Origin of the sequence: Lentibacillus halophilus (assembly GCF_039522485.1) — a bacterium.
GTDB lineage: Bacteria > Bacillota > Bacilli > Bacillales > Amphibacillaceae > Lentibacillus > Lentibacillus halophilus.
In genome coordinates this window covers 1-57,671 of record NZ_BAAADM010000041.1, presented here as the reverse complement: position 1 = coordinate 57,671, position 57,671 = coordinate 1, and the positions used below count along the sequence as shown (strand labels likewise).

At 43.1% G+C, this 57,671-nt stretch carries 56 protein-coding genes, 1 tRNA gene and 1 pseudogene (1 of these 58 running past the window's edge); 43 read left to right on the top strand and 15 right to left on the bottom strand.

What is annotated here, in order from left to right; translation table 11 throughout:
* Together ABDZ72_RS08215 and ABDZ72_RS08210 are read left to right on the top strand one after the other, a co-directional pair.
* Window positions 1–1,210, top strand: partial view of an FAD-binding oxidoreductase gene (locus ABDZ72_RS08215; RefSeq protein WP_343752332.1) — the 3' portion only. Its footprint begins 173 nt before the window's first position; the window shows 1,210 of its 1,383 coding nt (coding positions 174–1,383); the start codon falls outside the window, past its left edge; its stop codon occupies window positions 1,208–1,210.
* A gap of 109 nt (window positions 1,211–1,319) precedes the next feature.
* Window positions 1,320–2,195: a cytochrome c oxidase assembly protein gene (locus tag ABDZ72_RS08210; RefSeq protein ID WP_343752331.1), complete on the top strand. Its 876-nt coding sequence runs from the start codon at window positions 1,320–1,322 to the stop codon at window positions 2,193–2,195.
* An 86-nt stretch (window positions 2,196–2,281) separates the two neighbouring features.
* Here the strand turns inward: ABDZ72_RS08210 and ABDZ72_RS08205 are convergent, their stop codons facing one another.
* The 4 genes from ABDZ72_RS08205 to ABDZ72_RS08190 all read right to left on the bottom strand — a co-directional run bounded on the left by ABDZ72_RS08205 (window position 2,282) and on the right by ABDZ72_RS08190 (window position 6,239).
* On the bottom strand, window positions 2,282–2,500 hold the full coding sequence (locus ABDZ72_RS08205) for a Spo0E family sporulation regulatory protein-aspartic acid phosphatase (protein WP_425542363.1): 219 nt from the start codon (window positions 2,498–2,500) through the stop codon (window positions 2,282–2,284).
* A 325-nt stretch (window positions 2,501–2,825) separates the two neighbouring features.
* Window positions 2,826–3,944: an alanine dehydrogenase gene (ald, locus tag ABDZ72_RS08200; protein WP_343752330.1), complete on the bottom strand. Its 1,119-nt coding sequence runs from the start codon at window positions 3,942–3,944 to the stop codon at window positions 2,826–2,828.
* A 108-nt stretch (window positions 3,945–4,052) separates the two neighbouring features.
* On the bottom strand, window positions 4,053–5,297 hold the full coding sequence (locus ABDZ72_RS08195) for a PucR family transcriptional regulator (protein WP_343752329.1): 1,245 nt from the start codon (window positions 5,295–5,297) through the stop codon (window positions 4,053–4,055).
* Between the two features lie 234 nt (window positions 5,298–5,531).
* Complete coding sequence (locus ABDZ72_RS08190; RefSeq protein WP_343752328.1) at window positions 5,532–6,239, bottom strand: NAD-dependent deacylase; 708 nt, start codon at window positions 6,237–6,239, stop codon at window positions 5,532–5,534.
* 175 nt (window positions 6,240–6,414) lie between these two features.
* Between ABDZ72_RS08190 and ABDZ72_RS08185 the strand changes: the two genes are divergently transcribed.
* Window positions 6,415–7,341: a DUF4349 domain-containing protein gene (locus ABDZ72_RS08185; RefSeq protein ID WP_343752327.1), complete on the top strand. Its 927-nt coding sequence runs from the start codon at window positions 6,415–6,417 to the stop codon at window positions 7,339–7,341.
* Window positions 7,342–7,572: 231 nt separating this feature from the next.
* Entirely contained in the window at window positions 7,573–8,979 is a 1,407-nt protein-coding gene (locus tag ABDZ72_RS08180; protein ID WP_343752326.1) for a hypothetical protein, read from the top strand.
* 138 nt (window positions 8,980–9,117) lie between these two features.
* Here ABDZ72_RS08180 and ABDZ72_RS08175 read toward each other — a convergent pair whose 3' ends face one another.
* Window positions 9,118–9,738 carry a DUF3298 and DUF4163 domain-containing protein gene (locus tag ABDZ72_RS08175; RefSeq protein ID WP_343752325.1) on the bottom strand — a complete coding sequence of 207 codons (621 nt, stop codon included), beginning with the start codon at window positions 9,736–9,738 and terminating at the stop codon, window positions 9,118–9,120.
* Between the two features lie 232 nt (window positions 9,739–9,970).
* Here ABDZ72_RS08175 and ABDZ72_RS08170 point away from each other — a divergent pair, with 232 nt between their 5' ends.
* Window positions 9,971–11,137 carry a hydroxymethylglutaryl-CoA synthase gene (locus ABDZ72_RS08170; protein ID WP_343752403.1) on the top strand — a complete coding sequence of 389 codons (1,167 nt, stop codon included), beginning with the start codon at window positions 9,971–9,973 and terminating at the stop codon, window positions 11,135–11,137.
* Window positions 11,138–11,206: 69 nt separating this feature from the next.
* Here the strand turns inward: ABDZ72_RS08170 and ABDZ72_RS08165 are convergent, their stop codons facing one another.
* Complete coding sequence (locus ABDZ72_RS08165) at window positions 11,207–12,166, bottom strand: SCO family protein (RefSeq protein ID WP_343752324.1); 960 nt, start codon at window positions 12,164–12,166, stop codon at window positions 11,207–11,209.
* Between the two features lie 238 nt (window positions 12,167–12,404).
* Window positions 12,405–13,799, bottom strand: a complete 1,395-nt coding sequence (locus ABDZ72_RS08160; RefSeq protein ID WP_343752323.1) for an alanine/glycine:cation symporter family protein — start codon at window positions 13,797–13,799, stop codon at window positions 12,405–12,407.
* A gap of 302 nt (window positions 13,800–14,101) precedes the next feature.
* Here ABDZ72_RS08160 and ABDZ72_RS08155 point away from each other — a divergent pair, with 302 nt between their 5' ends.
* Window positions 14,102–14,473 carry an ArsR/SmtB family transcription factor gene (locus tag ABDZ72_RS08155; protein ID WP_343752322.1) on the top strand — a complete coding sequence of 124 codons (372 nt, stop codon included), beginning with the start codon at window positions 14,102–14,104 and terminating at the stop codon, window positions 14,471–14,473.
* A gap of 33 nt (window positions 14,474–14,506) precedes the next feature.
* A complete protein-coding gene (locus ABDZ72_RS08150) occupies window positions 14,507–16,948 on the top strand; it encodes a heavy metal translocating P-type ATPase (RefSeq protein ID WP_343752321.1) in 2,442 nt (813 codons plus the stop codon).
* Between the two features lie 182 nt (window positions 16,949–17,130).
* On the opposite strand, the gene ABDZ72_RS08145 is transcribed toward ABDZ72_RS08150, so the two are convergent.
* Window positions 17,131–17,457 carry a hypothetical protein gene (locus tag ABDZ72_RS08145; RefSeq protein WP_343752320.1) on the bottom strand — a complete coding sequence of 109 codons (327 nt, stop codon included), beginning with the start codon at window positions 17,455–17,457 and terminating at the stop codon, window positions 17,131–17,133.
* A 289-nt stretch (window positions 17,458–17,746) separates the two neighbouring features.
* On the opposite strand from ABDZ72_RS08145, the gene ABDZ72_RS08140 reads away from it, so the two are divergent.
* From ABDZ72_RS08140 to ABDZ72_RS08130, 3 genes are all read left to right on the top strand, one after another.
* A complete protein-coding gene (locus ABDZ72_RS08140; protein ID WP_343752406.1) occupies window positions 17,747–17,878 on the top strand; it encodes a hypothetical protein in 132 nt (43 codons plus the stop codon).
* Between the two features lie 49 nt (window positions 17,879–17,927).
* On the top strand, window positions 17,928–18,122 hold the full coding sequence (locus tag ABDZ72_RS08135) for a YwbE family protein (protein WP_343752319.1): 195 nt from the start codon (window positions 17,928–17,930) through the stop codon (window positions 18,120–18,122).
* A gap of 285 nt (window positions 18,123–18,407) precedes the next feature.
* A complete protein-coding gene (locus ABDZ72_RS08130) occupies window positions 18,408–18,842 on the top strand; it encodes a universal stress protein (protein ID WP_343752318.1) in 435 nt (144 codons plus the stop codon).
* A 211-nt stretch (window positions 18,843–19,053) separates the two neighbouring features.
* Here ABDZ72_RS08130 and helD read toward each other — a convergent pair whose 3' ends face one another.
* The 3 genes and pseudogenes from helD to ABDZ72_RS08115 form a co-directional block, all read right to left on the bottom strand.
* Complete coding sequence (gene helD, locus ABDZ72_RS08125) at window positions 19,054–21,369, bottom strand: RNA polymerase recycling motor HelD (protein WP_343752317.1); 2,316 nt, start codon at window positions 21,367–21,369, stop codon at window positions 19,054–19,056.
* 194 nt (window positions 21,370–21,563) lie between these two features.
* Window positions 21,564–21,710 (bottom strand): annotated as a pseudogene (locus ABDZ72_RS08120) (NRDE family protein); the annotation flags it as partial.
* Between the two features lie 145 nt (window positions 21,711–21,855).
* Window positions 21,856–22,278 carry a general stress protein gene (locus ABDZ72_RS08115; protein WP_343752316.1) on the bottom strand — a complete coding sequence of 141 codons (423 nt, stop codon included), beginning with the start codon at window positions 22,276–22,278 and terminating at the stop codon, window positions 21,856–21,858.
* A 303-nt stretch (window positions 22,279–22,581) separates the two neighbouring features.
* Here ABDZ72_RS08115 and ABDZ72_RS08110 point away from each other — a divergent pair, with 303 nt between their 5' ends.
* From ABDZ72_RS08110 to ABDZ72_RS08065, 9 genes are all read left to right on the top strand, one after another.
* Entirely contained in the window at window positions 22,582–23,184 is a 603-nt protein-coding gene (locus ABDZ72_RS08110; RefSeq protein WP_343752315.1) for a short chain dehydrogenase, read from the top strand.
* Window positions 23,185–23,259: 75 nt separating this feature from the next.
* Window positions 23,260–24,252: a signal peptide peptidase SppA gene (sppA, locus tag ABDZ72_RS08105; RefSeq protein ID WP_343752314.1), complete on the top strand. Its 993-nt coding sequence runs from the start codon at window positions 23,260–23,262 to the stop codon at window positions 24,250–24,252.
* Between the two features lie 12 nt (window positions 24,253–24,264).
* Window positions 24,265–24,729 (top strand): RDD family protein, encoded by a 465-nt coding sequence (locus ABDZ72_RS08100; protein WP_343752313.1) that lies wholly within the window; start codon window positions 24,265–24,267, stop codon window positions 24,727–24,729.
* Window positions 24,730–24,818: 89 nt separating this feature from the next.
* Window positions 24,819–24,959, top strand: coding sequence for a small, acid-soluble spore protein L (locus tag ABDZ72_RS08095; RefSeq protein ID WP_343752312.1), 141 nt, complete (start codon window positions 24,819–24,821; stop codon window positions 24,957–24,959).
* 66 nt (window positions 24,960–25,025) lie between these two features.
* Window positions 25,026–25,283 (top strand): sporulation protein, encoded by a 258-nt coding sequence (locus tag ABDZ72_RS08090; RefSeq protein ID WP_343752310.1) that lies wholly within the window; start codon window positions 25,026–25,028, stop codon window positions 25,281–25,283.
* A 388-nt stretch (window positions 25,284–25,671) separates the two neighbouring features.
* Window positions 25,672–26,817, top strand: coding sequence for an AI-2E family transporter (locus tag ABDZ72_RS08080; protein WP_343752309.1), 1,146 nt, complete (start codon window positions 25,672–25,674; stop codon window positions 26,815–26,817).
* 95 nt (window positions 26,818–26,912) lie between these two features.
* Window positions 26,913–27,464 (top strand): GNAT family N-acetyltransferase, encoded by a 552-nt coding sequence (locus ABDZ72_RS08075; protein ID WP_343752307.1) that lies wholly within the window; start codon window positions 26,913–26,915, stop codon window positions 27,462–27,464.
* A gap of 36 nt (window positions 27,465–27,500) precedes the next feature.
* A complete protein-coding gene (locus tag ABDZ72_RS08070) occupies window positions 27,501–28,502 on the top strand; it encodes a phosphotransferase enzyme family protein (protein WP_343752305.1) in 1,002 nt (333 codons plus the stop codon).
* 127 nt (window positions 28,503–28,629) lie between these two features.
* Entirely contained in the window at window positions 28,630–29,592 is a 963-nt protein-coding gene (locus ABDZ72_RS08065) for an alpha/beta hydrolase (RefSeq protein WP_343752304.1), read from the top strand.
* Window positions 29,593–29,671: 79 nt separating this feature from the next.
* Here ABDZ72_RS08065 and dat read toward each other — a convergent pair whose 3' ends face one another.
* Window positions 29,672–30,535: a D-amino-acid transaminase gene (gene dat, locus ABDZ72_RS08060; protein ID WP_343752302.1), complete on the bottom strand. Its 864-nt coding sequence runs from the start codon at window positions 30,533–30,535 to the stop codon at window positions 29,672–29,674.
* A 150-nt stretch (window positions 30,536–30,685) separates the two neighbouring features.
* Here dat and ABDZ72_RS08055 point away from each other — a divergent pair, with 150 nt between their 5' ends.
* The 10 genes from ABDZ72_RS08055 (at window position 30,686) to ABDZ72_RS08010 (ending at window position 42,704) form a co-directional block, all read left to right on the top strand.
* The gene (locus ABDZ72_RS08055; protein WP_343752300.1) at window positions 30,686–31,375 is read left to right on the top strand and encodes a Crp/Fnr family transcriptional regulator; all 690 of its coding nucleotides are present in this window, start codon (window positions 30,686–30,688) and stop codon (window positions 31,373–31,375) included.
* A 255-nt stretch (window positions 31,376–31,630) separates the two neighbouring features.
* Window positions 31,631–31,704, top strand: a tRNA-Gly gene (locus ABDZ72_RS08050).
* Window positions 31,705–31,853: 149 nt separating this feature from the next.
* The gene (locus ABDZ72_RS08045; RefSeq protein WP_343752298.1) at window positions 31,854–33,560 is read left to right on the top strand and encodes an ABC-ATPase domain-containing protein; all 1,707 of its coding nucleotides are present in this window, start codon (window positions 31,854–31,856) and stop codon (window positions 33,558–33,560) included.
* 24 nt (window positions 33,561–33,584) lie between these two features.
* The gene (gene queG / locus ABDZ72_RS08040; protein WP_343752296.1) at window positions 33,585–34,727 is read left to right on the top strand and encodes a tRNA epoxyqueuosine(34) reductase QueG; all 1,143 of its coding nucleotides are present in this window, start codon (window positions 33,585–33,587) and stop codon (window positions 34,725–34,727) included.
* Between the two features lie 27 nt (window positions 34,728–34,754).
* A complete protein-coding gene (locus ABDZ72_RS08035) occupies window positions 34,755–35,267 on the top strand; it encodes a methylated-DNA--[protein]-cysteine S-methyltransferase (protein WP_343752295.1) in 513 nt (170 codons plus the stop codon).
* Window positions 35,268–35,329: 62 nt separating this feature from the next.
* The gene (locus tag ABDZ72_RS08030) at window positions 35,330–36,178 is read left to right on the top strand and encodes an amidase domain-containing protein (RefSeq protein ID WP_343752294.1); all 849 of its coding nucleotides are present in this window, start codon (window positions 35,330–35,332) and stop codon (window positions 36,176–36,178) included.
* Between the two features lie 54 nt (window positions 36,179–36,232).
* The gene (locus ABDZ72_RS08025) at window positions 36,233–36,706 is read left to right on the top strand and encodes a tRNA (cytidine(34)-2'-O)-methyltransferase (protein WP_343752293.1); all 474 of its coding nucleotides are present in this window, start codon (window positions 36,233–36,235) and stop codon (window positions 36,704–36,706) included.
* A 458-nt stretch (window positions 36,707–37,164) separates the two neighbouring features.
* Window positions 37,165–40,032: a 2-oxoglutarate dehydrogenase E1 component gene (locus ABDZ72_RS08020; protein ID WP_343752292.1), complete on the top strand. Its 2,868-nt coding sequence runs from the start codon at window positions 37,165–37,167 to the stop codon at window positions 40,030–40,032.
* Window positions 40,019–41,305 (top strand): 2-oxoglutarate dehydrogenase complex dihydrolipoyllysine-residue succinyltransferase, encoded by a 1,287-nt coding sequence (odhB, locus tag ABDZ72_RS08015; RefSeq protein ID WP_343752291.1) that lies wholly within the window; start codon window positions 40,019–40,021, stop codon window positions 41,303–41,305. The genes ABDZ72_RS08020 and odhB overlap by 14 nt, the downstream gene beginning before the upstream one ends.
* Before the next feature lie 316 nt (window positions 41,306–41,621).
* Complete coding sequence (locus tag ABDZ72_RS08010; protein WP_343752290.1) at window positions 41,622–42,704, top strand: undecaprenyldiphospho-muramoylpentapeptide beta-N-acetylglucosaminyltransferase; 1,083 nt, start codon at window positions 41,622–41,624, stop codon at window positions 42,702–42,704.
* A gap of 156 nt (window positions 42,705–42,860) precedes the next feature.
* Here ABDZ72_RS08010 and ABDZ72_RS08005 read toward each other — a convergent pair whose 3' ends face one another.
* Both ABDZ72_RS08005 and ABDZ72_RS08000 read right to left on the bottom strand, forming a co-directional pair.
* Entirely contained in the window at window positions 42,861–43,421 is a 561-nt protein-coding gene (locus ABDZ72_RS08005) for a beta-class carbonic anhydrase (protein ID WP_343752289.1), read from the bottom strand.
* A gap of 23 nt (window positions 43,422–43,444) precedes the next feature.
* The gene (locus ABDZ72_RS08000) at window positions 43,445–44,485 is read right to left on the bottom strand and encodes a TDT family transporter (RefSeq protein WP_343752288.1); all 1,041 of its coding nucleotides are present in this window, start codon (window positions 44,483–44,485) and stop codon (window positions 43,445–43,447) included.
* 254 nt (window positions 44,486–44,739) lie between these two features.
* On the opposite strand from ABDZ72_RS08000, the gene ABDZ72_RS07995 reads away from it, so the two are divergent.
* Window positions 44,740–45,549 (top strand): S1C family serine protease, encoded by an 810-nt coding sequence (locus ABDZ72_RS07995; RefSeq protein WP_343752286.1) that lies wholly within the window; start codon window positions 44,740–44,742, stop codon window positions 45,547–45,549.
* A gap of 187 nt (window positions 45,550–45,736) precedes the next feature.
* Window positions 45,737–46,489: an RNA polymerase sigma-I factor gene (gene sigI / locus ABDZ72_RS07990; RefSeq protein WP_343752402.1), complete on the top strand. Its 753-nt coding sequence runs from the start codon at window positions 45,737–45,739 to the stop codon at window positions 46,487–46,489.
* A gap of 16 nt (window positions 46,490–46,505) precedes the next feature.
* On the opposite strand, the gene ABDZ72_RS07985 is transcribed toward sigI, so the two are convergent.
* Window positions 46,506–46,742, bottom strand: coding sequence for a YhdB family protein (locus tag ABDZ72_RS07985; protein WP_343752284.1), 237 nt, complete (start codon window positions 46,740–46,742; stop codon window positions 46,506–46,508).
* A gap of 160 nt (window positions 46,743–46,902) precedes the next feature.
* Here ABDZ72_RS07985 and ABDZ72_RS07980 point away from each other — a divergent pair, with 160 nt between their 5' ends.
* The 12 genes from ABDZ72_RS07980 to ABDZ72_RS07925 all read left to right on the top strand — a co-directional run bounded on the left by ABDZ72_RS07980 (window position 46,903) and on the right by ABDZ72_RS07925 (window position 57,325).
* On the top strand, window positions 46,903–47,616 hold the full coding sequence (locus tag ABDZ72_RS07980; RefSeq protein ID WP_343752282.1) for a YhcN/YlaJ family sporulation lipoprotein: 714 nt from the start codon (window positions 46,903–46,905) through the stop codon (window positions 47,614–47,616).
* Between the two features lie 135 nt (window positions 47,617–47,751).
* On the top strand, window positions 47,752–48,225 hold the full coding sequence (locus ABDZ72_RS07975; protein ID WP_343752281.1) for an S-ribosylhomocysteine lyase: 474 nt from the start codon (window positions 47,752–47,754) through the stop codon (window positions 48,223–48,225).
* Window positions 48,226–48,360: 135 nt separating this feature from the next.
* On the top strand, window positions 48,361–49,731 hold the full coding sequence (locus ABDZ72_RS07970; RefSeq protein ID WP_343752279.1) for a dipeptidase: 1,371 nt from the start codon (window positions 48,361–48,363) through the stop codon (window positions 49,729–49,731).
* A gap of 87 nt (window positions 49,732–49,818) precedes the next feature.
* Complete coding sequence (locus tag ABDZ72_RS07965; protein ID WP_343752277.1) at window positions 49,819–50,577, top strand: (S)-benzoin forming benzil reductase; 759 nt, start codon at window positions 49,819–49,821, stop codon at window positions 50,575–50,577.
* Window positions 50,578–50,661: 84 nt separating this feature from the next.
* On the top strand, window positions 50,662–51,414 hold the full coding sequence (map, locus tag ABDZ72_RS07960) for a type I methionyl aminopeptidase (RefSeq protein WP_343752275.1): 753 nt from the start codon (window positions 50,662–50,664) through the stop codon (window positions 51,412–51,414).
* 408 nt (window positions 51,415–51,822) lie between these two features.
* On the top strand, window positions 51,823–52,728 hold the full coding sequence (locus ABDZ72_RS07955; RefSeq protein WP_343752273.1) for a DMT family transporter: 906 nt from the start codon (window positions 51,823–51,825) through the stop codon (window positions 52,726–52,728).
* A gap of 46 nt (window positions 52,729–52,774) precedes the next feature.
* Window positions 52,775–53,491, top strand: coding sequence for an AzlC family ABC transporter permease (locus tag ABDZ72_RS07950; protein WP_343752272.1), 717 nt, complete (start codon window positions 52,775–52,777; stop codon window positions 53,489–53,491).
* Window positions 53,488–53,781, top strand: a complete 294-nt coding sequence (locus ABDZ72_RS07945; protein ID WP_343752271.1) for an AzlD domain-containing protein — start codon at window positions 53,488–53,490, stop codon at window positions 53,779–53,781. The genes ABDZ72_RS07950 and ABDZ72_RS07945 overlap by 4 nt, the downstream gene beginning before the upstream one ends.
* A 112-nt stretch (window positions 53,782–53,893) precedes the next feature.
* On the top strand, window positions 53,894–55,093 hold the full coding sequence (locus tag ABDZ72_RS07940) for an MFS transporter (RefSeq protein ID WP_343752270.1): 1,200 nt from the start codon (window positions 53,894–53,896) through the stop codon (window positions 55,091–55,093).
* An 84-nt stretch (window positions 55,094–55,177) separates the two neighbouring features.
* Window positions 55,178–55,411: an IDEAL domain-containing protein gene (locus ABDZ72_RS07935; RefSeq protein WP_343752269.1), complete on the top strand. Its 234-nt coding sequence runs from the start codon at window positions 55,178–55,180 to the stop codon at window positions 55,409–55,411.
* 160 nt (window positions 55,412–55,571) lie between these two features.
* Window positions 55,572–56,957: a class II fumarate hydratase gene (fumC, locus tag ABDZ72_RS07930; RefSeq protein ID WP_343752267.1), complete on the top strand. Its 1,386-nt coding sequence runs from the start codon at window positions 55,572–55,574 to the stop codon at window positions 56,955–56,957.
* 158 nt (window positions 56,958–57,115) lie between these two features.
* Entirely contained in the window at window positions 57,116–57,325 is a 210-nt protein-coding gene (locus tag ABDZ72_RS07925) for an alpha/beta-type small acid-soluble spore protein (RefSeq protein ID WP_343752266.1), read from the top strand.
* Window positions 57,326–57,671 lie beyond the last annotated feature (346 nt).

The window sequence follows — 57,671 nt, the reverse complement described above, 5'->3', positions numbered from 1 at the left end:
TGACGTTATGGAGGTTGCTGCCCGTTTGGATATGCCTGTTGTGCCTTATGGCTATGGTTCCAGTCTGGAAGCCAGTGTCATCCCGCATCAAGGCGGTATTACGATTGACTTTGCCAATATGAACAACATTTTGAAAGTACGGGAAGATGATTTTTTAGTCACCGTTCAGCCGGGTGTTACACGATCACAATTGGATAAAGAATTAAAAAAATACGGTCTGTTTTTCACCGTTGATCCTGGTGCGGATGCGACACTGGGCGGTATGGCTGCAACGAACGCGAGTGGAACAACATCGGTTAAATATGGCATTATGCGTGATCAGGTGCGCGATATGGAGGTTGTTCTAGCAGATGGATCGACCATACATACCGGCAGCATGGCAGCAAAGTCATCATCCGGCTATAATTTGAATGGGCTCTTCGTCGGTTCGGAAGGAACATTGGGCTGTTTTACGGAATTGACTCTCAAAGTTACCGGTATTCCCGAGCATATTATGGCGGCAAGGGCAGAATTTACCTCTGTTGATGATGCTGTGGAAGCGGTTATTGCTATCATGCAGGCGGGTATATCCATTGCAAGGGTGGAATTAGTGGACGAAGAAGCCATCCGGCAGATGAACCTTTACAGTGATACCAGTTATCAGGAAGTGCCAACCTTGTTTCTCGAACTGCATGGCAATGAAGCAGGATTGCAGCATGACACTCAGTTCATGGAAGAGTTGGTTGTGGATATGAATTGCCGCCAAGTGGAATTTGAAACGGATACAGCTGGCCGCAATAAGCTATGGGAGGCTCGTCACCATGCAGCCTATGCGTTTATTCACAATCATCCAGGCAGGCAACAAATGGTCACCGATGTCTGTGTGCCGATATCCGAGCTCGCCGGTGCGATCAAGGATGCACGGGGAGCCATTCAAGCATCAGGTTTGTCCGGGGGGATTGTCGGGCATGTCGGTGATGGAAATTACCATATCCTTCTTATGCTTAATCCGTCAGACCCCTATGAAATGGAAAAGGCTGATCAAGTGAACGAACAGATCGTTAACTACGCTCTCGAGCGGGGTGGAACATGCACTGGAGAACATGGCGTTGGTACGGGAAAGCAAAAGTATCAACAGCGCGAACATGGCGGTGCTCTGCAAGTTATGCGGAAAATCAAGCGCGCCCTTGATCCGGACGATTTGTTGAACCCTGGCAAGATCATCGAATAGTTGCCGGAAAGCAGAATAATGGGGCATAAGCCAATTTGTATCCAATTTCCACCACCCTTTGTTAAACTGACATATAGATGGTAAACCAATAAAGTGGGGTTGATACGCAATGAATTCGTTGTTATCTAATCATGCATGGTATGAGCTGATAAGTCCGGTTACGTTGATAATGGCAGTGCTATTATGTTATTGGTATTTCCATGCCATTATTAAGAAGCCACATTACGGTTTGACAAACACGCAGAAGACGTACTTTTTCACGTCAGTCAGTTTATTTTTTCTTGTGGAAGGAACACCTTTGGATGTGATCGCGGACGATTACTTGCTCAGTGCGCTTGTGCTTCAGGTGTCGGTTATGGCCTTTGTTGTGGTTCCATTGTTTATTCTGAGTTTACCGGCGCAGTATTTGTCCGTCTTTTTTTGGCGCCACAAACGTACCAAGTTTGCCAAAAAGCTATTTGCCTACCCGTGGATATTAGCGCTTATCTTTAATGGTCTTGTTACGATGTTTCTCATTCCTTCGTTCTTTGACGCCATTCATGCGAGTTCATTGCTTCAATTTTTATATGAGGTTGTTTTAGTTACATTTGCTTTCCTTACCTGGTGGATTATTATACAGCCATATGACGAAGTGGCTGACAACAGCTATTTTAAGCGGCTTGCGTATGTATTTTTTACCGCTTTATTTTTGATGCCGATCGGTATTTTTTTACTGGCAGTACAACAAACGCTATATACCTCTTATATGGATGTATCAGGTGATTTGATACCGGTATTGAATGTTGTTTATGATCAGCAGTTGGCCGGAGCGTTGCTTAAAATTCTTCAGTTATCCAGTTATTCCATTGCTTTGTTTTATTTGTTGAAAATGTGGGGCATTAGTGATAGTGAGCAAGAAGAACAGGACGATGATAAACGTGTTGTCCAAGGGATTGTCATTCAATTGAATGAACGCAACAGGAAAAACAAGGGGCGAAAAAGGTAATATCCGAAGAACATTCAGCGACTGGATTTGCGGAAACCAATCGAATATTAATGTGTTGAAGAGACACAAAAGAGGGACACATCAGCTTAAGCGCTGATGTGTCCCTCTTGCGTTAACATATTATAACGGAATAGATCCTCATCATAGTTATCATGGTTGTGTTGATTCAGGTTGTCAAAAAGGTTTAATAGCGTGTCCAGCTGTTGGCTACAAATGATTGTATGTTGATCTGTGAGACCATACGTTACGCCCAGCTTAATCATTTCTTCTTTTTTATTGGTAATAGCCATTTTTAGTATTTCCATGATACACCAGTCTTCCCTTCCAATATAAATGATATAGGTCATTTGTCATTTCTAACAAAATCGCACAAAAACTATTCTCTCCATTTTTATTAAACAATGCAACCATTTCGTCAAAAACAGTCAAAATATCTTACAGCTCGACAAAGCTTTTCTTAATTCCCCAAATCAGTAGATAAGGTGATAGAAGACTATGACTTAATAATAGTGCCTGACTGCGTTTCAAGCCCTATAGACAATGGCGATAAAGACATAGAAATAGTCAAGTAGTCCATTCCATTAAAAAAGACTGCCTGACGTTGCAGACAGCCTTTTTATTGGGTATCATTTAGTTTGAAAGAACGTCATCAACCGATTGATAATTATAGCCGAGATCACGTGCAACAGCTTCATAAGTAACGTTACCATTAAGTATGTTCACGCCGGACTTCATGGCAGGGTTGCTTGTGATAGCTTGTTCTACACCTTTATTAGCAACCTGCAGGGCGTAAGGGATCGTTACATTCGTCAACCCGATCGTCGCTGTACGTGGAACGGCGCCAGGTATGTTGGCAACGGCATAGTGCAGGACACCATGTTTCTCGTAGATTGGATCATCATGCGTTGTAATATGATCAACAGTTTCAAAGTTTCCGCCCTGGTCAATGGCAACGTCAACCATTACAGAACCGGGTTGCATGGCTTTGACCATATCCTCTGATACAAGTTTTGGAGCTTTGGCACCTGGAATCAGGACAGCGCCAACGACAAGGTCTGAATCTTTAACGGATGCTGCAATATTGGCCGGGTTGGACATAAGTGTCTGCACATTTCCGCCAAAGATGTCTTCAAGTTCGCGCAGACGGTTCGGATCCAAATCAACGATGGTAACGTCCGCACCAAGCCCCACTGCAATTTTCGCTGCGTTCATGCCAACGATGCCACCGCCAATAATGGTGACTTTTCCACGGTTGACCCCTGGAATGCCACTAAGCAGTACACCTTTACCTCCCTTGGCTTTTTCAAGATATTGCGCGCCGAGTTGGGATGCCATTCGGCCGGCTACTTCACTCATTGGGGATAACAGTGGCAATGCCTTATTGACAGTAATGGTTTCATAAGCAAGAGCTGTCACGCCATTTTCCGCCAGAGCTTTTGCCAGCTCAGGCTCTGCTGCTAGGTGAAGGAACGTAAATAGGATTAAATCTTCACGGAAATAGCGATACTCGGATGGGAGCGGCTCCTTCACTTTAAGAACCATATCCGCCTTTTCCCATACGTGCGAAGCGCTTTCAGATACTTCAGCCCCGGCTGCTTTGTATTCATCATCGGTAAAGCTGCTTCCGACACCGGCATTCGCTTCAACCAGCACTGTATGTCCAGCATTCACCAAGTTGTCCACCCCTGCTGGTGTGATCGCAACACGGTTTTCATTATTCTTAATTTCTTTGGGTACACTGATAATCATGTTAAAACTCCCCCTTATCAATACAATTTGTCTTATTCATTATAACTCTTTTATAGGAATTTTTCATTAGTAGAAAAACAAAAAAAGGATGAGGATGTTTGTTAAAAATCACAAATGCCCCTTATCAATGGATTCTATCAATATATCAAGATATATCGTCATTTTTTGATTAGGATTCTTTAAATTGATTTCCCCAATGGTACCGATGCGTTTCAATCGGTAATTCAATGTGTTGGTATGAACGTGCATTCGTTTCGCCGCGTTGTAAACATTGCCATCACAAGCCAGATAAGCATGCAAGGTTGCCACTAAGTCCGAGCCATTTTTCTTGTCATAGTCCTTAAGTCGTTCCAACGCATCATTTTGGTAGTTGTCACGGTTCCGAATGGCCCGAAGTTCATATAGAAACTGGTAAACACCAAGTTCATAATAACCATGAACATCATGTAATGTAGAAGGAAAGTGCTCTTTCAGTTCAAGAACATTTACAGCTTGTCTGTAACTGTCTTTCATCGATTCAGGTGTGGTATAGACCTGACCGAAACCCCCTTTCACATGATGGATGTTCAAGCGCTCGTGCATTTTTTTGGTAAAGTTCTGCACGAATGTTTTCAATGCTTCTCGTGCGTGTGTTTCTAGGCTGAGGAGAATAATCAACTGGTTTTGATCAAATAGTCGACAAACAGTATACGGCTGTTGAAATGTTTCTGTTAGATAGAAAGCATGTTTTTCGATGGTTTGGGATATGTCGGAATCAAATTCAATAATGGCGATGGCATGATAATTTCCGAATTTCAGTCCGAATCGGCTGGCTTGACGTTGAATTTCCGCACTCTGCTGTATGTGACCGGATAAGAGCTGACGGAAGAAATTCTGATAACTTTCTTCAGTTTTTTTATTTTTGAGGTGATGCTGGTGAAGTTGGTTTTTAACAAGTTTCGCTGCATCTTTCATAAGTGATAGTTTGTCATCGGTGATCGTGGCCTCATTAATTTGTGCCCATATAAACCCAAGCACTTCACGATGTTTATGTACAGAGATAGCGATGCGATTCCCAAGCCCCACTTTATCAATTTTTGGTACAATCACCGGTTCGCTACTTTCGAACAGACGTGTCATGACACCGCTTTCCCATAGGCCATTAATAACATTTTCCGGTACGCTTCGTCGTATAATCGTAGCCACCCGTGCATCATCGACATTTTCCTCATGTTTGCTATAGGAAATAATCCGATGATTAACGTCCTCGATGGTGACAGGGCATCCCAGAATGTCAGCAATGCGGTCGGCCAGCCCTTCCGGCGAATCGAATGTATCATAGAAATGGTTTTGATGATCGATTGAATGGCTCATGAGTAGGTCTCCTTTATCTGTGGAGGCTATCCTATATTATCATGCTTGTGATTAAGAAGAAATGTCCTGTTATGAATGATTATTGCACGAAGGGTCGATTGGATAACATTAACTGAAACAGGGGTCATTATATTTCATGAAGCTATCCATACGTGTGAAAGGCGTGTCACGCTAAAATGCGCGGCTATTATCGTTTGACAAAAAGGGGCGCATGTTTGTGTCCGGCTGATATGTTTAAAATGAATTCCATTCCTCAAGAACATCGCCAATTTGACGTCCGTGAATGACCTGGTCTGCAAATTTATCCAGTTCGGTCGGTTCACGATTGACAATGACGAGTCTTGCACCATTGTCTTTGGCGATGAGTGGGAATTGATTGGCCGGTGTTACACTCAATGACGACCCCAGTGCGATAAATAATTCTGCTTTTTCGGCTTCAGCGAGTGCCATTTGAAAATCCTGTTGTGGCAATGTTTCCCCGAACAGCACGATGGAAGGACGTAATATTCCTCCACAGTGGCAATAGTAGTCACGGTCAATGTATTCATGACTGTTATATTTTTCTCCGCACGATTGACAATGCAGTTTTTGCAAAGTTCCGTGCAGTTCAGCCACCAGCCTATTGCCGGCTTCTTGGTGAAAGCCATCGACATTTTGTGTAATAATGGACTGGATAATCCCGCGTTGCTCCCAATCAGCTAAGACATGATGTCCTTTGTGGGGTTGGTACTCTTTAACATGTTGAACACGAGTTTGGTAAAAATCAATGAATGCATCAATATTATTATTTAAGGCTTCTGTACTGGCAATTTGGCTCGGATCTTGTTTAGTCCACAGACCATGGCCTGTCGATCGGAAATCCGGGAGACCGCTTTCCGTAGACATGCCTGCACCAGTAAATATCACCGTGTAATTTGATTCCTTCAGCCAATCATGAATCATGAATCTACCTCCATATATAGACATTGCATTAAATGTATCACGTTCCAGGATATTCATAAAGTTTGACGATTTCAGGTTCGACTTCAGCATTTTTATCACAACTCTGACGTTTCACAAAATACATGTAACGTTTTTCGCTTCACACCGTCTGTAGTTGTAAAATGGGGGGTCAATCATGGAAAAAAAGCTTGTCATATGTATGGTTATGACTATTAGTGTGCTAATAGTCGGATGCAGCAATCAGCCGGGTGAAAGTGGTTCGACTGACCAAGCCGATCAGTCGACGGAAGAAGCCATAGAAAACAATGAATCGTTTACAGCTGCCGATGACAGCGTTACTGATAACGAGAGAGAAAACAGTGGTAATAAAGATAACAATGCTTCCTCACCGTCTGATAAGGCTGCCGACACGGATCGAAAAGTCATTTATAAAGCCGATCTGCATATCGAGGTGACCAATTATGAAGAGATGACTGCTGATATTCGAAAGCAGGTGAATGACCGGGGCGGCTACATCGTTGAATCAAGCATGCACGATAATTCCACCGATGGTTCTGTCAACGGGCAAATCAAGGCACGTATTCCGCAGAAGCATTTCCGGGAATTTGTTCAGCTTGTCGAGGATGGCGGTAAAAAAGTAGTGAACAGTTCGATTTCAGGACAGGACGTAACCGAGGAGTACGTGGATCTGGAGTCGCGTTTGGAATCCAAAAAGGTTGTGGAAAAACGGCTGCTTTCATTTATGGAAGATGCTGAGAAAACAGAAGATTTGTTGAATGTTTCAGAAGATCTTGCAAACGTCCAGGAGGAGATCGAGCAAATTACGGGACGGATGAAGTATTTACAGAATAAAGTTGATCTTGCCACCGTCACCATTCAAATGGAGGAAACGAATGTAACGTTAACGAGTGACAAGGATCTGAATACGTGGGAAAAAACAAAACAGCAGCTTATGAAAAGCGTTAATTTTCTTCTCTCAGCGTTCTCAGGGCTGTTTGTCTTCGTTGTTGGCAATCTTCCAGTATTGATTTTATTAGGGGCCATTGGTGTGGTTGTCTTTTGGATTATCAGAAAGCGAAGTAGGAGCAGGCGGGAAGAGTAAGATTGGTAGTGGACTGGGGCAATTTTGTAACAGTAAATTGTCCCGTAACTTTAGACCTTGAACATGAATAAGGGACCGCAATGGTTGGTGTTTTGCAGTAAACGTTGTTGATTTATTAAATATTGACTATTCCCAAAAGGCTTAATTGATCCATTTTCATTCGTGAAAGGTTTGCGTTATACTGATTGTCATGTCGTTTATTTTAATGTGGATACATGAAGGAGTATGAAAATGGTTCAATTTGTATCAAGAGGATTGCGGTTATCGATTTTTTTGTACGCTCTCTTACATTTCATCAATTATTTCTTTAATATTGAAAGTATTGCCTATATACATGCCGTCATTGGTTTTGTCATGTTAATTTTGTCCGCAGTGAATTTAACGTTAAATCGTTTTAAATTGCCCCTCTTTCTTATAACGGCTGGGGTTATCACCTTAGTGGTAACCGGTGGATTAAGTGCAGAACATATTAAAAACGGTTTGCTTCAAATGAGCGATATTATTGGTTTGCTCGCGATTGTTCCATTGATTGGCTGGGTGTTGCGCCAAGAGGCTTATATCAATGAAATGATCGGCCTCGCGCATAAGCTGCTTGATTCCAGCCGGAAGTTTTATTTCGTCATGATTTCATTCACCCATATTCTTTCGTACTTTTTACTATTCGGCGTTATTTCGCTAATGTATCAATTTGTAAGCAATATCCTGCAACATCAGCGAGGTGAAGCTTGGGAATATTTTAAAGGTACAGCACTTCTGCGCGGGTTTGCTTTATCAACGATATGGACCATCAGCATACCAAGCTTTGCCTTTGCGGTGGAAGCGTTAAATGCATCGTTATGGCAGTCTATTCTACAAGGTTTTTTTGTGGCGGTGGCTGGGATCGTAATGGCTGTCTTGTTTTCCCGTTTTGAAGAAAAAAGTTACGGAATTGATTTCACCTCCGAGATTAAAAAAGAAATTAGTTCGGTCCTTGAGCAATCATCTGATAAAAAAGACCAGTTACGCACTACAGGAGAATTTATTTTTCTCTTTATCACGTTATTTGGATCTATTTTTCTATTATATGAGATTCTTGCGGTAAAACTGATGCTGCTTATTCCGTTTGTAATTATTGTCTGGTCCGTTATATATTTTTTGGTCAAGCGAAAAATGAAACATATGGTTGCTGAAATGAAGAATTATTATGCGAATGGATTATCATCTCAAGCCTATCAGTTCAGTGTGTTGATATCGGCAGGCATTGTTATATTGGCCGTGAACCAGAGTGGAATCGGCAAGGCTGTTGTTAACCGTATTTACTCGCTTCAGGAAGTTCTGCCGTTTTTCAATATGTTGTATTTCCTTCCATTTATCGTTATCATTCTTGGCTTTATCGGACTCGGGCCGCTGACGGTTATGGTTCTGGTAGCAGGTATTCTAGAAAGCATTTCACTGCCGTATCCACCGGAGTTGATAGTGCTGGCAGTCACATCGGGAAGCGCCATATCGATTTTAGTGTCGCCATTAATTATGCCGGTCATTATTTTAAGTGGAACCAATGGATTAAGTCCATTTAAAAATGGTCTGGCGTTTAACTACAAATTTGCGATTGCTTTTTATATCCTTGTGCAATGCTATATTCAATGGATGGTGAGCTGAGGACAAGATGTCGTGAAAAAGATCATTCACTTGCCATACCCAGTATTAATGAACACGCTGACCTCATTTTATTCAGTGATAAATGTTGAGGTCAGCATCCAGATCAAACATAATACCTGCCCGGCCGGCTTTCATTAACTAATTGTTCATGGCCATACGACTGAGGGGGCTGTTTTCCGGGATAATATCCTGCAGCTCATAAACAGAAATCGGGAACGTTGGAATTCCGAATACATGTGGCGTGAACTCCAAAGGTTGGAAATAAATGACGAGCGTTTTGTCAGCTATATAAAACGATTGTTGTGGACTGATTCCGGTAAAGTTATGAATTGTGGGAATGTCACGTTCGGCTATCTGTTTCTGAATTATTGCTGAGATGCGTTGAGTATAGTTGCTCCTTGGTTTGAACAAATCACTGAGCCGGCATTCATTTCCGTTCATCAAATCAAATGTTAAGGAATTCATGTACGTCATGCCGTTTGCCGCCATATAAGGTATGGCATAGTTGGACAGGGTTAAGCTCAATACATTCCGCTGATTATTTTTCATCTCAAACCCGCCGACCATTTCCGCAATATTCCCTGACATATCGTTGGTTTGCATATCGATGAGTTGTTGCGTATTCCGTACAATTGATTGGTTAATAAAAGCTTGCAAGGACTGATTAGCCATATTGTAGACTTGTGGGTAAACCACATGCTTCCCGGGTCCGTCCTTGATCTCATATGGTTTGATGGGAACTGGTAGGGACATAGGCATATTCCCTTCCTCCTTTTTCGTGTTCTGAGCCCATTATATTCCGGAAAAGCAAATATGTGCTGCTGCCCCCTTTTATGGCACCGGATGAAAGTTCCGCTTTTTCAATGTAGTTTTTCATGGTATGCTATATTATGGTTGTTACATGTTAGGCATCATTATATAAAAATCAATCGCATGGATTAAGCTTTTTGATTATAAAATAAAAATCGATCCAAAAAGGAGTATGACGACGTTGCAGATAGGTATTGATAAGATAGGACTTTATGCCCCTCATTTATATGTCGATATGAATAAACTGGCTGTCCGACGTAATGTTGACCCTGAAAAATTTACGATTGGCATTGGCCAGGAAAAAATGGCAGTGGCCCCCATCACACAAGATGCTGTCACAATGGCGGTCAATGCAGCGCTCGAAATCGTCGATGATAAGGATAAGGAAGCGATCGATTTCGTTATTTTGGCAACAGAATCAGGTATTGACCATTCCAAGGCCGGAGCTATTTATGTCCACCACTTGCTTGGGCTCCATGAGCACGCTCGGTCCGTTGAATTGAAACAAGCTTGTTACGGTGCAACGGCGGCGATTCAGATGGCAAAAGGACATATAGCTTTGCATCCTGACAGCAAAGTGCTGGTGATCGGTTCGGATATTGCGCGTTATGGATTAGCCACAGCAGGGGAAGCGACCCAAGGTGCAGGTGCTGTTGCTATGCTTATCGGTGCTGATCCGGATATTTTGGCGCTGGAAGAGAACAGTGCGTTTAAAACCGATGAAGTGATGGATTTCTGGCGGCCGATTCACTCGGACAAGGCCCTGGTGGATGGCAAACTTTCCAACGAACAGTATATCGCTTTCTTCACTAACGTATGGGAACAGTATAAAGCGCAGTCGGGTTTGGGACTGGCTGATTTCGCAGCCATCACGTTTCATCTTCCGTATACAAAAATGGGCAAAAAAGCGTTAAAAGCAGTGATGGATGAGGGAACGGATGACGACGCGGAACGACTGATGACCAATTATCAAATTAGTGCCGAATACAATCGGATGGTCGGTAATATTTACACCGGTTCCCTGTACTTAAACGTGCTTTCGTTGTTGGAAAACAAGGAAGATTTGCAGCCCGGGACACGTATCGGTTTGTACAGCTATGGTTCCGGCGCAGTTGGGGAATTTTTTGCCGGTATCCTGCAACCAAATTACCGCAAACAGTTGCCAGTGAAACAACACAGTCAATCGCTTACTTCCCGGACAAAAATTAGTGTGGATGATTATGAGGCGATTTTTGAAGAAACGTTGCCAACGGATGGCTCCGAGGTAACACTGGATGTATCCGCTGATCCAGCAGAGGTGTGTTTGGCAGGCGTGAAAGATGATATGCGCCAATATGTTCGCAAATAAGTATCAGTAGGATAAGAACGTGTGTAACGAAAATGAAAAAGGCTGCTCGTCAACGTTGAGCAGCCTTTTTCATTTTTGGTTGTTGTTTTCTTCGTCGTTGCCGGCACCATCGCCGACCGTGATCGATTGTTTCGGCATGGAGTGCGTCCCATGAGCCGTGGTGTGGGCGAACATTTCATAAACGCCATCTTGATCCAGAGTCACGTCGGCCGTATAGGTTCCATCGCCATTGTTAGTCGATTCAACCATCGTGCTGTCATCCTTGTTTCCCTTTTTCCAGTATTCGAACTCCATTTCATCTGCATCCGTTACTTTTTTATCGCCATAGGTCACAGTCGCTTTTAACTGGACGGTTTTGTTTGCTTTAGTGGATTCCGGAACATCAAAGTTGACCTTTAGTTCCTTCAGTTCTTCTTCTTCATTTTCCGATGCATGCTCTGTGGAATTATCCTTACTGTTGTTGAGAACGATCTTTAAGTCGTCAATGATTTTTGGTATTTCCTCCGAATCGGTGCCGTCATAATATTTGATGACCTTTCCCTCGGGATTAACTAAATAGAACCGGGTGCCATGTGTAACCTGATCGGTCCCTTCTGGTGGCTTTTTTACAAGTGAATTAAACGACTTGATGGAAAACTCCTTAATCGTTTGAAAGTCGTACCCGGTTAAAAATGTCCAATTGCTAAAGTCAACTTGGAATTGGTTGGCAAACTCTTTCAGTGCTTCCGGTGTGTCATTCTTAGGTTCAACACTGAAGGAAACGAGCTGGGCATTCAGATCTTCTTCTTTCATTTTTTGCTGCAGTTCGGCCATGTTCATGGTCATGGGTGGGCAGACAGTGGTGCAGTTGGTAAAGACAAAATCCGCTATCCACCATTTTCCTTCTAAATCCTTGTTAGATAGTGTTTCATTGTTCTGTGTGGTAAAAGAAAAATCGCTCACTTCTTCTGATATATTTGTCTCAATTTCTTCCCTGCACGCAACAAGAAAAAGCGTAAGCAACAGTACCGGAATTTTGAATCGCTTCATCGTTTTTATCCCTTCCTTAACAACCCGGATGATATGTTAACACCAAAAACGGCGAGATGGCTTGCTTAATTCATACAATTCTACATTAATGATAACATATCAGGCGTGTGGATACGCGTGGATAGTATGACCTTTGTGTGAACAGAAATGGAATGGCTTATAAAAAGGGGGCTGGTGTATATCGGTACCGAGTCATAGAACCTGCTCGGTACCAACATTGGTGGGTGAAGCGTTAAGATTAAACGACTTTTTTCGTGTCTATATAAAACCTGCCAAAATAATCGTTTGTTTCACTCGCAACAACTTTATATAATAGCAAAATGCCAATAAGGTTAGGAATCATCATCAATGCGTTTGCCATGTCGGCAAATGCCCAGACGGTTGTCAGTTTAGCAATGGTTCCAACGAACGTGGCACCAACATAAATCAGGCGATAAATTCCCATATAGTTTAAGCCAAACAAATATTCAAAGCATTTGGATCCATATACATACCAGCCTAAAATAGTCGAGAATCCGAAGAAAACGACGGAGACCGACACCATGTATTCTCCGATGGCGCCTAATGACGAACCGAATGCTGCGCTTGTCAGGGCACCAGCATCAAGGCTTGCATCGTGTGTGACACCTGATAGCATTCCTCCCGTCGTATCCCAAAACCCAGTAACGATTAACACCAGACCTGTCATCGTACAAACGATTATCGTTACGATAAATGTGCCAATCATGGCTACTAAAGCTTGTTTGACCGGGTGGCTTGTCTTGGCATTTCCGGCAATTAATGCAACAGTACCCAGGCCGGCTTCGTTTGAAAAAATCCCTTTGGAAACACCGCTTTTGATAGCTTCGGAGATGACGATCCCGGAAAATCCACCAACTGCTGAAATGGGGTGGAATGCGTACGTAAATATCAAGTCAAATGCCGGAAGAATGCTATCATAATTTAATACCAGAATAATCAGTGCCGCAAAGATATAAAAAACAGCCATAATTGGTACAAATATTCCGGCTACGGAACTAATCCGCTGCAGCCCTCCGAAAATAATTAAAGACGTCAGAATAACAAGAATAATGCCTGTCGTTAATCCGCCTACACTAAAACTATTTTGCATTACATCGGCAATCGTATTGGATTGGACACTATTCCCGATACCAAGCGCCGCAAACGCCCCGAAAAAGGCAAATGCGATGGCCAGTGGTTTCCATTTACTTCCTATACCATGTTCAATATAATACATAGGACCGCTGGAATATTCGCCGTCTGCATTTTTAACACGATATTTCATTGCAAGTAATGCCTCGGAATATTTGGTTGCCATTCCAACCAGTCCGACGATCCACATCCAGAAGATGGCTCCTGGTCCTCCCAGTGTCACAGCTGTTGCAACACCTGCAATATTACCATTCCCCACCATACCGGCAAGGGAGGTCATCAAGGCTTTAAAGTTGCTGACATCCCCTTCCGTGCTGTCATCTTCTTTGTCCTTTGAAAAAGCTAGTTTGAAAGCATAAGGCAATTGCCTGAATTGTAATCCCTTAAGAATGAGCGTTAAAAATAAGCCTGTGCCAACTAATAGAATTAAACTCGGTGTTCCCCAGAGAATGTCATTAATAGTATGAAGAATGTTCAGCATATTTATCCTCCTGAAGTAAAATATCATGATGGTCATCAATGACAAGCAATATGGCCTGCCGGAAACCCCTTATTTATTGATGAGGATGCGTTTTCAAACAAGTAAAAAATAATACTTGCAAGCTTATAACACAACTATTAATACTAATAGATTTTTGCCATAATGTACACACATTTTTCCTGCTTATAACGTAACCAACTATGATTCAAACAATTATTTGAATTATACGTATTGACATTGTGTTTGCGGTAGCATACACTACAAATAAATATTCAAACAAATATTAGACTGAAGGTGATCATGTGAGTGAAAAGGTTTTGACGACGACAAATACAGATACATGTGACACGTTTTGTTACGATGAAGCGTTGGTTCAAAGAGTTCAGCCGGAAATGGGCAATGTTGATGGCGTGGAGTTGATCTTTAAGGCTTTATCAGATGCAACACGAATGAAGATCGCTTATGCCTTGACGTTGGAAAAAGAATTGTGTGTTTGCGATGTAGCCAATATTATCGGCTCAACGACGGCAACAGCGTCGCATCATTTACGGTTGTTGCGCAATATGAAATTAGCCACATACCGCAAAGAGGGAAAGCTCGTTTTTTATGCTTTAGCTGATGATCACGTCCAACAACTGGTATCCATTGCTTTGCTTCATGCAAATGAAGGCTAACATAATGTTCATTGTGTAACAGGAGGGATAGACATGCGACAAACAGATAATGCAGCACCATCAGGTTGTTGCGCCAGTGATCCGGATTCAACCAGTGAAGCCGATTCCTGCTGTTCGGCGAAGGAGACGGACGACGGAGAGCGGAAATCGCTTGGAACTGACAAACAAAACATGGTGGAATACGCCATTCACGGGATGGATTGTCCGTCCTGTGCAGCCACTATTGAAAAAGGTTTACGAAAAACGAGCGGTATTCAATCGGTGCAAGTCAGTTACGGAACGGGAAAAATGGCAGTAGGTGTAGAGGATGCTACCATTGATAAACAGATTCCTGGGCGAGTACAAAAATTAGGGTTTAAAGCGGAACCTCTGCATGCAACGCAAAGCACAGAAACCTATCAAATTGACGGTATGGATTGCGGATCCTGTGCCGTGACGATTGAAAAACACTTAATTAAAAATCCAAGTGTGCACGACGTGAGCGTCAATTTTTCGACTGGAAAAATGCACTTGGACCACACAACCAATCCAAAAGACATCGTCAAGGAAGTACAAAAAGCAGGGTTTAACGCATCGTTGGACACTCGTGAACAACAATCCGAACCATCATCGGACAGAAAAAAGAACGTGTTTTCCACGACGAGCCTGTCCGGCGTTTTCCTGGGTTTTGGTTTTATTGGATCATTCACACCTATCAGCCCGGATATAATGACAGCATTATATGCCATGGCCATTCTTATCGGAGGGGCTAAACCGGTAAAAAGTGGTTTTTATGCCATTAAAAGCGGCTCTCTGGATATGAATGTACTTATGGCCTCAGCAGCGATTGGAGCGGCTTTTATAGGCGAATGGCTGGAAGGTGCTATGGTTGTATGGCTTTTTGCATTAGGAAATACCCTGCAAAACAAGTCGGTTGAGCGGACACGGAATTCCATAAGAGATTTGATGAACCTTGCTCCGTCTGAAGCGACTGTTAAATCAGGAGAACAACTTGTCCGCAAAGCTGTGGAGGACGTAGCGGTTGATGATGTCATCGTTGTTAAACCAAGTGAAAAGATACCATTGGACGGGGAAATTGTGTCTGGATCATCCAGTATTAATCAAGCACCGATCACCGGAGAATCTCTACCAGTTGATAAACAGCAAGACGATATGGTTTACGCCGGTACGTTTAATGAAAATGGATCGCTGGAAATTCGAGTGACAAAATTGGTGGATGATACGACGATCGCCAATATTATCCATATGGTGGAAGAAGCCCAGGAACAGAAGGCTCCAACCGAAGCATTCATAGACCGATTTGCCAATGTCTACACGCCGATTGTTTTTGCTTTGGCTATTTCTGTTATGGTATTTCCGCCACTATTCGGGGTTGGTGCTTGGGGCGATTGGCTTTATAAAGGTCTTGCATTATTAGTGGTAGCATGCCCATGTGCCCTCGTCATTTCCACACCAGTGTCGATTGTATCAGCTATTGGGAATGCAGCTAAAAATGGCGTTTTAATTAAAGGCGGAACGTTTTTAGAAAAGGCCGCGTCTATAAAGGCCATGGTTTTTGATAAGACTGGTACTTTAACAGAAGGAAAACCCAAAGTGACAAACGTCATCAGTAATATGAACGATAGAAATGACCTTATTGCGATAGCACGGACCATTGAAGCGCATTCCACTCATCCGATTGCTCAAGCTATAACGACGTACGCAGACGAACGTGCCATTGGTATGAAGGAAGGGGGAGCGTTTAAAACGATCACTGGTAAAGGCGCTCAAGCCACCATTGATGGGATGGAGTATTTTGCGGGAAATCCTGCGCTATTTCACGATATGAACGGGTTGCCTCAGGAAATGGAAAAACAAATTGATGCATTACAAGAGAACGGAAATACACTTGTCATCATTGGCACCCGCTTCGACATTCTTGGAATCATTGCCGTTGCGGATACTGTTCGCTCGATTACGGTTAAGGCGATTCAGACGCTTAGGAGGACAGGAATGAAGGAGATGGTCATGCTGACAGGAGATAATGATGGTACAGCGAAAAAGATCGCCGACGAAACGAGTGTCAACCGGTACTTTGCTGACTTATTACCAGAGGACAAAGTGACGGCCATTAAGAAACTGCAAGGTGAGGGCCAACGTGTCGCTATGATTGGCGATGGGATGAATGATGCACCCGCGCTTGCCACGGCTGATCTAGGAATTGCCATGGGCGGTGCGGGAACGGATACAGCCATGGAGACCGCTGATATTGTACTCATGGCGGATAACCTGGAAAAACTTCCGCATACGATTCGTTTGAGCCGCAAAGCCCGTAACATCATTAAGCAGAATGTGTGGTTCTCTTTATTGACTAAAGTAGCAGCACTTGTTCTCATATTCCCAGGTATCTTAACGTTATGGATGGCTGTTTTAAGTGATACAGGTGCAGCATTGCTCGTCATTTTAAACAGCATGCGGTTGTTAAAGCAAACATAACGAAGCCGTTCTTTGGTACTTTATAATAAAATCACCTCAACTATTTCCCTATATAGTTGAGGTGAATGGTTATGAGGAGCAAATGAGCTATTGTCATTATCACTAAGTTAATCGATGCCTGACAGTATCGCTATTACTTAAAGCTTCAAATGTAGTAAGCGTTCATTCTTTTAAGACATCGGTTACTTATTTTTCTCTGCTTTAATATTTCTTTCCATTTTTGATTTTTCCACACGATAATGCATCATCACGTGTCTTGCTTTTTCTAACTTCTTTTGACTCACCTTTATATATACCGGGCTTTCTTTGTATCCGAATCGATAAAAATTTTCCCAGTTATATGGAATTTGCAGCCTAACCGGGATGTTATAATTTTTTAGAAGCCAATAATAGTCGTTCGCCTCACTCAAACTTGATTCAGTGCCACTGTAAACGGTCTCGTATCTATTGGTATCGCTGAATAAAATTATCAGAGTTAAGACAGATGTGATTAATATTATCTCAAACATGGCAGATCCCTCTTTACATATGATGTGGAATTGAAATCAGTAGCGCCATAAGAACGTCAACGTATTAAATACAGCTTTTATACTCCTACAACAAAGTATAATCAACTGGTCAGGTTGCTAAAACCTGTTAGGAATATTTATACGGACATATCTGCATTCAGTGTGTCCATCTGTTCAGTTATAACGACACCATTTCTTGCCTTCTCCCCTTCTCTAATGATATTCCATAGTCTGCACCCCCATTTTCTGCTATCATAGGCCTAGATTCTGTTAATGAAGGATGGGCGACATGGGACAATTAACACAGCATGAACTGGAATCCCACCTGTGGGAATCAGCGAATATATTGCGGGGGAGCATTGACTCGTCCGATGACAAGAATTACATTTACACTGATGGAATTGAAAGAAGTACATTATAAACATGTTGCGTATTGATAATAAAAGCAAGTCTAAGGAGTTAAAGGTAATATGCCCGGAACAAGAAGAGACCATATAAAAATAGGACAAAACGTGCGTATTGTACAAAAACAGGATCAGCGCTCCGGTAAATTGACGGAAGGAATCGTATCAAAAATACTAACCAATTCTGCGTCCCATCCACATGGGATTAAGGTTATGCTGGAGAACGGCACTGTGGGAAGAGTGAAAGAAATATTGAATTAAACACGGCTGTCGATTGCTCTTGCCTTGTGTGGTTAGTCGCTCAGTTTCTTCAAGTGGTGTTACACCAAGACTTTGCACAATGAGCGAAATGAATACAGCTGCAAAAGACAGAGATAAGATTATTTGCGGAATGAGAAACACGGACATTGGTGATAAGCAATCCAGTAATGGTATTCCACATTTGTCATAGAAAAGTTGCAATGATTAGCAGGGTTTGGACAATTTTTGTGTTATAGTGCAACTAGGAAGGAAATGGCTTCCTGAATTCGCAATAGGGGGATGTCTATGAAACGACGCATACTGGTTGCTTATGATGGTTCTGAATTTTGTCAAGAATCCCTGAATGAGGCAAAGCTCCAGGCAATGGGGGATCCCGAAACAGAAGTTTATGTTATCTCAGTTGTGACGCAGGCCGCGCCCAGTACGAATGCAGCGGTTGCACGGAACATTGAAATGGAGATGGCTGAAACATTGCGCCCTGAAATGGAAAAAATAGAAAAAGACTTTGAAACGAACGATGTAACGGTCTATACGGATGTGGTTATTGATACCACTCAGCGTAATGCAGGGGAAAAAATTTGTTCGTATGCTCATGATTATGATATTGATCTAATTATTATTGGAAGTCGCGGACTTGGCAACGTGAAAAGTATGCTTCTGGGCAGTGTGAGCAATCGAGTCGTACAACTCGCACAATGTCCGGTTCTAATTATTAAATGATTAGAGTCTTAAGTTAGATTTTGTGTTGTGAAAATGCTTGGAAGCACATCCAAGCATTTTTTAGTGCGCCAGGATGAGAGCCCATTTTCCGGTGGACCGGTATTGTTTGGTCATTCATCGGCATTATGAGAGCCCATTTCGCCGCTATCATGATGCAAATAAAAAAATGCAGTGCATGCACACTGCATTTTTTGCTCATTGCAACGATCGATTAACGCTCTTCTTCTAGGTATGTTTCCTGTGGAGCTTCCTTGATAAATGGGGATGGTTCATCTGTACTAATCATAACCAGCGCGTGCATGGCCCGTGTGCATGCTGTATAAAACAGTGTCCGGTCGGCTTCACTGGTGTATTTGTTTTTGGATGCGTCGGGAATGATGACAGCATCCATCTCGATTCCTTTGGCCAAATAAACGGGCAATATTAGCAGTCCTTTCGGTAGATGACCAGTGGACTCATCAATTTGTGTAAAAGCGATTGTGTCTTTCAAAAGCTCGGCAACGTGATGGCTTTCTGCTTGTGTTTTGCAAATGATACCGATCGTTTCAAGCCCGTTCTGACGAAGGTTGTTCGTTTCTGTCATGATTGTCTCAGTAAAATGCTCCTTGTTTTGCCGGATCAGCAGTGGCTTATTTCCTTCCCTGTTAAATGGTTCTACTCTTTCGTTGCTTGGTGAAAAAGGTATTGTGAACTCAGAAATTTGCTTTGTCGAGCGATAACTTTTGGTCAATGTAATTTTTTTATAGGATGATCGCATCGGACCTGCTTCAATCAACGGATTGTCATCGGCCATATAACGATATATCGCTTGATTGACGTCGCCCAATAGCGTCATTCTGGCATTCGGGAAAATGTGCTGAATACAGGCGAATCCAAATGCAGCATAGTCCTGTGCTTCGTCAATGACAAGGTAGCGAACGGACTGGTCATGAGGGGTGCCAAGCAAACAGTGTTGAAAATAAAGATATGGTGCTGCATCTTCCCATGGCAAAAAGTTGTTCTCCAGATTGGCGGTTGTAAAAGAACAAATCGCTTCCCAGTTTTCTGGAGATTTGTCGGGTGTCCAATGGGTAAATAGCATTTGATAGGTGGCTGCAGTGCGGATGAATGCATAGTTGTTTACTTTCTTTTTGATGGGGGCAAAAACCCGTTTAACCACCTTTTTCCTTAGTATGTTTTCCTCGTGGACGGTTTCGTTTGTTTTGTCTTCGGTCTGTTTTTGTACTTGGTCAAACGCATCTTGGTAGTCTTCTTTATTAAGTAATTCCGTTTTTTCAAATACCCAGTCTTTATCTAGTTCGTGGCGTTCTTGTTTTCGTATTTCCTGCAGCAGCCACCCGGCCACCAGTTCCAGTTTATTCGGGATGGAGAGGGCATCGTCCAATGAATAAAAATAATCATGCATCTGCTGTTTGGAAATAAGTATTTCATCACGGAATGTAATGTTGCGGAACTGCATGTCTTGTTTGTTTAAATGGTTGATATACGCATCGATAACATGTTTGAAATGGAGATTCGATTTGCAGTCGATATTCTTCATCCTACTCGATTGGCTCTCCTGTTTGGTTTCCGTCATGACATATTCCATTTGTTCGAAGGGTGATTCAATAGTAAATGGATGGTTTACCTCGTTCTCCATATACTCATGAAACGTGGTTTGTCGCACATTTGTTTCACCGAGCTCTGGGAGCACATTGGCGATATAGCTGGAAAACAACGGGTTTGGTGATAACAGCACAATATTCTCGGCGCTCAAAATGTCACGATGCTGATACATCAAATAGGCCACTCGCTGCAGAGCGGCGGATGTTTTGCCGCTGCCGGCTGCTCCTTGGACGATTAAGTATGGATGGCCCTTATGACGAATGATTTTATTTTGTTCTTTTTGAATTGTGGTGACGATGCTTTTCATTTTAGTGCTAGCGTTGGCGCCGAGTATTTCCTGCAGCAGACGGTCGCCGATTGTCACGCCTGTGTCAAACAATCCTTTCAGAATGCTCTCACGGATGATAAATTGCCTTTTTAGCGTTATTTCACCGTTAATGGTTTCATCCATCGTATCGTATTGTGCTTCGCCTGGTGCATAATCGTAATAAAGGCTGGATATCGGTGCGCGCCAATCGTATATCAGGAAATCGCCGTCATTGCTGTCCATCAGGGAGGAAATACCGATGTAGATTGGCTCCGGTGTCTGTTCCGTATCTTCGCGGAAGTCTATGCGTCCGAAGTAAGGCGATTCACGCAGGCGCTTTAACGTTTTAAGTTCATCGTCAAGTTTGCCGTGGGATTGCTCTTTTTGGGTAAGCAGTTCTGCCTGCTGTTTAATGCTGGCCTGAGTTTCAATCACATCATCCGGTTCGTCGATGTTGACGGTGACATCTTCCCAGAAATCTTTGCGCAGTTGAATGACACTTTCTTTAATACTGGAGGCTCTGTCAATTACTTTTTTGGCTTTTTGATCGATATGATAGGTGACACGATCAATTCGCTGTTGTTCGGTTTCATGTGTATGGTTGGTTGATGTCATAAAATCAGCCCCGATCTGTCAATGGTAAAGGTTTCAATGGTACTCTATGTTGTTGGCATGTTATATGATTGTAACGAGGATGACAGGGTGATTGCAAGGCGGTGGCTGTCCCTTTGTGTCCTGTCATACGTTTGATGTTTGGACTGGTAAACACGTATGGTCCGTCGTCAGTCAATGGAAAAAGTGAAGCGTCCTTCCAAGTCCCGTCCGGCAAGAATGTGCGGCTGATCTTTCCAAAATCCGGCTGGAGCGGTCGGGCGCTCGAAATATTCGTCCCGGTTTGCGGCCATTATCAGTTTGTATGTCGGATGATTTCCTATATGAAAATTGATGAGACACATATTGCATCAATCCTTTTTACTTCATTAGTATATATTGTAACGTGCTCATTCCATTTATGTGTTTGTTTATACATTTCCAGTCATATTCACAAACATAAAGAAAAAAGTAATCGGCGGTAGACCGATTACTTTTCGCAAGCTGTGTTCATTGATAAAGGTGTTTGACGTTTTCTGTCATTTTTGGTGTCTCACCGGTGGGATCATTTCCCATTTTTAATTCAGTTTGTGACGTAATAAGAATGTTCCCAGCTTCAATTTTCTTACTGTAGTCATTTGCCTGGCTCTCGGAAAGGCCTTTTTTTAACAACTGATCGTGGATATCGCTCGTTTTATAAATATCATTTAAAAATACTTTTTTAATTTTACTGAGAAATGTTTGGTCGTGTGTTTCTTCTTCCGATTCGAGACTGGTTACACTGACATCAGTTAGATCATTAATTTTGTCTGCATGATTACCGTGTGCAAATATGGTAATGTTTGTGTTGCTGTATCCTTCCAGTTCAAGTATATTGACCGTTTTTACTGTTTCTTCCACCGACTCAAAGGGTCCGAAAATTTCTTCTGCCAATGATGACACCTCTCTATCAGAATGTTTTGTCAACTAAATTCCCTGATTATGCTTTTATTAAACGTTATGCACCGGGATTTTAAAAAAGACTAAGAGAGGATTAATCACAAACATCGGTGGGGTAGGGCAGATCATCTCGGTTAAAAGCATTGTTTGCTGAGACTTTTACACCTTGGGACAGACATACAGGACAGGTGATTTGGATATATTTATATAGAAGTGGCTGGTTCAGATGTGATCAGAGTGGGTATGACTGGCACACTGAAACAATTATTTTCCAAAAAACAGAAAGGGGTCGTTAAGATGCGTATCTTGGTTGTAGGGGCGAGCGGCACGATTGGAGCGAATATTGTCAAGCAGCTGGAATCGAAACATGATATCATTCGGGCGGGAAGAAATGGAGCGGATGTTTCCGTGGACATTATGTCTCCTGACAGCATTGCTTCTATGTATGAAACTACCGGCCATGTGGATGCCGTTATCAATGCGTCAGGTGGAGCGAATTTCAGAACGGTTTCGGAGTTAACTCCAGCCTGGAATGAAAAAGGGATAGAAAGCAAGTTGAAGGGGCAACTTAATCTCGTTCTGATTGGTCAGGATTATATGCGTGATGGAGGCAGTTTCACGTTGACCACAGGTGTTATGATGGATGATCCGATACCAATGGGAGCATCTGCAGCCATGGCCAATGGTGGTGTTAGGGCTTTTGTAAAAGCCGCATCCATTGAAATGCCCAGAGGGATCCGTATCAATAGCGTGAGCCCCAATATCGCTGAAGAATCATGGGATAGGCTTGGCAATTATTTTCCCGGTTTCACGCCTGTTCCTGCCGCCAAAGTGGCTCGAGCGTATGTGAAAAGTGTGGAAGGCGCACAGACCGGTCAAAATTATGACGTTTATCAATAATAAATAACTGACGATGCAGCAGTCATTGTTGTAATATAGATGCAAATATTTTGTACATAGAATGGAGGAAACCAATTGAACAACAAACGTTGGCTTGCATTGGGAATAGCGGCGATTTTATTGGTCCTTTCGCTTGGCTTTCGATTTATGTCAAGTCTGTTCACGACCGATGTGGAATCGATGCTGGAAACGACGCAGAAGAAATACCAGGAAGAAGTTATCGAAAAGGGCTCCGGTAATAAAATTGCCATACTTGAGCTTAATGGCGTTATTCAAAACACGTCCACATCGTCGCTTCTAAATTCAAGCGGTTATAATCATGAACGCTTTCTTGAAAAATTAGAACATGCAGGAAAGGATGAAAGTGTTGATGGCGTGATTTTACGTGTGAATACACCAGGTGGGGGTGTCGTGGAAAGCGATGAAATCCATGATAAGGTCGTTGAATTACAGGAAGACTACGACAAACCTGTTTATGTATCCATGGGCAACACGGCAGCTTCCGGCGGCTATTATGTGTCTGCTCCTGCTGATAAAATTGTGGCCCATCCGGCAACACTGACCGGCTCAATCGGTGTTATTATGGAAAGCTTTAATTTTGCAGAATTAGCTGACGAATATGGTGTTGAATTTAACACGATAAAGAGTGGGGAATTCAAGGATATTATGTCCCAATCCCGAAAAATGACTGAAGAAGAACACAAAATTTTGCAGCGCATGGTGGATGATATGTACGCTGACTTTGTCGATGTCATTGTTAAAGGTCGTGACATGTCCGAATCCAAGGTTCGTGAACTCGGAGATGGACGTGTGTATACCGGGGAACAGGCAGCTGAAAATGGTCTGGTCGATGCAACTGGTTCAAAAGACGACACCATCGCCATGATGAAAAAAGATTTCGACTGGTCAAATGCAAAAGTCGTTGAATACAAAAGCGGATTTGAACTGAATCAATTTCTAGGCAGCACGGTGAAAAGCATGTTCGGTAAGGAAACCGACCTGATTGATATGAAGGAACTCTTGCGTCAATCCGAGGGGCCACGTGCGATGTATCTATATTCGAAATAGGGAGGTGCCGGAATGAATGAAAATCAGGAAACGACTACAGAAATCGTGACCTCGGATGGCGATCGTTATGCCGGGTTTTGGATGCGTTTTTGGGCGTATTTGGCCGATCTCGTGATTGTTTTCAGTTTAAACGGCATCCTGCTTAGTCCCTTGAAATTTATTGGTAATGGGGCGATTGATGTCGGGTTTTGGACGGTTACTGGAGTAGTCAGTGCTATCGTCTTTTATCTTTATTTTTTGCTGATGACTAAATATTACGCGAAAACATTAGGGAAAATGATCTTTGGTCTGCGTGTCGTGCGGCAAGACCGTGAGCCGCTGACATGGAGTGATTTGATTTTTCGTGAAATCATCGGCCGCTTTTTTTATCGGGTATTCTGGTTTATGTTCGTGCTATATTTATTGATTGCATTCACGGAACAGAAGCAGGGACTTCATGATTTGTTTGCTGATACGCGTGTTGTGTTGGACCGTTAATCATCCCCGGAGATCAGGAAGAACGTAGCAGCACAACTCAGGCATAAAACGCCTTTTGCCGAGAAACAGTATATGGTGGAGGTGTTATTATGGCTGACAAACAGGATAACTGGAAAAGCCGTCAAGTCAAGACAAGTATTAATAAACAAGGATTAAGCGAAGATGCATCTGATCAGCAGCCTGACAGCCAACTTGAGCAACGGGCCAAAAAGAAAAATACAAAAATATAGCTCTTTCAATCATAACCCTGTTTACGGAAACAGCTGAAATACTAACTTTAGATTGGCTGGGTGATGATGATCGATAACGATAACACACTGCATTTTTTACGTGAATCATTGGTAAACACAAGTGAAGACGCTATGACGCAACAAATCATCACAAGGCTAGAGACACATGACTACAAAAACGAACAGGAATTTGTCAAAAGCCTGAGTGAAGAGGAAACGGAATACCTCGATTCCGTCGTCGAAAAAGAATTAAATTATGCCCGAAATGCTGAGGACGATGTACGTGCTCAACAGTTAAATGACGTTTATGAATTGCTTATTTAAGTGTGTTTTGGCACATAAGCATATAGAAAAACGTAAAGGGTAAAATTCCCATTGATTTTACAGGTCAAATCCGTTAATATAAAGTTACAAGCTGCATTGTTCGTATTTAATTAAGTTTTAACCTCTAACAGATGAATAGGGAGTTTTATATCGGGATTCTAATGTCGTGCCTCCATTGTGTGGAAGACAGGACGATCCCTGCAAGCACCCACTTGGCGAAGTGGCGGTTTTAAAACTTTTTATTTTAAAATACGGCAATTGTGGCTGCTGATTAAGTAAAAGACAGACCAGTTCTCTCAGACGGAGCTGGTCTTTTTTTTCGTCCTGCTATTATGGAATTTTTTCGCCATTTGTCATATAATTTGAATAGCGAGGAGGACGTTTACATATGAAAATAAGCCGATTCATGCAATTTATCGGCGGCCGTGATTTGTTTTTCGGATTGGTTCTGATACTTCTACTTGGTGTCATTGTATTTATTTATACGAAGGTATCTTTTATTTTTGATCCAATTCTGACCATTGGTTCAACGGTTATTCCGCCGCTGATTCTTGCCTTTATTGCCTATTATTTATTGAACCCGATCGTTAATTTGCTGGAACGTGCGCACATCGATCGCATTTGGGGGATTGTCATTCTCATTCTGGGCATCAGCGGACTTTTTACTGGCGTTATTCTGCTCACAGCACCGGCCATTGAAACACAGGTAAAAGATCTGGCTTCCAATTTCCCATCATACTTAAATCAGATGGGAGCGGGAATTGATAATTGGATTCAACAGTCGTTTCTTGCACCATACTATGAACAAGGGTACGACTGGTTCACATCCAATCTGAGCAATTTAACGAACAAAGTCATGGAATACATAGGTGGTGCGGTTGAAGGGGTGCAGAATATTGCCAATGTGATTACACGTATTATAGTGGCACTGGTGACATTTCCATTTATCCTGTTCTTTTTATTAAAAGACGGTGATCATTTCAAAGCATTTTGTCTGAAGTTGCTCCCTCCAAGATACAGGGATGGTGCGGACGAGATCTTGAGGAATATGGATGTTCAGGTTGGCTCCTATATTCAGGGTCAGATTATTGTCGCTTCATGTATTGGTGTTCTTTTGTATATTGGCTACCTAATCATTGGTCTTGATTATGCCATTACACTTGCTGTCGTTGCAGCTGTAACCAGTGTTGTGCCTTATCTTGGCCCGATGATCGCTATTTCTCCTGCTATCATCATTGCCCTCGTTCAATCACCAGTCATGGTTCTCAAACTCGGAATTGTGTGGGCAGCGGTACAATTTTTAGAGGGAAATTTTGTATCACCAAATGTAATGGGCAAAACAATGCATGTACACCCACTTACCATTATCATTGTCTTATTAGTCGCCGGTAATTTGTTTGGTGTCGTTGGCGTAATTCTTGGCATTCCGGGATACGCTATTTTGAAAGTGATCGCTGTTCATGCATTTAAACGGTTTAAAATTCGCTATAATCGGTTTTACGGTGATGAATATGATCCTTATGAAGAAACGTAACGAATTAGCCTTTTGAACATTTTAGATGGCTGCCCGAAACGTCTTTATGAAAGTTCTTTACTCCCACGCCACGTTTTGGAATCATGCATGAATGAATGGTGACGATTCATATAGTTGATAAAAACAGGAAAAGGAGTGGGGCAGCCATCGATATTCGTTTATTGGGAATTCATGATGCTGAGGCCTATCGTGATCTCTGCCTGGAGGCCATGTTGAACAGTCCGGAATCCTACACCTCCAGCTACGGTGAAGTGAAAAAGCAGTCCGTGTATACGTTTAAAGTTCGATTGCAGTCGGAGAACATATTTACATTTGGTGCTTATTCAGGTGATGAATTGGCAGGTATGATAACACTCATGAGAGAGGTGAGACAAAAGACGGCTCACCGAACAGCGCTGTTTATGTTGTATGTCACACCATACGAACGCGGGAAAGGAATCGGGAGACAACTCATTCAGACCGCTGTTGATCATGCGAAATCATTGGACGGTGTGGAGCAAATTAATTTGTCGATCATTGTCAATAACAGTACGTTGAAACGGTTTTGTTATGCCATGGGGTTTTCCCCGATTGGCGTGCATAAACAGGCTGTAAAAGCGGGGGATCATTATTATGATGAAGAACATATGATCATGCTTGTGCATTAGAGAGTGCCAAGCAAATCGTTTTGGAGGAATGAAAGAGTGCAAGTAAAGGTGAAACACGCATTAATCGATACGCAAACGATTAATCAAATGGTTACCGAACACCATCTCCGGTCCATTGCAGACTGTCATTTGTTAGCGCGAGGATTGAATGACACCTATTATTTGGAAGACGAGCAAGGCTACCGGTATATCTTCAGGCTTTACCGATCAAGGTGGCGGGATAAACAAGCGATTCTTTTTGAATTGGAAGCGATCAATCTGCTTTATAGGCAAGGGTTTCGAGCATCCCACCCCGTCAAAAAGCGCAATGGTGATTACTTGTATGAAGCAGAGGCACCCGAGGGACTGCGTTATGGCGTGTTATTCAGTTATTCGGAAGGGGAGCGCCCGCCGATCAATATGGAAACGTCTGAGTTAATCGGTGCAACGCTTGGCCGCATGCATCAGTTAACAACTGGTTTTACATCGACGTATGAACGGGGGTTTGAGCTGGGGATAAATGATTTGTTGGATAATCCCGCTGACATCATTTCACCGGTTATCGACAACTATCTTGGTCATGGAGCGGTTGATCTATTACATACGGTTGTGAAAAACACAAAGGCTGATTTGGCCGATCTTGACTTGGAGAGAGACTTTTGCCATGGCGATTTTCACAATCATAATATGCATCTTTCCAGCGACGGTATGGAACTGTTTGATTTTGATGACTGTGCCATAGGATTCAGGGGATACGATATCGCTGTATCATGGTGGAATTTACTGAATAATTATAAAAACATGGAAAATGAATGCTGGGACGCGTTTTTAAAAGGGTATACGGCGAATCGGGATTTGGCGGACGACGATTTCCGTAGTATTCCACGGTTCATTACTGCGAGACGTATTTGGCTGATGGGCACGATGCTCGCTAATGACGATGTCTGGGGGACCAATTGGATCAATGAACGGACGTTGAAGCTGTTTATGGGGCAGCTGCGGACAGACCGGCCTGGCGATAAAGATTTGCAGGAGCTGGATGATGAGGGGATCATCTGATGGACAAGCCGTTTCGGATGAATCCAGCGCTTCTGAATTTCTAAGAAGTACCATGATGAAAATGGCCAAATTGCCTGCTTTTTTCTGTATAATGGCGTTGGAATGACAGATAGAAAGGAGGCATGGCATGAAACGAAAAAAGTGGTTGAAGATTGGTATAGGATTATTAATTGTCCTATTAATAATAGATATCGGTGCAAGTATTTATTTTTATCAGTTGGCTATTGACCGAAATGAAAAAGACTTTTTGCAGGGAAATGACGATTTGGAAGTATCCGCTGAAACGATGGAAGTACTAACGGAAGGAGACTGGCGGACATGGGTTGATCAGCAGGATTTTGATGAATGGACCATGACGTCCCGTGACGGCCTTGACATGAAGGGGTATTTCCTTGAAGCAGAAAAACCATCGAATAAAGTAGTTGTCATGGCGCATGGCTACCTTGGCAATGCGATGGATATGGGTCTGTTCGGTCAGTATTATTATGAACAGAAAGGCTATAATATATTTACAGCCGATGCACGTGGACACGGCGCCAGTGGTGGTGATTATATTGCATTTGGCTGGGATGATCGGCTGGATTATGTGGATTGGATCAAGCGCATTATCGAGCAATATGGAGAGGATACAGAAATCATTCTGCACGGTGTATCAATGGGCGCTGCTACGGTTCTGATGACGGCTGGTGAAGATCTTCCGGACAATGTGAAGGCTGTTGTTGCGGATAGTCCATATACAAGTGTTTATGATTTATTCTCATATCAATTGGGCCGCATGTTTCACTTGCCGGCTATTCCAGTTCTTCCGTCAACCAGTGTTGTTACCCAAATGCGGGCTGGCTATTCTCTGAAGGAAGCATCGGCGCTAGATCAGGTTAAGAAGGCGGATGTCCCTATTTTATATATCAGAGGAAGCGATGATACGTTTGTCCCATCGAGGATGTCGGAAATGTTATATGAAAATACGAAAAGCGATGCTGAAATGCTGACAGTAGAAGGAGCAGGGCATGGGGAACCATTCGTTGTCGGTAAGGACAAATATATTGATAAATTGAATGACTTTTTAACAACGTATACGGACTGGCAGTAGAATAAGAGACGCTTTCAAATGACAAGGCGTCTCTTATTTTGTCTCGTTCTTGTGCTGGTGTGTGAACGTTCATTGAAGGTTACATGTTCACATGCGGAATACCGGCATCCTGTTCATAAGCGTATTGAAGTTTTCTGGTGATAGTGCCTGGTTTGCTGTCAGCGATACAGATACCGTTGACTGCAACGACCGGCATAATTTCAGATGTGGTACTGGACAAAAACATTTCGTCAGCGTCCGGAATGTCGTCTATAACGAAGGCTTGTTGGACAAACGGAATGTCTGCTTCAGCTGCAAATGCCTCAACCCGCATGCGTATACAGCCGTGTAGAATACGATTTGTTGCCGGATGGGTATAGATGGTATGATTTTTGACAAGATAAATAGTCGATGAACTGTTTTCGGTTACTCGTCCATTTTGTTCGAAAATCGCCTCATAATGGCCGTTCTCCTGTGCTGCCTGCTTGGCGAGCACGTTTGGCAGGAGATTCAGACTCTTAATATAGCAATGTTCCCATCGGGTGTCACGCTCCGTCATGGTCGTGACGCCTGTGGACAGTTTATCTATGTTGCGTGGCAGGTCCTGTACATAAGCGTATGCATTTGCAGGCACATCACCGGGAAATGCGTGAGCGCGTGGCGCTGAACCGCGGGTTGCCTGCATATATATAATGCCATCGGACACCATGTTATTTCGTTCGAGAAGCTCGGTTAATTGATTCGTTATTTCCTGTATGGAAAAAGGCAATTCCAGTCTGATGGCTGCAGCAGACCTGAATAGACGGTTCATATGCTCTTGCAACAGATAAGGCTTCCCTTCGTAAATACGGATAACTTCATAAATGCCATCGCCAAATTGCAATCCGCGCTCGTTAAACGGATAAGTGAGCTGATCGCGATGGACAAAACCAGTTTGTGACAGTGTAACGGGATAGACAGCCACGGTATTCGCCTCCCTTGGAATATAACGATATTTTATACGTTTCATAAAAACCTGTAAAGTCATAGTTAGTAGTGATTATTATCACATAATGGACGTTTGTTATCTGGTATGATGCCTATACTATGAATATGAAAAGGAGCGTGATTATAAATGGATCCTATTTTAGAACGACTTTATCATGATGAATATCATTTATTGTTGACGTATGCTGAGCCGGCAACGTTTCGGAAACATGCTCATATTTTTAATGAAGGTGCTCCTGCTGAACATATGTTTTTTATTGCAAGCGGAAAAGTGCAAGTATATAAAACGATTGGATACCACAGCTATCTTACTGTATTTACACGTGGTGAAAACGATGGCGTCGGAGAAATCGGTGTCTTTGGAGGCGATCATTATCCGAATAGCGCCCAAGCCGTGGAGGACAGTGAACTGTACGTTCTTGAACGGGGAACGGCTGAAAATCTTTTATCTGAAAATGGTGCTTTGAGTCTGCGATTTTTACGGTGGCTTGCTGAGTCATTGGATGCAAGCGAGTCTCAGTTGCGTGACTACACAGCATTTGGTTCCGAAGGGGCTGTTGCATCGTTTTTTGTGCGTTACGCCAACATGTATGGTGTTGTAACACCATCAGGTATCCGCATAACTGAACCACTGATTATTCAGGATATCAGTAACCATATAGCCGTATCGCGGGAGACCGTCAGCCGAATTGTGAGTAAATGGAAAAGTCGAGGTCTAGTAGAAAATCACAATAAATATTTTATGTTGAAGAATATGGATTATTTTAATAGACTCCTCGCCTGTGATCAATGCGGTGTCGAAAACTGTATATTGTAAGTAAAATATCAAAAAATCGATTGCTGTTTTTTTACTGACATGATATACTTGTTTGTGTTATGACAAAAAACAACACATTTATACATCATTTGCGGTTATTGTTTAATGATAAAATGTACATTTTGAGCAATGTTTTCGATGCATACTTTCAGCAATTTGCAAGTTGTGAGGAGTGTAAGCTCCATCGAAACAACTTGTAACGTGACAAGCATATGGATCAATGAACGACCAAGCAGGATTTTCTTCATACAACTCGCGGGTGTAGTTTAGTGGTAAAACCTCAGCCTTCCAAGCTGATGTCGTGGGTTCGATTCCCATCACCCGCTCCATACATAAAAAGTCCCAACGCAGTGTTTCGCAGTCATCCGAGGCATTGCGTTTTTTCATATTTCAAGCTGTGGCGTTTTGACACATGGCTTGAAACTGTTTTGGGCAACATGTATTCTGAATTCGATACTACAATTAATTGAGGGATTTTATGAAACAATTAATGCAGACATTGCAGCAAATAGATGGAAAAGGATACAAAGCGTATAAAAGCATTCAAGGTCATTATAAATTTTCCGATTTTGATTTGTATGTTGATTACGTCCAAGGAGATCCGTTTGCCGCGCCATCTAAAATTCGGGTGGTTATCCCTGCGAGGAAACGTCCTATGAAGGAGGACTGGCTGCAATCACGGTTGCGCAACGTTGCAGTTGAGGATATCCTCGCACGCAAGGTAGGGTATGCCATCGCGAAAAGCAACTTTTCCATTAAAGGGTCCGGAAAAAGCGGCAGTATTCAGTTTGATCGCCCTGGTCAGGAAGTGTTGGAGCGAAGTGCCGTACAGGCTGACTCCAGCTCAATTACAGTGTGTATTTCAGTCGGTTTACCGGCAAATGGGCGAAAGATCAACGGCAAAGAAGCAGAGAAACTGTTCACACAAGCTGTTCCTGATATTTTACGGAATTCCATTTTTACGATAACGGATGATGACATCGAGCACGCGGTACAGCTGGCCGATCAACAGCAAGCCATTATCGAAGCCATGCGCCGTAATAATTGGATCGCCTTCATCGCCAATGGGTCCATTTTGCCGCGGGAGAGTGGTGTGAGCAATCGTCCGCTTAAGAAGGCTGTGCCGTTTCAGAGTCCAAAAGACAATGAAGTGGAAATCGAAGTGCCGCACCGGGAAGAGCCTATCACCGGCATGGCTGTTGAACAGGGCATTACATTGATTGTCGGCGGAGGTTATCATGGTAAAAGCACCATTCTGGAAGCTATGGAGCGTGGTGTTTACTTCCATGTGCAAGGCGATGGGCGTGAGTACGTACTGACAGATCCGGACGCTGTTAAAATACGTGCGGAAGACGGGCGGAAAGTAACAGGTGTTAATATTTCCCCGTTTATCACAAATCTCCCGCATCGTCAGGATACCACTTTCTTTTCAACAGACAATGCCAGTGGGAGCACATCGCAGGCTGCAAATGTGATGGAGGGACTGGAAGCAGGAGCGACCACACTTCTTATTGATGAAGATACAAGCGCCACCAACTTTATGATACGCGATGAGCGCATGCAGCAACTCGTCCATAAGGATAAAGAACCAATTACGCCATTCATTGATAAAATCAGACAGTTGCGTGATCAGCACCAAGTGTCAACGATTCTTGTTATGGGTGGTTCCGGTGACTACTTTGATGTTGCGGACAAGGTCATTATGATGGAGGCGTATGTCCCCTACAATGTCACCGATGAAGCGAAGTCCATTGTCCAGTCGCGTCCGATTAACCGGGAAGCCTTGGAGGATACTGCTTTTGGCGATATAAGCAGCCGAATTTTTCAGCAGAAATCGCTTCAGACAAGAAAAGGTAACAAATCCAAAACACAAGCCAAAGGACTGACGACTATTATCATGGGAGCGACGGATATAACGTTTCATGATACGGAACAGTTGGTGGATTCATCCCAGACACGAATGATTGCCGAGATGATTCAACACTTGGAGAGGACGAATGCGCTCGGGGAACGGACGCTTTACCAATTGCTGGACGATATCGAACAGCAAATGGATCAAAAAGGACTGGCGTCGTTTACCGCATTCCAGGATCAACACCCTGGTGATATTGCTCGGCCGCGGCGATATGAGATTGCCGCTGTACTGAACCGCATGCGTACGGCTTCTATCAAACAGACGCACTGACCCAGGATAACGAGGAGGGATAGGATGAACACGAATCAACTTCGACAGGAAATTATTGATTACAGCAAGGAAATTGGCGTTGATAAAATTGGATTTGCTTCAGCTGACGTGTTTGCAAGCTTGAAGGACCGGTTGAAACGACAGCAAGAGCTGGGGTATCAATCCGGCTTTGAAAAGGGGTCGGTGGCGGAACGGACGGAACCTGATCGGCTGCTTCCGGAAGCAAAATCCATTTTGTCTATTGCTTTGGCCTATCCTTCCCGGATGAAAGACGCTCCCAAAAGCACGAGAGACGAACGGCGCGGTATCTTTTGCCGTGCATCCTGGGGTGTGGACTACCATAAAGTCTTGAAGGAAAAACTGGAAAAACTGGCAGCCTTTATAGAGGAACATATGTCGGATGCCCGCACCAAACTGATGGTGGACACGGGTGAATTGTCCGATCGGGCTGTTGCGGAAAGGGCCGGTATCGGATTCAGTGGTAAAAACACGTCGATTATTACACCGGAATTCGGTTCGTATGTCTATCTCGGTGAACTGATAACGAATGTGCCGTTTGTGCCTGATACACCGCTGGAAGATGGCTGCGGATCCTGTACGAAATGCCTGGACGCCTGTCCGACTGGTGCTTTGGTGCAGGGCGGTCAACTCAATGCCCAACGTTGTCTCGCATTTCTGACACAGACAAAAGATTTTATGCCAGATGAGTTCAGACCGAAAATGGGCAATTTTATTTATGGATTTGATACGTGTCAGGCCGTCTGTCCATATAACAAACAGGTTGATGTTCATAACCATCCAGAATTCGAACCGGAGCCGGAAGTGGCCAAGCCGAAGCTTAAACCGATGCTCCGCATATCAAATCGGGAATTCAAAGAAAGATTTGGTCACATAGCTGGGTCATGGCGCGGGAAGAAACCGTTGCAGCGAAATGCGCTTCTGGCTCTCGGGCATTATAAGGATACAACAGCCGTTGACGACATGATTGCGGTTATGACCAATGATCCACGGCCCGTTATTCGTGGTACAGCTGCCTGGTCACTCGGCAAAATTGGGACAGATGAAGCATTTGCGGCCATCCGGAAAGCCAAGGATAAGGAAACAGATGACGACGTATTGGCCGAAATGGAAAAAGGTCTGGGGTTCGCTACATCACCGACAAATTAAAATCGTATGAAGGAAGTGCGTGTGGACATGGCACTCTATTATGATGAACTGGATTCACCCATTGGACGTATGATCATTATTGCAGATGAAGATAAAGTCGTACGAATCGACTATGCTACTGTATCGTCTGCGGACAGCAGAAAAGCTTGGTTAGGACGCTACTTTCCGAATGTCGATCTTATTCATTGGCCAGAACAAGTTAAGCAGGCGAAGCAGGAACTCCTGGACTATTTTCAGGGTATGCGTCAACAGTTTTCGTTTGCTTTTGCCTTTTACGGAACCCCATTTCAGAAACAGATTTGGCAATCGCTGATCAATGTCGCTCCGTACGGTGAAACAACGGCTTATAAAGCAATTGCAGAAGCCATTGGCAATCCGAAAGCTGTCCGTGCAGCAGGCGGCGCTATCAGTAAAAATCCTATTTCCATTGTTGTTCCGTGTCATCGCATCATAGGTTCGGACGGAAAAATGGTCGGCTATAATGGTGGATTGGATAAGAAAAATTTTCTTTTGACCCATGAAAAAAACTGTTGTCAATAACACAGAAGCTTGTGCTTGAGACAACCATTCCCCCCATACAGTGATAGTGGAGGGGATTTTTAATGGAAATGATAAAAGAAGCTTGGTTGCGTTTTTTTCAATCAGATGAACAAACCGATTGGTGGAAACGAAAAATAAGGTCTTGTCGTAACCGTGATGCGAACATAGTCCGTATTAACGGACACGGGCATGTTTATGAAATGATTCGGTATGGACGTAAGGAAACGTACCATTATTTGCTTCATTTAGCCTTGCTAATCAGGCAAAACAGTCAATTCATTAGAGAGGAGCAAGTCATTCCGTTTAAGATGCAGCTGGAAAACGACCGAATCACCGAGCACCGAAAGATGGAAACGGATCTTTCATCAGCTAAGACAGGGTACGCCCGTATGGAAGCAGACATTAGCGGCAGCAGATCTGAACAGCGGTTTGCTTATGATAGACGTGCTGCTGTTCAGTATGCTCATCGGTGGTGGAACAGTTATAACCCGGCGTACCGAACATTTGATGTAGACTGCACGAATTATGTGTCTCAGTGCATGCGTGCCGGAGGAGCTCCTATGCGTGGTGCACCGAACCGTGAGCAAGGTTGGTGGTACCAGGATGATAATTGGAGTTACAGCTGGGCGGTGGCACACTCGCTTCGTTGGTACTTAAGCGGGTCGACAGAAGGTTTGAAAGGGAAAGAGATGGAATCAGCAAGTGATCTTATTCCGGGCGATATCATTTGTTATGATTTTTCCGGAGATGGCCGGTGGGATCATAATACGATTGTCGTTGATAAAGATACTAATGACATGCCGCTTGTCAACGCTCATACGGATAACAGCCGTAACCGCTATTGGTCGTATGAGGATTCGCTTGCATGGACGTCGGATACACAATATAAATTTTTCCGGATTGGCGAATAATGCTATAATGTGTGATAAAGCTTGTAATGAAGAAAAGGAAAGAGGAGAAGCATTGTGGGTTTGCATATCGTATTATATCAACCGGAAATACCTGCTAATACAGGAAATATCGCCAGAACGTGTCTCGGATCAGGAGCCACATTGCATCTTGTTCGGCCTTTAGGGTTTTCGACAAGTGATCAGATGGTTCGCCGCGCCGGGCTGGATTACTGGCAATACACGGATGTCCGGGAATATGACGCGCTGGATGATGTTTATGCCAGTTATCCGCACGGCACTTTTTATTATATTGAAAATGTCGGTTCCAATTACTATACCGATTATGATTTTCGCGACCCGGAAGGCGATTTGCTGTTTGTGCTTGGACGGGAAAGCTCCGGATTTCCACCGGGTTTTCTGACGGGGAAAGAGGACCAATGTTTGCGTGTGCCGATGACTGATCATGTCCGATCATTGAATTTATCGAATACGGCTGCCATTATCTTGTTTGAAGTATTGCGGCAGCGCGGCTTCCCTAATATGGCCTGACGCACTGTTATCATAAGAAAGCATCGGCTAAAAGCCGATGCTTTCTTATGGTGTATGAGCATGAAGGGCGTTTTTATTATTGGTTGTTTTTCGGTGTCCCTGGTTTAGCTTCATATCCAGCTGTGAAGCAGGATACTAAGAACGTAACGATGACACCCATCAATAATACAAGTTTCATGGAATCCTCCTTTGTTCATGAATCATAGTGTATATGGCGTTTCGCATGGTTTCATTATACCTGATTATGATTGTGATGTGAAATGGAAACCCATGCTGTTATTGATGTCTTAATATGTGAATTGTTTTATTTTTTGAATCCCTTGTACGGCTGTTGTTTCCACTGATGAAATAGGTTATATTAGTTGATGAAGATCAGGCAGAGTTCTATAATAAGAGTTGGATATGAAAGGCCGTTGCATAACGGGGATAAAGTTAACTTCTTACTGGGGGTATATGACGTGACGCATAATGGAGAATCTCACGAAGGATTTTGGGAGAGTTTTCATGGTCCGAATATGGGTTATATCGAGGAACAATACGAATTATATAGGGAGAACCCCGACGCTGTTGATTCTTCCCTGAAAGAACTGTTTGACGAGCACGGTGCCCCTGACTGGGTATCAAAGTCTAAGGAAACAGCCCAACCGGAATCGCAATCAACAGCTACTCCATGGGATGTCAAAAAACTGACCTCAGCAATGAAACTTGTTGAGGCTATTCGTCGTTTTGGACATATGGAATCCGATATCTATCCGGTGGGTCGTGATGAACGCCAAACCAATTTGGTTAATCCGGAGACTTACGGGTTGACGGAGGCGGATTTGCGGGAGATACCGGCTTCCTGGCTATGGGAACAGGCGCCAAGCGGTGTTCAGGATGGGTTTGAAGTCATTGAGCGGCTTAAAACGTTATATTCTGGAACAATCACGTTTGAGTATGATCATGTTAACCAGGATGATGAACGGGCGTGGCTTCTTAATTACATTGAAACAGCCAGATACAATGAAGGGTTTTCTGATAAAACGAAAAAAGGATTGTTAAGACGTCTTGCAGAAGTGGAAGGATTTGAGGAGTTTCTTCAAAAAACTTTTGTTGGTCAAAAACGTTTTTCCATTGAAGGTTTGGCATCCATGGTTCCCATACTTGATCGTATTGTGAAAAACTCAAATGAAGACAACATTGAACACATTATGATGGGAATGGCTCACCGCGGACGACTCAGTGTATTAGCGCATATTTTAGGTAAACCATTTGATAAAATCTTTTCCGAGTTCCACCATTCACCGGATAAGGAATTGATCCCATCGGAAGGGTCAATAGGTATTAACTATGGATGGACGGGCGATGTAAAGTATCATCTTGGTGCAACGAAGGACGTTAAAGCAGATGATCAAACATCCGGAACTCGAATCACCCTTGCCAACAATCCGTCTCATCTGGAATTTGTCAATCCTGTTGTGGAGGGATTGGCACGGGCAGGCCAGGACACCCGTTCGCAAAGTGGCTATCCGGGACAGGACTTTAACAGCGCTCTCCCGGTGCTGATCCATGGGGATGCATCCTTCATCGGTGAAGGTGTTGTTGCCGAAACATTGAATTTCAAAGGATTGTCGGGCTACCAAACAGGCGGAACGTTGCACATCATTGCGAACAACCTTCTCGGATATACAACCAATCAACAGGATGGACGTTCCACTCGTTATGCCAGTGATCTGGCCAAAGGGTTTGAAATTCCAATTATTCATGTGAATGCCGATGACCCGGTTGCCTGTGTTTCTGCTGCGATGATCGCTTATGAATATCGTCAAACATTCCATAAAGACTTTCTGATTGATCTAGTTGGCTATCGTCGTTATGGGCACAATGAAATGGATGAACCGAGGGCAACCCAGCCGAAATTGTACAAACATATTGATAACCATCCGACAACATCCAGTGCTTTTGCTGAAAAACTTCAGCAGGAAGGTATTATCGGTCAAAATGATCTGAACACCATACAGGATGAGGTGATGGCTGGTCTGCGTGATGTGTACGAGAACATGAAAGAAAATGATGCTGCTGAAACGGAATCGAAAAAAATGCCGAGCGTTTTGTCAAATGGGCTGGATCGATTCAAAACAGCCATTCCTCTGGACAAATTGGAAATGCTGAACAAACAAATGCAGAAGCGTCCGGATGGTTTCACCGTGTTCAGGAAATTGGAGCGGATTCTTAAACGCCGCGAAAATGTTTTGGAAGAAGGCAACAAAGCCGATTGGGGTACCGGCGAAGCGCTGACCTATGCATCCATCCTTTACGATGGCACTCCAATCCGGTTGACCGGCCAGGATACAGAACGTGGTACCTTTGCTCATAGACATATGGTGCTTCATGATGCAGAAACCGGGGAAAAATACAGCCCTTTGCATGGGATTGAAGGTTCAGAGGCATCGTTCGACATCCGTAACAGTCCGCTTTCCGAAGCTGGCGTGTTAGGGTTTGAATATGGCTATAGTGTCCAGTCTCCTGAAACACTCGTTATTTGGGAAGCACAGTTTGGTGATTTTGCTAATGCGGCACAAGTGATCTTTGACCAATTTATTTCAGCGGCACGAGCAAAATGGGGAGACAAGTCGAATCTTGTTATGCTCCTTCCGCACGGGTATGAAGGACAAGGACCGGAGCATTCCAGTGCACGTTTGGAACGCTTCCTTCAGCTTGCGGCGGAAAACAATCTAATTGTTGCCAACGTCACATCGTCGGCTCAGTTTTTCCATCTCATCCGCCGGCAGGCAGCCATGCGCGGCCAAGAGGAAGCTCGCCCCTTGGTATTGATGACGCCAAAAAGTTTGCTGCGTAATCAGCGGGTTGCTTCGGAAGCGAAAGAATTTACTGAAGGCAAATTTGAACCATTGCGTCGGCAGCCGAATTTGCATGTGAATAATCAAGATGTCAAGCGTCTCGTGATTGGCAGCGGTAAAGTTATGGTGGATATCGAAGAAGAAATGGCCAATTCGGATGAAACATTCGACTGGCTGGATGTGCTCCGAGTGGAACAAATTTATCCTTTCCCGGTGGAAAAACTGGAAAAGGAATTACAGGGACTTCCGAACCTCGAGGAGATTGTCTGGGTGCAGGAAGAACCGCAAAATATGGGCAGCTGGGACTTTGTGGATGATTACTTGCGCGATCTTCTGCAAGAGGGACAGATCCTTCGCTATGCAGGACGCCCGCAACGTGCATCACCTGCAGTCGGCGAGCCAAATGCCGATAAGGCTGAACAGAGACAGATTATTCAAGATGTCATTACCCCGTCAAAAGGAGGAGATTCCAGTGAACGAAATTAAAATCCCGGAACTTGCAGAATCCATCACAGAAGGAACCATTTCGCAGTGGCTCGTCAATAAAGGTGATCACGTTGAAAAGGGTGACCCGGTGGTTGAGCTGGAAACGGACAAAGTCAACGTTGAAGTAAATACCGAGTACGGCGGTGTTATTACGGAAATGGTCCGTGAAGAAGGCGACGATGTGGAAATTGGCGACGTGATAGCCAAAGTGGATGAGAACGGGCAAGCAGCCAGTTCTGAGCCATCTGAAAAGCAAGAAGAATCGTTTGCTGCATCCACTGAGCCGAAAAAAGAAAAAGCGCCACAGGCATTATCTGCCGAACAATCGGATGCCTCAGATGACCAATCCGGAGAAGACGTAGCCGATCAGTCCGGTGTTATTGCATCCCCTGCTGCTCGTAAACGTGCACGGGAATTGGACATTGATCTGAATAAGGTGCAATCACGCGATCCATTGGGTCGTATTCGTCCGGAAGACGTTGATTCCCATGCAAACAGCAGCAGTGAGAAAAAAGAAGAGAAACCAGCAAAAAAAGAAGAGTCGAAACAGTCGGAAAAGACCACATTCGACAAGCCGGTTGAACGGGTGAAAATGTCCCGGCGCCGTCAAACGATTGCGAACCGACTTGTTAATGTGCAGCAGGAAGCAGCTATGTTGACAACATTCAATGAAGTCGATATGTCAGCTATTATGAATCTTCGCAGTCAGCGGAAAGAAAGTTTTGCGCAAAAACATGATATCAAGTTAGGCTTTATGTCATTCTTTACTAAAGCTGTTATTGGTGCTTTGAAAGACTTCCCACTTTTGAATGCGGAAATTCAGGGTAATGAAATTGTGATGAAGAAATTCTATGATATTGGAATTGCTGTTTCTACCGAAGAAGGTCTTGTTGTGCCGGTTGTCCGTGACGCTGATAAGATGGACTTTGCCGGCGTGGAAAAAGAAATTTCCAACCTTGGACAAAAAGCGATCAATAAACAATTGTCATTGAATGACCTGCAGGGTGGAACATTTACAATTACCAACGGCGGAACGTTTGGATCCATGCTGTCAACGCCCATTCTAAATTCACCACAAGTCGGTATTCTTGGCATGCATAACATTCAAAAACGCCCGATGGTTATGCCGGACGATTCAATCGAAGTTCGTCCTATGATGTATCTTGCGGTATCGTATGACCATCGAATCGTTGATGGAAAAGAAGCTGTTCAATTCCTTGTACGAATTAAAGAATTACTGGAAGATCCTTACGATTTGCTTTTGGAAGGTTAATATCTTCTCAAATCCCCGCATGGACCGTTTTGTTCAGCGGGGTTTTTGATTGGTATGGATAAGTTTTTTATTGAATATAATTCATATAGTTCTGGTCTTATGGTTGACGATTGATCAATGGTCAGGATAGTAATGGCTCATTTATATCCATAAGATGAGCCCTATTGAACGAAATAATTGAAGCAATGGTAACATATCAAGTTCAGTATTGATATTTCATACATCCCCCTTTTTTTCCATATCGTTTTCCATTAGGATAGAAAGGGTAATTGGAATTCAATTTGTTTTGTGCTGCGAAAGAAGGAGTGCGTGGGTTATGAAAACCAGTCGAATCCTGTTTACCGGCGGCGGTACTGCCGGACATGTTATCGTCAATTTGGCGTTAATTCCAGTGTTCCGGAAAGAAGGATGGAAAATAGATTATATCGGTTCCGAACAAGGAATCGAACGCAGGCTAATCGAGTCACTGGACGGTGTTGCCTATCATGCTGTTTCCACAGGAAAATTGCGCCGTTACTTATCCAAAGAGAATATAAAAGATCCGTTTAAGGTGCTGAAGGGGACGTTTGAGGCATGGCGCATCATCGGCAAACGGAAGCCGTCGGTCGTTTTCTCAAAAGGAGGCTTTGTCTCGGTCCCAGTTATTGTTGCTGCGAAACTGCGGGGAGTTCCGGCGGTTATACATGAATCCGACTTCACCCCGGGACTGGCGAATAAACTCGCTATGCCATTTGCTGAACATGTGCTGTCCACGTTTCCGGAAACGATGGACTATTTACCGGAAAAAAAGGCCGAATATGTCGGCGCTGTCATTCGCAATGAACTGTTTGAAGGCGATAAAACGCGCGGGCTCAGTTTGTGCGGTTTTACCAACGAAAAACCAGTCTTGATGATTATGGGCGGCAGTGGTGGTTCTGAAAAAATTAATCAGACAGTCCGCGAAAGCCTCGGTTCGTTATTATCCGAATTTCAAATTGCTCACATTTGCGGTTTGAATAAGGTGGATTCGTCTCTTCAACACGATGGCTATGCACAGTTTGAGTACGTGAATGACGATTTGAAGGACATGTTTGCTTCAGCCGATTTGGTTCTGTCGCGTGCTGGTGCTAACGCCATATTTGAGTTTCTAGCATTGCAAAAACCAATGCTGCTCGTCCCATTATCCCGATCGGCCAGCAGAGGCGATCAGATCATCAATGCTCATTCGTTTAAAGAAAAAAATTATGCCAATGTGCTGGAAGAGGAAGAATTGACAAGCGAATCATTGGTGCAGGCACTAATGACGCTGAAAAAACAGGCCCCGGTTATGATCGATCACATGAAAAACTACCACAGTGAACGTGCACGCAGTCGGGTGATAGAGATTATTAAAGAAGCAGCGGGCGTGAAGACGAACTAAATTACATAAAAGACGGGAAAGTTAATTAAATTGGGCACCGAAGGCCATTGGTGTGAAAGTGAAGAATATTACGGATGGGTCACTAAAAAAACCGGCTCCTTAAGCAAAGGGGCCGGTTTTTTAGTGACTATTAAGCCTACTAAAGGGGGCCAAGAATCATTGCCCTTTAGTGACGAGATCAATTTTGCCTGTTTCAGGATCAATGGTCAGCCCGTGAACGCCCACATCGTCTGGTATCAGCGGATGATTCTTAATCACGGAGACGCTTTCTTCCACGGATTCCTCCACTGAATGGAAGCCGGCAAATTCTCGGTCCAAGTCAATTCCAGCATGGTCAATGGTTTGCAGCGTCTCGGCGGATATGCCTCTATGCTTCATACCCTGTTTGAAAGCTTCTGTTTTCATATGTGACATACCGCAGTCATGGTGGCCGATAACGATGACTTGTTCTGCTTGTAATTCGTAAATAGCTACCAAAATGCTTTTCATAATACTGTCAAACGGATCACGTAGGATAGCGCCTGCATTTTTGACCATTTTAACATCACCGTTTTGGATGTTCAGTGCTTTCGGCAAAAGTTCTACTAGCCTGGTATCCATGCATGTAAAAATAACTGTCCGCTTATTGGGGATATTATTGGTCCGGTACGGTTCATAATCTTTTTTTTCTACAAAACGCTGGTTGTATGACAGCATGTCGTCAAGGTTCACGTTCATCAGTCCTCCCGATTATGTATCGTTTATGTCATTTCCCATTTTTCCCGATATAATGTACCCACTCTTGCTTTGATAAAAATAGCTATTTCCCAAACTAAAGCGAGCAGTACCACCCATGCCCAAACATCCATAAAGTTCCGCTGAAATGAAAATAACCAGTCGGGCATAGAATAAAACGGATTGGTCTGCATGATCAACGAAAATGTGTAAAACATGCCGAATGTAAAGTTTCTGGACCATTGTGTCACGTTATAGGTAAATAGGCCTTTATTCCATCCATATTGCCTGATCCGTTTAATGGCACGAATCACTTCGATCAATTCCACGGCGACAAGAAGAACAAACACCAGAAGCCAAAAATAGATAACAAATCCGGGCGTAAACGTGTTTGTCGTAACAATGGCCAAACCAGTAATGGACAAAGCACCGTGAATGATGCAGTTCGTGTTCGCCCAGTCATCTGTCAGGGTCCAATCATGGTGTTTAATGTAGCGATTAACGAGCAGAGTGGCACCTGCAAGGTAAAAAAGGATTCCGAGCAAAATAATGGATTGTGAAAAGTAGACCGGAAATTGAAAAAATACATTATTCAACAGAATGATAATGGATTGTGTTCCAACAGTCGAAAGCAGTATCGCACCATGAACGGGATAATCCCGGTGGTCGACTGTCAGTTGTTTAAAATTATAAATGCAATTCACTAAAAAGAAAAGCCATAAGAATGTGTTGAGAATACCCATAGCTTGTGTCAATAACAGTATTTCAGGAAAGTAGCGGAGAAACACATTGCATAAAACGGATACACCAGCAATCCATGTCCCGATCACAAACGAATGAACCGGATTTTGGATGAATGGGATTATAAAATCACGATGAAAAAACTGAATCGTTAAGTCTTTATAAATTATAACCCATGCCACGAGAAGAAAAAAAGCCAAATATTTACCATACACTTGATCAAGCGTTGGAAAAGCTTCAACAGCACCGATCAGGAATATACCATTTGCCATGATAATGGCACCGGAAGCAGGTTCAATTGTTTTGTAATTTCCTTTAAGAAACATATCTTATTCACTCATAACAAAGTATCATTTTAGTGAATTATAACATGTTTTTCTGTTTTCACAGAGTATGTAAATAAAAATGTGATACTTATCACTAAAAGGACATTGTTGAACAACATCCCGATTGACGATACCATTTGGAATTCTGTAATGACCATTCTTTATACGCATTGATCAATGATATAATAAAAGCATGAAAGCGAATATTTCTAACGGGATGAATAATACGGAAAAAATGAGTGGTGATGGTTTTCATGAAGGAATCCAACGATGATCGCGACATTATTGATGACGATTTATATGAAGAGCTTGATGAAGACGAGTTGAACGAACTTGTGGAACAAGAGCGCGAGAAGGCCATGGAACGGTCTGGGAAGGAAGCGACCCGAAAATCCAAACACCCATTTCCGAAATGGGTGTTTTGGTTGATTGCTATTGTCATGGTGTTAAATGTTACCGCTCTTCTTCCCAGAACATTTTCCATTCCGGCCATTGACTTTTTAATGACATCTGCTCAACTGTCAACCCAGGAAAACATTCAGACTTATAAAGAATCGGTCGTAGTCGTGGAAACGGATGACGGAAAAGGGACTGGGTTTTCCATATCCGCGGATGGAACGATTCTTACCAATCATCATGTTGTCGAAAATAAGGAAACGGTTACCGTAGCCTTCCCCGAAGAAGGACTGTTTTCCGGCGATGTCATGGAAACGTATCCAGATGTTGATCTCGCGGTACTCAACGTGGATGATAAAAATCTTCCGCATCTTGATCTGGCGACAGATAACGAATGGCAGCCGGCTGAACAGGATGTTTATTTTATAGGCAATCCACTCCGTTTCAATGGTATTGCCAACAAAGGAACGGTACTGGAGTATATTACCCTTGATGATTGGAGAAAGCCGGTTGTCATGATGGAAGCGCCGGTGTATCGGGGGAACAGTGGAAGTCCGGTAATTAATCAAAATGGTGATGTCATTGGAGTTGTATTTGCAACACTGCGTCATGATTCTTATGGCAGAGTCGGTTTATTCATTCCGATTAATTATTATCAGCAACGCTAAGATCAGTCATGGTTAAGCTTGGTAAAGCATTCTTAAATAAACTGTAATTATGCTGTGATAGCTGTTTGAGAAGCCAATGAGTTATGATGGGAGTGCCGGTGAATGGAACTGAGAACATGACGATTTAGAGTCCTAAAAATGATAAACAAAAGACGAATAGCATAATGCTTGGGGGTGCTGCAGGTTGATGCCTGAATATATTCCAAAACAAAGCATGCTTGAAGATATGGTTACTGCAGCCCAAAATGGAGACGATACGGTACAGGATTATTTGCTCAAAAGCTATAAGCCATTTATTGCAAAATGTGTTTCGGAAGTGTGTAAACGGTATATTAACCCAATGTTGGACGATGAATTCAGTATTGGTCTTATTGCTTTTTATGATGCGGTCATGACGTATTCATTTGAGCGGGGCGGCTCGTTTCTCTCCTTTGCAAACCTGGTAGTGAAGCGAAAGGTCATTGATTACATCCGTTACGTGCAAAAAACACCGGTGATAGCATCTTTGGATGAACATATAGACGAAGAGCAGTTAGAAAACCCTGCTGAGGTCATTGCTGTCAAAGAGATGCATCAGGAGAAACTGAAATCATGGCATTTACGCGAAGAAATTTATGATTTTAAAGAACAACTCCATGGTTACAAACTGTCACTTGCGCAAATTTCTAAAGCCGCACCCAAACATAAAGATGCACGACAAACATCGATAATGACAGCGAAAACACTTTATGATGATGCGGTTATGAGAGCGTATGTACAGCAAAAGAAAAAACTGCCTATAAAAGATTTGACACAAAAAGTGAATGTGAGCAAAAAAACATTGGAACGAAACAGAAAGTTCATTCTTGCGATATTTATTATACTGCTTGACGATTTCACATATCTTAAAGAATTTCTGAATGTGCCTTCGGAGACCAATGAAAAATGCACCAGCGATTAAACTGGTGCATTTTCGTTTATATTTGCATCGCAACAGGCGGTGTATATTGCATGGCATGGTCAATATAATACAGTAAACTGTCGTGAGATTCGACAATTTTTGTTTGATCAGGCGAATAATGGTAGGCATGCAGAAAAAGCTGTATTTTCTTGGAAAGCATATCATCATCTGTACGCACCATCAGAATAAGAAGTTCGTCCCATTGGCCCCACAACGTATAATACAAGGCTTTGTCATAGTCAGGGATTTCCATTTGTACCCTCCTCCAATCGAAAGGGATCCTTTTTAGCCTCCCCTGAATAACAGTTATATTTTCGAATTCATTAATGGTGCTCCTTCCAATTTTTGTGAGCGAATAAATAACGTATTCCGCTGCATACTAAGAATAAACAGGAAGGAGGATTCAATCTCAAATGAAATGGAAACTGTTAAGTATGTTATTTGCGGCCGTCGTTGTACTTGGCGCTTGTCAAGCGGACAATGACCCGCAAAACAACAATGACGGTGATGGGGACAATGTGGAACAAACCCGTTATGAAGGGGATCAGGATACAAATAACAGAAATGACCGCAACAACCGTATGAATAACAACCGGATGGGGGATAGAGACAATCCCGGCAATGACAACAACATGGGCAATAATAATGGTGAGAACCAATATGAATTGGCCGATGAAGCAGCTGATCAAATAAACCAAAAAGTGGACGGGATCGATAATGCCTATGTTATGAAGACAAATAACAATGCTTATGTCGCAGCAGAATTGGACAACGATAACAATGCAACCAATAATAATGATAATAACAACGGCATGAACAATAACAACGATGCGGACCAAAACAATTTCATGAACAATAATAACGATGCGGATCAGAACAATCTCACGAACGATTACAACAATAATGACCGCGGAGAAGAAGTAACCGATGACGTAAAAGAAGAGATATCCCGAATTGTGAAATCAGTTGATCCTGATGTGGATAATGTTTATGTATCCACAAACCCAGACTTTTTCGACTTGGCCGGCAACTATGCTGACGAAGCTGACAACGGTGAGCCGGTGGAAGGAATGTTCGATCAGATAGGCAACATGATTGAACGTGTTTTTCCGCAAAATAAAGACTAATCGATGAGCGAGTGCTCCCACATTGTGAGCACTCGCTTTTTTTATAAAATGGACCGAAAAAGCTTCTGTATTCACAAATGATGGGATATTTGCTATTGTGGAGGAAGGACGATAATCAGGAAAGGAGCGACTATAATGGCAGAAAAAATGAACGTGGAAAGCTTCAGTCTTGATCATACACAAGTAAAGGCGCCATATGTGCGGCTTGTTGGTGTTACCACCGGTGCAAACGGTGATAACGTGTATAAATATGACATCCGGTTTAAACAGCCAAATCAGGAACATATGGATATGCCCGGTTTACACTCAATTGAGCATTTAATGGCAGAGAATATACGCAATCATCTGGATAATGTACTTGACATTGGTCCTATGGGATGTCAAACCGGATTTTATTTAACAGTATTCAATAATGACAGTTATGAAGATGTACTAAATGCGCTTGAAAAAACATTTCATGATGTGCTTCAAGCCAAAGAAGTTCCGGCATGCAATGAAGAACAGTGCGGATGGGCGGCTAACCACAGCTTGGAGGGTGCTCAGGCCATTGCCGAAAAAATGCTTAATGGAAAAGATGAATGGCGACAAGTCTTTGCAGAAAAAGCCTGAGATGATTTTGATAAAAAGGACAGTCTGTGGTAAGGCTGTCTTTTTTAAGTCCGGAACGAATCCGGGCACTTACTTGATTCGTTTTTCATGCGTAATATGCTAAAATGGAGCAAAATGAATGGGAGGAATGGGAGCATGAGTGAACAGGCAATCAAGTATTTATCCGATAATCGTGATCAATTGCTGGACAAACTGCGTGACTTTTTGTCCATACCGAGTATCAGTACGGATCGTCTACATAATGAAGATGTTCAAAAGGGGGCGGATTTTGTAGTCTCCTATTTACGTGACATTGGATTTGACCGTGTTGAGCAACAGGACACGGGAGGCCATCCGCTTGTATATGCTGAACACCTTCAAGCCGGACCGGATGCGCCGACTGTTTTATTTTACGGTCATTACGATGTGCAGCCTGTCGATCCGATTGATCAGTGGAAGAGCGACCCATTTGAACCGGAAATTCGGGATGGCCGCCTGTATGCCCGAGGTTCAAGTGATGATAAAGGACAAGTTTTTATGCATCTTGCTGTTTTTGAAGCTTATATGAAAACAGAAGGGACATTACCGTTGAATGTCAAAGTGTGTATAGAAGGCGAAGAAGAAATCGGCAGCGAGCATTTATATGCCACGCTTCACGACAAAAAGGAACAATTTCAAGCTGACTTTGTCGTTATATCCGACTCAGGCATGGTTGCCCCGAACCAGCCGACGATTCTATATGGGTTAAAAGGGTTCACTGGTATTGAAATAAATGTAAGCGGCCCTGACCATGATCTGCATTCTGGATTGTATGGCGGTGCTGTCCGGAATCCAGCAATGGCTTTGAGTCACATTCTCGCCTCCATGAAAAACGATGATGAAGTGGTGACCGTAGATGGCTTTTACGATGACGTTGAACCACTGTCTGATCATGAACGGGAACTAATTGACCAAATACAAGGCGAAGATTATTTGAAATCAACAGGAGCCACCGAAACGGCGTCGGAAAAAGGCTACACGGTCAAGGAACATACCATGGCTCGGCCAACCTTTGAAATTAATGGCATTTTTGGCGGCTACCAGGGAGAGGGAACAAAAACGATTATTCCATCACAGGCAGGCGCCAAAATTACATGTCGTCTCGTCCCGGGACAGGATCCGGAGCATATCCAGTCACTGCTGGAAAAACATATCCATCATGCTGCTCCATCCGGTGTCACTGTTGATGTTAAAAAAGAAAAGTTGTCCGCTAAAGCCTATAAAGTGGATACGGACCATCCATTGATTCAAAAAGCAGCGAAAAGCTATACAGAAGCCTTCGGAAAAGAAACGGTTTATATGCGGATGGGAGGGTCAATACCTGTTGTTAAATGGATGGAGAGTATCTATAACATCCCGATCGTACTGCTTGGATTTGGAACACCGGATGACCGTCTGCACTCACCGAATGAAAGTTTTCCACTCGGCAGTTTCGATAAAGGAATGGAAACACTTGCTCGGTATTGGGCAGAAGTGAATCAACGTTGAGTAGCTATTTTGACATAAACATGGTTAAACATATTGAAATAAGAATGCAGTGACCATATCATATTAACAATTAGGGGGATCATCCGTATGCGTTTTGCAGTGGTAACCGGTGTATCAAAAGGATTGGGCGAATCCGCGGCCAAGCTTTTACTGGAATCAGGTGTACATGTCATAGGAATTTCTAGACGTTCGAACAATTCACTTAATGATTATGCGAAAACAAACAATGTAACCTATCAGCATTATGCCTGTGACTTGGGTGATATCGATAGAACGGAACAAACAGCAAATGAAATTAGTGAGTCCGTTTTTTCCCAGGATCCTGAAACCGTTTATTTGATTAACAACGCAGCAGTGCTTGAACCGGTCGATCAATCCATGAATCTGCCAAGTGACGATTTGGCATACCATATACAAGTGAACACGATCGCTCCCATGGTTATGATGAATGTGTTTTTGAAACAGGCTGCTGAAACCGATGTGCAATTTATCGGAACAACCATCACATCCGGTGCAGCGGAACGGCCTGTCTATGGCTGGAGTGCCTATTGCACTTCCAAAGCAAGTATGAATATGTTTACTACGACAGCCGCACTCGAACAGCAGGAGCTGGGGACAGAAAGTAAAGTAATCGCGTTCAGTCCCGGTGTGATGGATACCGATATGCAGGAAAAAATTCGTTCGAGTGACGCAGATGCATTTAAAGATGTCGACGATTTCCGGGAATACAAATGGAAGAATCTGCTTAAAGATACGGATGTCGTCGGTGGTGTACTTGTTGATATTCTGACCGATGAAGCGGCTATTACGAATGGTAAAATTTATTATGTAAAAGATTACTTGTAAGCGAAACATCTCACCTTATCCTGCTTTTTCGTCTGCAACAGGCGAAGCAGGATGAGGAACCCAGTTTCAGAAAGGACGACCGACATGATAACACGGAAAAGCAAACGTGAAATAGAAAAAATGAAAGCAGCAGGTGATTTGCTGGTCCAATGCCATAAAGAAATTGCTAAACGGATCAAACCGGGCATAACGACGATGGAACTTGATTCGTTTACGGAACGATTTTTGGCCGATCACGGCGCCACTCCTGAGCAAAAAGGGTATAGTGGATATCCATATGCGATTTGTTCTTCTATTAATGATGAAATTTGCCATGGTTTTCCGCGGGAAGAAACGTTGCAGGATGGTGATATCGTAACGATAGATATGGTCGTTAATCTTGATGGAGGACTGGCTGATTCGGCATGGACTTATCGCGTTGGTACAGTTGATGATGCGGGCGAGAGGCTGTTGAATGTATCGAAAACGTCGCTTTATAAAGGCATTGAACAGGCACAACCCGGTAATCGAATTGGTGATATTGGCCATGCGATTCAGACGTATGCGGAAGGAGAAGGGTTTTCGGTTGTGCGGGATTTCACCGGTCATGGAATCGGACCAACCATCCACGAAGAACCACATATACCGCATTTCGGCCTTCCGAACAAGGGCCCTCGGTTAAAAGAAGGGATGGTTGTTACCATTGAACCTATGATTAATGAAGGCACTTGGCAAAGCCAGATGGACAGCAACAATTGGACGGCACGAACGACCGATAACGGACGGTCCGCGCAATACGAGCATACGGTCGTGATTACCAAGGATGGCCCTATGCTGACAACCGATCAGGATAAGTAACCGTATTGAATACATTTTAAGGACCGCGTCAAGGAATAATCCGTTGGTTGAAGTGAAAGCTCATTTTACCATAAAAATCCGAACTGATTCGAAATTTTTTGTAGGAATTTTGAGTCATCGTTCGGATTTTTCTTTGATTAACATGGTTGTTTTTACGTTAAAATTTTGGTCGATAAATTCAGAAACCGGTTGATAAATTCAAAATTCGGTTGATATCTCGCTAATCTGGTTGATAAATTCAAAATTCGGTTGATATCTCGCTAATTTGGTTGATAAATTCAGAATCCGGTTGATACCCCTCTGATCCAGTTCGGATTTACCAGTCAGCAAGTCGCAATTAAAGAAAAGTAACGAATCGTCTGATATAATAATCATTCAGTAAGTTCAGAAAGCAAGGGGAGTTAATCGATGGTTAGGATCTATATGCTTTTATTATTGGTCATGTTGATATGGGGATTGAATGTGTCTGCGATCAAGGTGCTTGTGGAAGCGATTGACCCAATTGTGCTGCAATCATTTCGGGTAATGACAGCAGGCATTGCCGTCTTAGTGATTTCAGCAGTGATGGGTATATTCAGACTTCCATACAAGCACGAATGGCTTATCATTTTTTCCATTGCTATTTTTAATGTGATATTGCATCATACGTTTCTTGCAGTTGGTCTCGAAAAGACGAGCGGAATCAACGGGTCACTAATTTTGGGGATGAACCCGCTGATAACGGTGATGATGGCTTTTATTATTTTACGGCAGCGTGTGACGTGGCTGAGAGTTTTCGGGTTTATTCTAGGGTTTACAGGTGTGGTTGTTACAACATTGACTGGTAGCGGTGAGCTAACAGGTGTTTCGTTGGGGGATCTCATTGTATTTTCAGGCGTTTTTGTACAAAGTTTCAGTTTTGTTTTGATCAGCAAACTAAAACCTACATTTGATGCGAGGCTTGCGACAGGTTATATGCTTGTGTTCGGTTCAATCGTCATTTTTTTAACAAGCCAGGCAATCGGTTCCGACATACAGGAAATAACCCGTTTGTTTGATTGGCAGTTGATCGCTGTCTTCCTGTTTAGTGCTATCTTAGCGACAGCATTTGGCCATATGACTTATAATCACGCGATCAAACAAGTTGGCCCAGCTGAATCAGCTATCTTTATTAATATGAATACGCTTTTTGCCGTCACTGGATCGGCCATCTTTTTAAATGAAACGATTACCGCTAATCATGTGATTGGGTTTACTTTAATACTGTGCGGTGTGTTTATAGGTACTGGTGCATTGGAGTATGTGTTCATGAAACGAAAGGGGCAACGAGCTTGATGTGCCAGACATTTCAGTGCCCTAGTGGAATGCAGGGGGGTCGACAATGAAAATAAACCAATCGACGTCACCGACAATCTCCATGATTCGAAAAGGGATCGGTGTGGGATTCCCTATTATGCTCGGTTACTTGCCAATAGCTATTACATATGGGGTGTTGGCAAAACAATCCGGTATGTCATTGACGGACCTAACATTAATGAGTGTCATGGTTTTTGCTGGCGCCAGTCAGTTTATGGGAGCCAATATGATCGCCGTTGGTGCGGGAGCGATGGAAATTATTATCGCCACGTTTGTGCTGAATTTTCGGCACTTTGTCATGAGTATGTCGTTTATGAATCGTTTGCGGACGTTGAATTTGAAATGGAAGGCGCCTTTATCGTTAGGGCTGACCGATGAAACATTTGCTGTGTCTTCATTGCATACGAAGGAAGCGGAATCGGACAAAGGCGCTTACTTTTATGCAGCAATCATATTAACAGCTTACGTGGCCTGGATTGGAGGATCCTTTTTAGGCGGAGTGCTCGGAGATATTATTCCAGCTCCGTTAAGTCAAAGTATGGGCATTGCTCTGTATGCGATGTTCATCGGTTTGCTGATCCCATCAGTAAAGAAAGAGTGGCGAGTGGGACTGATCGCCGTTATAGCTATGCTGATCAATACTGTTTTCAGTCAATTTACAAGTGACGGTTGGGCCATTGTAGCCGGGACGGTATTAGGCGGATGGAGCGGTGTATTTCTTTTGAAGGAGGATGAATCATGATTGTAGCTATCATCATTGGCATGGCTTTAGTCACAATGGTTCCACGGGTTATTCCGGCATTTATCGTGGATAAGCTGCAGTTCCGTGATTGGATGAATCGCTGGCTGGACGCGATCCCGTTTGCTGCGTTGGGAGCACTTATTTTTCCTGGCATCATGACCGTTATTCCTGATGAACCATGGATCGGTCTAATCGGTGGGGCTGTGGCAACCGGGCTTGCCTATCTCGGTCTAAATGTTATTTTAGTGGTTGCCGGTGCTATTGTCACTGTGTTTCTCTTGACGATGTGACAAACGATAGGCTTCGGAAAAATGTGGATGGTTCCTGAATTGGATAAATCAACGTTCAATGTAAACATTAATGGTAGTGTTGATTATTCAGTTAAAGGAATGAATGGACGTTATGAAAAGTCGTTACAGTGGACAGGAAAAACGATGGATTGTCATGTCATTGGCATCCATCCCTTTAATTATGACGCTTGGAAATTCGATGCTTATTCCCATTTTGCCGGTGATGGAAAAAGAGCTGGATATATCCAAATTGCAATCAAGCTACATTATTACAGCATATTCCGTTGTGGCTATTTTCCTGATTCCGGTTGCGGGATTTTTGTCAGACAGGTTTGGGAGAAAGAATGTGATTGTGCCTGCTCTGATTATTACTGGCTTGGGCGGCCTATTGGCTGGCTGGGCGGCCCACGTAATGGATAATGCCTTTATTGTTATGGTCATCGGCCGGATTTTGCAGGGGATTGGTGCATCTGGTGCATTTCCGATTGTGCTGCCGCTCGTCGGGGATATATTTAAAGATGATGAGGAAGCGAGCACCACCTTGGGGATCATTGAAACGTCCAATACGGTTGGCAAAGTATTAAGTCCCATATTAGGTGCAGCATTGGCAGCACTCGTCTGGTTTATACCATTTTACTCCATTCCGGTATTCAGTGCTATTTCGTTGCTTATGGTATTATTTCTGGTTAAGGATAAGGGCGGAAAAGAAGATCAAACGCGTTTAAAAGAATATATGACGTCTGCGAAAGATGTCCTTAAAGAACATGGAAAATGGCTTCTGGCTGTATTTGCTATTGGTGCGATTTTAATGTTCATTCTGTTTGGTTTTCTATTTTACTTATCCAGCATTCTGGAAGAAAAATACGATTATGAAGGGATTTGGAAAGGGATGCTGCTGGCAATACCATTGCTTGCCCTTTCAATTGCATCGTTTGTAAGCGGTCGAAAGATTAAAGATAATCTGACCGTCATGAAATGGGTGACGTTTATCGGTATTATTCTTGCCGGTGCATCCGTTGCTGTTATTCCTTTCATGGATCACCCTGTTTATTTGTTGTCCATCTTTTTCGTTTGTGGTGTCGGAATTGGTATGTCTTTGCCATGTTTGGATGCATTGATCACAGAAAGCTTGGAAAAAAGTGTGCGCGGCGTTATAACCTCCCTTTATACAGCGATGCGTTTCATTGGTGTTGCCTCAGGGCCGCCGGTGATTGCAGTTCTAATGAGAGGAAACGTTATCTGGTTAGCCAGTTTGTTATTACTGTGTGCACTTGCGGCCGGTATACTCGGTTATCGAAATATTAATCCATAATAACGAATCATTTTTAAAACTTTCCCCTTGCAACTTTTCCGATTTTTTAGGATAATGGAAAAAAGGAGCAAGGGGGAGTGTTCCATGAATCAACAAAAAATGGGGTATCGGTTGTATCGTTACACTGGAAATGCACTTTATGCCAAACGTGAAATCTCGTATGAAATGCGTCTAACGGCACAGATGATGCTGGATGAATTGTGTTTCGAATGGAATAAAAAGCAGCTGAAGTCAGCGATCGATCAATCGATTGATGCAAACGATAAACAATGGTTTCTACAGCTGAGTCAATCTTATAGAAGTTATATTTGGGAATAAACGTGTAATAATAAAAAATGCCTTGCCGGCAGGAGGCAAGGCATTTTTGTGCTGACAGAATGGTCCGTTTTGCGATATCCTGTCTTTTCTGTTAACCATACTCAATCGTATTTTGTTATACTTAAGAAGAATGAGTCTGTTACATAAGGAGGTAACGCAAATGGAATATCGGGTTGAGAAAGATACACTTGGAGAAATGAAAGTCCCTGCTGACAAGTACTGGGGAGCACAAACCCAACGGAGTAAGCAAAACTTTCCAATTGGAAATGAAACAATGCCGGACGAGGTGATTAAGGCATTTGCTATATTAAAAAAAAGTGCCGCCCGTGCAAACCATGAACTGGATCTGTTGGAAAAGGAAAGAGCTGATGCGATTGCCCATGCGGCTGATCAAATTATCGACGGCAAGCTTGATGAACATTTCCCATTGGTTGTATGGCAGACAGGAAGCGGTACCCAGTCCAACATGAATGTCAATGAGGTAATTGCCCATGCTGGGTCAATGTGGCTGAAAGAGCAGGGCAGTGAAGCGAGACTCCATCCGAATGATGATGTAAACAAATCACAAAGTTCCAATGACACATATCCGACGGCTATGCATATTGCAATCGTCTTGAAATTGGAGGACATCGTGCTTCCAGCAATACAGACGATGAAACAGACACTGAATGAAAAAATGAATGCGTTTCAGGAAGTAGTTAAAATTGGTCGCACTCACTTGCAGGATGCAACGCCATTAACGTTGGGTCAAGAAATAAGCGGCTGGCATCGCATGCTTGAAAAGTCTGAGCAAATGATTGAAGAAAGCATGCATCATGTTAAACATCTTGCCATTGGTGGAACAGCTGTAGGAACAGGCTTGAATGCCCACCCGGATTTTGCTGAGACGGTCACGAAAGCTATAAGCCAGGTCACTGGTAAAGAATTCATTTCCGCGCCGAATAAATTCCATTCACTGACCAGTCATGATGAAGCGGTATTTGCCCACGGCGCCTTGAAAGGTTTAGCTGCCGATTTGATGAAAATTGCCAATGATGTCCGTTGGTTGGCGAGTGGTCCCCGCTGTGGAATTGGTGAAATTTCTATACCGGCCAATGAACCCGGAAGTTCGATTATGCCCGGTAAAGTTAATCCGACACAAAGTGAAGCCATTACTATGGCTGCAACACAAGTCATGGGCAATGATGCAACCATCGGATTTGCTGCCAGCCAAGGCAACTTCGAACTGAACGTCTTTAAGCCCGTCATTGCCTATAATTTTATGCAATCCAGTCAACTTCTTGCCGACAGTATTCAATCATTTAATGAGCGTTGTGTGCAAGGTATTGAGCCAAACTATGAACAAATTGACAAATACCTGCGTGATTCGCTGATGCTTGTAACAGCGTTGAACCCGTATATCGGGTATGAAAACGCAGCGACCATTGCTAAAAAGGCGTTCTCCGATGATTCCACATTAAAAGAAGCAGCCGTTAAGCTGGACCTTTTGACCGAGGAACAATTTGATGACTATGTGAATCCAAAAGAAATGACATATCCAAAATAATGAAGCAAAAACCCCACGGTTCCTGGAAGAGGACCGTGGGGTTTTGAATGCCGGATTATCGGGGCTTGTCTTTTCCTACTGAAGAAACAATTACCAACGGGAATCCGTGATAATATACCCTTTTTTGCTTACAATAATGCGTACAGGAGGTGATAAACATGGCAAACAACAACAGTCAAAACTCAAATCAGTTGGTTGTACCTGGTGCAGAACAAGCATTGAACCAAATGAAAACGGAAATTGCACAGGAATTTGGTGTGAACCTTAGTGCCGACACAACATCCCGCGCAAACGGTTCTGTCGGTGGTGAAATCACAAAGCGACTGGTTCAAACAGCCCAATCCCAGTTTAGTGGACAACAACAATAACAATGGCTTCTCAAAAGACTGAGATCTTTTGACATGACAGAGGGAAGTTGATCATGGCTTCCCTCTTTTTAAGATGTCGTTGGTATTTTTTACATAGAATTGATTTTATATACCATTTTTTCATGGTTCTCAACTTTCGCACCGCAGAATGAGCCTGTAACCCTTGATATGCCTTGATCTAAACCAAACTGACTATGCTGCTTGTGCGTTAAATTCCTCATTGCCAAGAAATGTTTTCTTTAAAAATTGCGGGAGGTTATCAAATAGCTCATCGATGATGGATTTGACTTTTTCTTCTGAAAGCACTGGTTCATTTGAAAGTGTTGACTTTAACGCATCTATGATC

Excerpts from the sequence above, each read along its gene's own strand:
- map (WP_343752275.1), top strand. The coding sequence starts at position 50,662 with ATGATAACACGGAAAAGCAAACGTGAAATAGAAAAAATGAAAGCAGCA.
- ABDZ72_RS08205 (WP_425542363.1), bottom strand. The coding sequence starts at position 2,500 with ATGGAAATACTAAAAATGGCTATTACCAATAAAAAAGAAGAAATGATT.
- ABDZ72_RS08005 (WP_343752289.1), bottom strand. The coding sequence starts at position 43,421 with ATGAACGTGAACCTTGACGACATGCTGTCATACAACCAGCGTTTTGTA.
- ABDZ72_RS08140 (WP_343752406.1), top strand. The coding sequence starts at position 17,747 with ATGGGACAATTAACACAGCATGAACTGGAATCCCACCTGTGGGAATCA.
- helD (WP_343752317.1), bottom strand. The coding sequence starts at position 21,369 with ATGACATCAACCAACCATACACATGAAACCGAACAACAGCGAATTGAT.
- ABDZ72_RS08080 (WP_343752309.1), top strand. The coding sequence starts at position 25,672 with ATGAAAATAAGCCGATTCATGCAATTTATCGGCGGCCGTGATTTGTTT.
- ABDZ72_RS07965 (WP_343752277.1), top strand. The coding sequence starts at position 49,819 with ATGCGTTTTGCAGTGGTAACCGGTGTATCAAAAGGATTGGGCGAATCC.
- ABDZ72_RS08210 (WP_343752331.1), top strand. The coding sequence starts at position 1,320 with ATGAATTCGTTGTTATCTAATCATGCATGGTATGAGCTGATAAGTCCG.
- ABDZ72_RS08095 (WP_343752312.1), top strand. The coding sequence starts at position 24,819 with ATGGCTGACAAACAGGATAACTGGAAAAGCCGTCAAGTCAAGACAAGT.
- ABDZ72_RS08010 (WP_343752290.1), top strand. The coding sequence starts at position 41,622 with ATGAAAACCAGTCGAATCCTGTTTACCGGCGGCGGTACTGCCGGACAT.
- ABDZ72_RS07935 (WP_343752269.1), top strand. The coding sequence starts at position 55,178 with ATGAATCAACAAAAAATGGGGTATCGGTTGTATCGTTACACTGGAAAT.
- ABDZ72_RS07955 (WP_343752273.1), top strand. The coding sequence starts at position 51,823 with ATGGTTAGGATCTATATGCTTTTATTATTGGTCATGTTGATATGGGGA.
- ABDZ72_RS07945 (WP_343752271.1), top strand. The coding sequence starts at position 53,488 with ATGATTGTAGCTATCATCATTGGCATGGCTTTAGTCACAATGGTTCCA.
- ABDZ72_RS08145 (WP_343752320.1), bottom strand. The coding sequence starts at position 17,457 with ATGTTTGAGATAATATTAATCACATCTGTCTTAACTCTGATAATTTTA.
- ABDZ72_RS08130 (WP_343752318.1), top strand. The coding sequence starts at position 18,408 with ATGAAACGACGCATACTGGTTGCTTATGATGGTTCTGAATTTTGTCAA.
- ABDZ72_RS08090 (WP_343752310.1), top strand. The coding sequence starts at position 25,026 with ATGATCGATAACGATAACACACTGCATTTTTTACGTGAATCATTGGTA.
- ABDZ72_RS08180 (WP_343752326.1), top strand. The coding sequence starts at position 7,573 with ATGGTTCAATTTGTATCAAGAGGATTGCGGTTATCGATTTTTTTGTAC.
- ABDZ72_RS08150 (WP_343752321.1), top strand. The coding sequence starts at position 14,507 with ATGCGACAAACAGATAATGCAGCACCATCAGGTTGTTGCGCCAGTGAT.
- ABDZ72_RS08075 (WP_343752307.1), top strand. The coding sequence starts at position 26,913 with ATGGTGACGATTCATATAGTTGATAAAAACAGGAAAAGGAGTGGGGCA.
- ABDZ72_RS08165 (WP_343752324.1), bottom strand. The coding sequence starts at position 12,166 with ATGAAGCGATTCAAAATTCCGGTACTGTTGCTTACGCTTTTTCTTGTT.
- fumC (WP_343752267.1), top strand. The coding sequence starts at position 55,572 with ATGGAATATCGGGTTGAGAAAGATACACTTGGAGAAATGAAAGTCCCT.
- ABDZ72_RS08100 (WP_343752313.1), top strand. The coding sequence starts at position 24,265 with ATGAATGAAAATCAGGAAACGACTACAGAAATCGTGACCTCGGATGGC.
- sigI (WP_343752402.1), top strand. The coding sequence starts at position 45,737 with ATGCCTGAATATATTCCAAAACAAAGCATGCTTGAAGATATGGTTACT.
- ABDZ72_RS08065 (WP_343752304.1), top strand. The coding sequence starts at position 28,630 with ATGAAACGAAAAAAGTGGTTGAAGATTGGTATAGGATTATTAATTGTC.
- ABDZ72_RS08055 (WP_343752300.1), top strand. The coding sequence starts at position 30,686 with ATGGATCCTATTTTAGAACGACTTTATCATGATGAATATCATTTATTG.
- ABDZ72_RS07940 (WP_343752270.1), top strand. The coding sequence starts at position 53,894 with ATGAAAAGTCGTTACAGTGGACAGGAAAAACGATGGATTGTCATGTCA.
- ABDZ72_RS08160 (WP_343752323.1), bottom strand. The coding sequence starts at position 13,799 with ATGCTGAACATTCTTCATACTATTAATGACATTCTCTGGGGAACACCG.
- ABDZ72_RS07980 (WP_343752282.1), top strand. The coding sequence starts at position 46,903 with ATGAAATGGAAACTGTTAAGTATGTTATTTGCGGCCGTCGTTGTACTT.
- ABDZ72_RS08035 (WP_343752295.1), top strand. The coding sequence starts at position 34,755 with ATGGCACTCTATTATGATGAACTGGATTCACCCATTGGACGTATGATC.
- ABDZ72_RS08000 (WP_343752288.1), bottom strand. The coding sequence starts at position 44,485 with ATGTTTCTTAAAGGAAATTACAAAACAATTGAACCTGCTTCCGGTGCC.
- ABDZ72_RS07985 (WP_343752284.1), bottom strand. The coding sequence starts at position 46,742 with ATGGAAATCCCTGACTATGACAAAGCCTTGTATTATACGTTGTGGGGC.
- ABDZ72_RS08030 (WP_343752294.1), top strand. The coding sequence starts at position 35,330 with ATGGAAATGATAAAAGAAGCTTGGTTGCGTTTTTTTCAATCAGATGAA.
- ABDZ72_RS08135 (WP_343752319.1), top strand. The coding sequence starts at position 17,928 with ATGCCCGGAACAAGAAGAGACCATATAAAAATAGGACAAAACGTGCGT.
- ABDZ72_RS08185 (WP_343752327.1), top strand. The coding sequence starts at position 6,415 with ATGGAAAAAAAGCTTGTCATATGTATGGTTATGACTATTAGTGTGCTA.
- ABDZ72_RS08045 (WP_343752298.1), top strand. The coding sequence starts at position 31,854 with ATGAAACAATTAATGCAGACATTGCAGCAAATAGATGGAAAAGGATAC.
- ABDZ72_RS07975 (WP_343752281.1), top strand. The coding sequence starts at position 47,752 with ATGGCAGAAAAAATGAACGTGGAAAGCTTCAGTCTTGATCATACACAA.
- ABDZ72_RS08195 (WP_343752329.1), bottom strand. The coding sequence starts at position 5,297 with ATGAGCCATTCAATCGATCATCAAAACCATTTCTATGATACATTCGAT.
- ABDZ72_RS08190 (WP_343752328.1), bottom strand. The coding sequence starts at position 6,239 with ATGATTCATGATTGGCTGAAGGAATCAAATTACACGGTGATATTTACT.
- ABDZ72_RS07925 (WP_343752266.1), top strand. The coding sequence starts at position 57,116 with ATGGCAAACAACAACAGTCAAAACTCAAATCAGTTGGTTGTACCTGGT.
- ABDZ72_RS08110 (WP_343752315.1), top strand. The coding sequence starts at position 22,582 with ATGCGTATCTTGGTTGTAGGGGCGAGCGGCACGATTGGAGCGAATATT.
- ald (WP_343752330.1), bottom strand. The coding sequence starts at position 3,944 with ATGATTATCAGTGTACCCAAAGAAATTAAGAATAATGAAAACCGTGTT.
- ABDZ72_RS07970 (WP_343752279.1), top strand. The coding sequence starts at position 48,361 with ATGAGTGAACAGGCAATCAAGTATTTATCCGATAATCGTGATCAATTG.
- ABDZ72_RS07950 (WP_343752272.1), top strand. The coding sequence starts at position 52,775 with ATGAAAATAAACCAATCGACGTCACCGACAATCTCCATGATTCGAAAA.
- ABDZ72_RS08175 (WP_343752325.1), bottom strand. The coding sequence starts at position 9,738 with ATGCCTATGTCCCTACCAGTTCCCATCAAACCATATGAGATCAAGGAC.
- ABDZ72_RS07995 (WP_343752286.1), top strand. The coding sequence starts at position 44,740 with ATGAAGGAATCCAACGATGATCGCGACATTATTGATGACGATTTATAT.
- queG (WP_343752296.1), top strand. The coding sequence starts at position 33,585 with ATGAACACGAATCAACTTCGACAGGAAATTATTGATTACAGCAAGGAA.